The 54,553-nt window shown below is 65.0% G+C and carries 60 protein-coding genes and 1 tRNA gene (2 of these 61 running past the window's edge); 30 read left to right on the forward strand and 31 right to left on the reverse strand.

Going from position 1 to position 54,553, the window contains the following annotated elements; translation table 11 throughout:
• Positions 1–259, forward strand: the final stretch of a protein-coding gene (locus tag F0L46_RS14775; protein ID WP_149818856.1) for a CCA tRNA nucleotidyltransferase. 977 nt of this gene lie to the left of the window's left edge; 259 of the gene's 1,236 nt are visible here — the last part of the coding sequence; the start codon falls outside the window, past its left edge; it ends in the stop codon at positions 257–259.
• Positions 260–343: 84 nt separating this feature from the next.
• On the forward strand, positions 344–601 hold the full coding sequence (locus tag F0L46_RS14780; protein WP_149818858.1) for a hypothetical protein: 258 nt from the start codon (positions 344–346) through the stop codon (positions 599–601).
• Positions 602–954: 353 nt separating this feature from the next.
• On the opposite strand, the gene hemF is transcribed toward F0L46_RS14780, so the two are convergent.
• From hemF to rplU, 7 genes are all read right to left on the reverse strand, one after another.
• Positions 955–1,839 (reverse strand): oxygen-dependent coproporphyrinogen oxidase, encoded by an 885-nt coding sequence (gene hemF / locus F0L46_RS14785; protein ID WP_149818860.1) that lies wholly within the window; start codon positions 1,837–1,839, stop codon positions 955–957.
• A 29-nt stretch (positions 1,840–1,868) separates the two neighbouring features.
• On the reverse strand, positions 1,869–2,873 hold the full coding sequence (locus tag F0L46_RS14790; protein ID WP_149818862.1) for an aldo/keto reductase: 1,005 nt from the start codon (positions 2,871–2,873) through the stop codon (positions 1,869–1,871).
• Positions 2,874–3,118: 245 nt separating this feature from the next.
• Complete coding sequence (gene proB / locus F0L46_RS14795; protein ID WP_149818864.1) at positions 3,119–4,240, reverse strand: glutamate 5-kinase; 1,122 nt, start codon at positions 4,238–4,240, stop codon at positions 3,119–3,121.
• A gap of 73 nt (positions 4,241–4,313) precedes the next feature.
• Positions 4,314–5,354, reverse strand: coding sequence for a GTPase ObgE (gene obgE / locus F0L46_RS14800; protein ID WP_149818866.1), 1,041 nt, complete (start codon positions 5,352–5,354; stop codon positions 4,314–4,316).
• Between the two features lie 95 nt (positions 5,355–5,449).
• Entirely contained in the window at positions 5,450–6,100 is a 651-nt protein-coding gene (locus F0L46_RS14805; protein ID WP_149818868.1) for a GNAT family N-acetyltransferase, read from the reverse strand.
• 169 nt (positions 6,101–6,269) lie between these two features.
• Positions 6,270–6,536, reverse strand: a complete 267-nt coding sequence (gene rpmA, locus F0L46_RS14810) for a 50S ribosomal protein L27 (RefSeq protein ID WP_149818870.1) — start codon at positions 6,534–6,536, stop codon at positions 6,270–6,272.
• A 72-nt stretch (positions 6,537–6,608) separates the two neighbouring features.
• Complete coding sequence (gene rplU, locus F0L46_RS14815; protein ID WP_149818871.1) at positions 6,609–6,926, reverse strand: 50S ribosomal protein L21; 318 nt, start codon at positions 6,924–6,926, stop codon at positions 6,609–6,611.
• Positions 6,927–7,181: 255 nt separating this feature from the next.
• Between rplU and F0L46_RS14820 the strand changes: the two genes are divergently transcribed.
• Positions 7,182–7,271 (forward strand) — tRNA-Ser (locus F0L46_RS14820).
• A gap of 641 nt (positions 7,272–7,912) precedes the next feature.
• Here the strand turns inward: F0L46_RS14820 and F0L46_RS14825 are convergent.
• Positions 7,913–8,446, reverse strand: a complete 534-nt coding sequence (locus F0L46_RS14825; RefSeq protein WP_149818874.1) for a PilZ domain-containing protein — start codon at positions 8,444–8,446, stop codon at positions 7,913–7,915.
• Positions 8,447–8,882: 436 nt separating this feature from the next.
• On the opposite strand from F0L46_RS14825, the gene F0L46_RS14830 reads away from it, so the two are divergent.
• Positions 8,883–9,323 (forward strand): hypothetical protein, encoded by a 441-nt coding sequence (locus tag F0L46_RS14830; protein WP_149818875.1) that lies wholly within the window; start codon positions 8,883–8,885, stop codon positions 9,321–9,323.
• Positions 9,324–9,562: 239 nt separating this feature from the next.
• Here the strand turns inward: F0L46_RS14830 and F0L46_RS14835 are convergent, their stop codons facing one another.
• The 3 genes from F0L46_RS14835 to F0L46_RS14845 all read right to left on the reverse strand — a co-directional run bounded on the left by F0L46_RS14835 (position 9,563) and on the right by F0L46_RS14845 (position 13,445).
• Complete coding sequence (locus tag F0L46_RS14835) at positions 9,563–10,327, reverse strand: crotonase/enoyl-CoA hydratase family protein (protein ID WP_149818877.1); 765 nt, start codon at positions 10,325–10,327, stop codon at positions 9,563–9,565.
• Positions 10,328–10,343: 16 nt separating this feature from the next.
• Positions 10,344–12,551, reverse strand: a complete 2,208-nt coding sequence (gene recD2 / locus F0L46_RS14840) for an SF1B family DNA helicase RecD2 (RefSeq protein ID WP_149818879.1) — start codon at positions 12,549–12,551, stop codon at positions 10,344–10,346.
• Between the two features lie 336 nt (positions 12,552–12,887).
• Positions 12,888–13,445: a winged helix-turn-helix domain-containing protein gene (locus F0L46_RS14845; protein WP_149818881.1), complete on the reverse strand. Its 558-nt coding sequence runs from the start codon at positions 13,443–13,445 to the stop codon at positions 12,888–12,890.
• A 47-nt stretch (positions 13,446–13,492) separates the two neighbouring features.
• On the opposite strand from F0L46_RS14845, the gene F0L46_RS14850 reads away from it, so the two are divergent.
• The 5 genes from F0L46_RS14850 to F0L46_RS27080 all read left to right on the forward strand — a co-directional run bounded on the left by F0L46_RS14850 (position 13,493) and on the right by F0L46_RS27080 (position 14,575).
• Positions 13,493–13,720 carry an HU family DNA-binding protein gene (locus tag F0L46_RS14850; RefSeq protein ID WP_240540004.1) on the forward strand — a complete coding sequence of 76 codons (228 nt, stop codon included), beginning with the start codon at positions 13,493–13,495 and terminating at the stop codon, positions 13,718–13,720.
• Positions 13,720–13,989, forward strand: a complete 270-nt coding sequence (locus F0L46_RS14855) for a hypothetical protein (RefSeq protein ID WP_149818885.1) — start codon at positions 13,720–13,722, stop codon at positions 13,987–13,989. The genes F0L46_RS14850 and F0L46_RS14855 overlap by 1 nt, the downstream gene beginning before the upstream one ends.
• 68 nt (positions 13,990–14,057) lie before the next feature.
• Positions 14,058–14,258 carry a hypothetical protein gene (locus tag F0L46_RS14860; RefSeq protein WP_149818887.1) on the forward strand — a complete coding sequence of 67 codons (201 nt, stop codon included), beginning with the start codon at positions 14,058–14,060 and terminating at the stop codon, positions 14,256–14,258.
• 9 nt (positions 14,259–14,267) lie between these two features.
• Positions 14,268–14,450: a hypothetical protein gene (locus F0L46_RS14865; protein WP_149818889.1), complete on the forward strand. Its 183-nt coding sequence runs from the start codon at positions 14,268–14,270 to the stop codon at positions 14,448–14,450.
• Positions 14,447–14,575 (forward strand): hypothetical protein, encoded by a 129-nt coding sequence (locus F0L46_RS27080; protein ID WP_276315555.1) that lies wholly within the window; start codon positions 14,447–14,449, stop codon positions 14,573–14,575. Before F0L46_RS14865 ends, F0L46_RS27080 begins: the two co-directional genes overlap by 4 nt.
• Positions 14,576–14,602: 27 nt before the next feature.
• Here the strand turns inward: F0L46_RS27080 and F0L46_RS14870 are convergent, their stop codons facing one another.
• Positions 14,603–15,412: a lysozyme inhibitor LprI family protein gene (locus F0L46_RS14870; protein ID WP_149818891.1), complete on the reverse strand. Its 810-nt coding sequence runs from the start codon at positions 15,410–15,412 to the stop codon at positions 14,603–14,605.
• Positions 15,413–15,523: 111 nt separating this feature from the next.
• Positions 15,524–15,949, reverse strand: coding sequence for a lysozyme inhibitor LprI family protein (locus F0L46_RS14875; RefSeq protein ID WP_149818893.1), 426 nt, complete (start codon positions 15,947–15,949; stop codon positions 15,524–15,526).
• Positions 15,950–16,306: 357 nt separating this feature from the next.
• On the opposite strand from F0L46_RS14875, the gene F0L46_RS14880 reads away from it, so the two are divergent.
• The 4 genes from F0L46_RS14880 to F0L46_RS14890 all read left to right on the forward strand — a co-directional run bounded on the left by F0L46_RS14880 (position 16,307) and on the right by F0L46_RS14890 (position 18,880).
• Positions 16,307–16,690 carry a hypothetical protein gene (locus tag F0L46_RS14880; RefSeq protein WP_149818895.1) on the forward strand — a complete coding sequence of 128 codons (384 nt, stop codon included), beginning with the start codon at positions 16,307–16,309 and terminating at the stop codon, positions 16,688–16,690.
• Between the two features lie 39 nt (positions 16,691–16,729).
• Positions 16,730–17,203 (forward strand): hypothetical protein, encoded by a 474-nt coding sequence (locus tag F0L46_RS14885; protein ID WP_149818897.1) that lies wholly within the window; start codon positions 16,730–16,732, stop codon positions 17,201–17,203.
• A 192-nt stretch (positions 17,204–17,395) separates the two neighbouring features.
• The gene (locus tag F0L46_RS26220) at positions 17,396–18,001 is read left to right on the forward strand and encodes a hypothetical protein (RefSeq protein WP_188311974.1); all 606 of its coding nucleotides are present in this window, start codon (positions 17,396–17,398) and stop codon (positions 17,999–18,001) included.
• Between the two features lie 405 nt (positions 18,002–18,406).
• Positions 18,407–18,880 carry a hypothetical protein gene (locus F0L46_RS14890; protein WP_149818899.1) on the forward strand — a complete coding sequence of 158 codons (474 nt, stop codon included), beginning with the start codon at positions 18,407–18,409 and terminating at the stop codon, positions 18,878–18,880.
• A 5-nt stretch (positions 18,881–18,885) separates the two neighbouring features.
• Here the strand turns inward: F0L46_RS14890 and F0L46_RS14895 are convergent, their stop codons facing one another.
• Complete coding sequence (locus tag F0L46_RS14895) at positions 18,886–19,290, reverse strand: zinc ribbon domain-containing protein (RefSeq protein WP_149818901.1); 405 nt, start codon at positions 19,288–19,290, stop codon at positions 18,886–18,888.
• A gap of 306 nt (positions 19,291–19,596) precedes the next feature.
• On the opposite strand from F0L46_RS14895, the gene F0L46_RS14900 reads away from it, so the two are divergent.
• A complete protein-coding gene (locus F0L46_RS14900) occupies positions 19,597–20,655 on the forward strand; it encodes a ParA family protein (protein ID WP_149818903.1) in 1,059 nt (352 codons plus the stop codon).
• Positions 20,655–21,257, forward strand: coding sequence for a HEPN domain-containing protein (locus F0L46_RS14905; RefSeq protein ID WP_149818905.1), 603 nt, complete (start codon positions 20,655–20,657; stop codon positions 21,255–21,257). Before F0L46_RS14900 ends, F0L46_RS14905 begins: the two co-directional genes overlap by 1 nt.
• Before the next feature lie 34 nt (positions 21,258–21,291).
• Here the strand turns inward: F0L46_RS14905 and F0L46_RS14910 are convergent, their stop codons facing one another.
• Positions 21,292–22,089 (reverse strand): hypothetical protein, encoded by a 798-nt coding sequence (locus F0L46_RS14910; RefSeq protein ID WP_149818907.1) that lies wholly within the window; start codon positions 22,087–22,089, stop codon positions 21,292–21,294.
• Positions 22,090–22,248: 159 nt separating this feature from the next.
• Here F0L46_RS14910 and F0L46_RS14915 point away from each other — a divergent pair, with 159 nt between their 5' ends.
• Both F0L46_RS14915 and F0L46_RS14920 read left to right on the forward strand, forming a co-directional pair.
• Positions 22,249–22,506 (forward strand): DUF7696 family protein, encoded by a 258-nt coding sequence (locus tag F0L46_RS14915; protein WP_149818909.1) that lies wholly within the window; start codon positions 22,249–22,251, stop codon positions 22,504–22,506.
• On the forward strand, positions 22,503–22,787 hold the full coding sequence (locus F0L46_RS14920; RefSeq protein WP_149818911.1) for a helix-turn-helix domain-containing protein: 285 nt from the start codon (positions 22,503–22,505) through the stop codon (positions 22,785–22,787). The genes F0L46_RS14915 and F0L46_RS14920 overlap by 4 nt, the downstream gene beginning before the upstream one ends.
• A 28-nt stretch (positions 22,788–22,815) precedes the next feature.
• Here F0L46_RS14920 and F0L46_RS14925 read toward each other — a convergent pair whose 3' ends face one another.
• From F0L46_RS14925 to F0L46_RS14980, 12 genes are all read right to left on the reverse strand, one after another.
• A complete protein-coding gene (locus F0L46_RS14925; RefSeq protein ID WP_188311975.1) occupies positions 22,816–23,253 on the reverse strand; it encodes a zinc ribbon domain-containing protein in 438 nt (145 codons plus the stop codon).
• A 250-nt stretch (positions 23,254–23,503) separates the two neighbouring features.
• A protein-coding gene (locus F0L46_RS14930; RefSeq protein ID WP_149818915.1) for an IS3 family transposase occupies positions 23,504–24,687 on the reverse strand; the annotation gives its coding sequence in 2 pieces (ribosomal slippage) (positions 23,504–24,423 and positions 24,423–24,687; 1,185 coding nt in all).
• A 424-nt stretch (positions 24,688–25,111) separates the two neighbouring features.
• Positions 25,112–26,296 carry an MFS transporter gene (locus F0L46_RS14935; protein ID WP_188311976.1) on the reverse strand — a complete coding sequence of 395 codons (1,185 nt, stop codon included), beginning with the start codon at positions 26,294–26,296 and terminating at the stop codon, positions 25,112–25,114.
• A 396-nt stretch (positions 26,297–26,692) separates the two neighbouring features.
• A complete protein-coding gene (locus tag F0L46_RS14940) occupies positions 26,693–28,336 on the reverse strand; it encodes a recombinase family protein (RefSeq protein ID WP_149818919.1) in 1,644 nt (547 codons plus the stop codon).
• Complete coding sequence (locus tag F0L46_RS14945; protein WP_149818921.1) at positions 28,329–28,898, reverse strand: DUF2924 domain-containing protein; 570 nt, start codon at positions 28,896–28,898, stop codon at positions 28,329–28,331. The genes F0L46_RS14940 and F0L46_RS14945 overlap by 8 nt, the downstream gene beginning before the upstream one ends.
• A gap of 5 nt (positions 28,899–28,903) precedes the next feature.
• Entirely contained in the window at positions 28,904–29,476 is a 573-nt protein-coding gene (locus tag F0L46_RS14950; protein ID WP_149818923.1) for a DUF3489 domain-containing protein, read from the reverse strand.
• Between the two features lie 310 nt (positions 29,477–29,786).
• Positions 29,787–31,220 carry a phage terminase large subunit gene (terL, locus tag F0L46_RS14955; protein WP_149818925.1) on the reverse strand — a complete coding sequence of 478 codons (1,434 nt, stop codon included), beginning with the start codon at positions 31,218–31,220 and terminating at the stop codon, positions 29,787–29,789.
• A complete protein-coding gene (locus F0L46_RS26890) occupies positions 31,213–31,656 on the reverse strand; it encodes a DUF5681 domain-containing protein (protein ID WP_240540006.1) in 444 nt (147 codons plus the stop codon). The genes terL and F0L46_RS26890 overlap by 8 nt, the downstream gene beginning before the upstream one ends.
• Entirely contained in the window at positions 31,646–33,031 is a 1,386-nt protein-coding gene (locus tag F0L46_RS14965; RefSeq protein WP_306461774.1) for a site-specific DNA-methyltransferase, read from the reverse strand. Before F0L46_RS14965 ends, F0L46_RS26890 begins: the two co-directional genes overlap by 11 nt.
• A 591-nt stretch (positions 33,032–33,622) precedes the next feature.
• Positions 33,623–34,777, reverse strand: coding sequence for a M20 aminoacylase family protein (locus F0L46_RS14970; protein ID WP_149818931.1), 1,155 nt, complete (start codon positions 34,775–34,777; stop codon positions 33,623–33,625).
• Positions 34,767–36,023 (reverse strand): Zn-dependent hydrolase, encoded by a 1,257-nt coding sequence (locus F0L46_RS14975; RefSeq protein WP_149818933.1) that lies wholly within the window; start codon positions 36,021–36,023, stop codon positions 34,767–34,769. Before F0L46_RS14975 ends, F0L46_RS14970 begins: the two co-directional genes overlap by 11 nt.
• Positions 36,020–37,237, reverse strand: a complete 1,218-nt coding sequence (locus F0L46_RS14980; protein WP_149818935.1) for a diaminopropionate ammonia-lyase — start codon at positions 37,235–37,237, stop codon at positions 36,020–36,022. Before F0L46_RS14980 ends, F0L46_RS14975 begins: the two co-directional genes overlap by 4 nt.
• 83 nt (positions 37,238–37,320) lie before the next feature.
• On the opposite strand from F0L46_RS14980, the gene F0L46_RS14985 reads away from it, so the two are divergent.
• The 3 genes from F0L46_RS14985 (at position 37,321) to F0L46_RS14995 (ending at position 39,003) form a co-directional block, all read left to right on the forward strand.
• On the forward strand, positions 37,321–37,872 hold the full coding sequence (locus tag F0L46_RS14985; RefSeq protein WP_438646683.1) for an Lrp/AsnC family transcriptional regulator: 552 nt from the start codon (positions 37,321–37,323) through the stop codon (positions 37,870–37,872).
• A gap of 30 nt (positions 37,873–37,902) precedes the next feature.
• Positions 37,903–38,196, forward strand: coding sequence for a DUF1330 domain-containing protein (locus F0L46_RS14990; protein ID WP_149818939.1), 294 nt, complete (start codon positions 37,903–37,905; stop codon positions 38,194–38,196).
• Positions 38,197–38,793: 597 nt separating this feature from the next.
• Positions 38,794–39,003, forward strand: a complete 210-nt coding sequence (locus F0L46_RS14995; protein WP_149818941.1) for a hypervirulence associated TUDOR domain-containing protein — start codon at positions 38,794–38,796, stop codon at positions 39,001–39,003.
• A 189-nt stretch (positions 39,004–39,192) separates the two neighbouring features.
• On the opposite strand, the gene F0L46_RS15000 is transcribed toward F0L46_RS14995, so the two are convergent.
• Positions 39,193–40,116 carry a manganese catalase family protein gene (locus F0L46_RS15000; protein WP_149818943.1) on the reverse strand — a complete coding sequence of 308 codons (924 nt, stop codon included), beginning with the start codon at positions 40,114–40,116 and terminating at the stop codon, positions 39,193–39,195.
• Between the two features lie 141 nt (positions 40,117–40,257).
• Here F0L46_RS15000 and F0L46_RS15005 point away from each other — a divergent pair, with 141 nt between their 5' ends.
• The 5 genes from F0L46_RS15005 (at position 40,258) to F0L46_RS15025 (ending at position 44,603) form a co-directional block, all read left to right on the forward strand.
• Entirely contained in the window at positions 40,258–40,803 is a 546-nt protein-coding gene (locus F0L46_RS15005; RefSeq protein ID WP_240540007.1) for a hypothetical protein, read from the forward strand.
• Between the two features lie 397 nt (positions 40,804–41,200).
• Positions 41,201–41,509 carry a hypothetical protein gene (locus F0L46_RS15010; RefSeq protein ID WP_149818945.1) on the forward strand — a complete coding sequence of 103 codons (309 nt, stop codon included), beginning with the start codon at positions 41,201–41,203 and terminating at the stop codon, positions 41,507–41,509.
• Positions 41,510–41,799: 290 nt separating this feature from the next.
• The gene (locus tag F0L46_RS15015) at positions 41,800–42,345 is read left to right on the forward strand and encodes a hypothetical protein (protein ID WP_149818947.1); all 546 of its coding nucleotides are present in this window, start codon (positions 41,800–41,802) and stop codon (positions 42,343–42,345) included.
• 1,028 nt (positions 42,346–43,373) lie between these two features.
• On the forward strand, positions 43,374–43,742 hold the full coding sequence (locus F0L46_RS15020; RefSeq protein WP_149818949.1) for a YjiS-like domain-containing protein: 369 nt from the start codon (positions 43,374–43,376) through the stop codon (positions 43,740–43,742).
• A gap of 375 nt (positions 43,743–44,117) precedes the next feature.
• A complete protein-coding gene (locus F0L46_RS15025) occupies positions 44,118–44,603 on the forward strand; it encodes a YidH family protein (RefSeq protein ID WP_240540008.1) in 486 nt (161 codons plus the stop codon).
• A 14-nt stretch (positions 44,604–44,617) separates the two neighbouring features.
• On the opposite strand, the gene F0L46_RS15030 is transcribed toward F0L46_RS15025, so the two are convergent.
• A complete protein-coding gene (locus F0L46_RS15030) occupies positions 44,618–45,553 on the reverse strand; it encodes a LysR family transcriptional regulator ArgP (RefSeq protein ID WP_149818951.1) in 936 nt (311 codons plus the stop codon).
• Between the two features lie 73 nt (positions 45,554–45,626).
• Between F0L46_RS15030 and F0L46_RS15035 the strand changes: the two genes are divergently transcribed.
• The 5 genes from F0L46_RS15035 to F0L46_RS15055 all read left to right on the forward strand — a co-directional run bounded on the left by F0L46_RS15035 (position 45,627) and on the right by F0L46_RS15055 (position 52,383).
• Positions 45,627–46,244, forward strand: a complete 618-nt coding sequence (locus F0L46_RS15035) for a LysE/ArgO family amino acid transporter (RefSeq protein ID WP_149818953.1) — start codon at positions 45,627–45,629, stop codon at positions 46,242–46,244.
• Between the two features lie 265 nt (positions 46,245–46,509).
• Positions 46,510–47,370: a YihY/virulence factor BrkB family protein gene (locus tag F0L46_RS15040; RefSeq protein WP_149819032.1), complete on the forward strand. Its 861-nt coding sequence runs from the start codon at positions 46,510–46,512 to the stop codon at positions 47,368–47,370.
• Between the two features lie 168 nt (positions 47,371–47,538).
• Positions 47,539–49,914 (forward strand): AI-2E family transporter, encoded by a 2,376-nt coding sequence (locus F0L46_RS15045; RefSeq protein WP_149818955.1) that lies wholly within the window; start codon positions 47,539–47,541, stop codon positions 49,912–49,914.
• Between the two features lie 661 nt (positions 49,915–50,575).
• A complete protein-coding gene (locus F0L46_RS15050; protein ID WP_188311977.1) occupies positions 50,576–51,262 on the forward strand; it encodes an RraA family protein in 687 nt (228 codons plus the stop codon).
• Between the two features lie 119 nt (positions 51,263–51,381).
• A complete protein-coding gene (locus tag F0L46_RS15055; RefSeq protein WP_149818958.1) occupies positions 51,382–52,383 on the forward strand; it encodes a ketopantoate reductase family protein in 1,002 nt (333 codons plus the stop codon).
• 132 nt (positions 52,384–52,515) lie between these two features.
• On the opposite strand, the gene F0L46_RS15060 is transcribed toward F0L46_RS15055, so the two are convergent.
• Positions 52,516–53,631, reverse strand: a complete 1,116-nt coding sequence (locus F0L46_RS15060) for a mandelate racemase/muconate lactonizing enzyme family protein (protein ID WP_149818960.1) — start codon at positions 53,629–53,631, stop codon at positions 52,516–52,518.
• Between the two features lie 300 nt (positions 53,632–53,931).
• A protein-coding gene (locus F0L46_RS15065) for a mandelate racemase/muconate lactonizing enzyme family protein (protein WP_149818962.1) crosses the window boundary here: on the reverse strand, positions 53,932–54,553 show its 3' portion. The gene runs 578 nt beyond the window's last position; 622 of the gene's 1,200 nt are visible here — the last part of the coding sequence; the start codon falls outside the window, past its right edge — the gene reads right to left on this strand; the stop codon is at positions 53,932–53,934.

Here is a 54,553-nt window from a genome sequence, read left to right on the forward strand (position 1 = left end):
GGCGCTCCGCAGCGAGCCGCGCCCGGTGCTCGCCCCCGGCGCCCTGCCCGCCTTCGAGCGGTTCGCCACGGGCGCCGAGCCGCCGCCGGCACTGCCGGTGCGCGGCGCCGACCTGAAGGAGGTCGGCATCCCGCCCGGCCCCGGGATGGGCGCGCTCCTCGCCCGGGCCCGCACGGCCTGGCTCGAGGGCGGCTGCCGCACGGGCCCCGCGGAGCGGGAGCGTCTTTTGCGCCACATCGCCGGAAATCCCGCTCGTTAACGGACCGTTAAGCACCTCTCCGGACTCGCGTTCCGCGCCCGCGAGCCGCATTCTCCGGGGCGTCCATCATGTCGGAGCCAGCCCATGTCTCGCACGCCCGCCGACATCGCCCGCCACCTCGCCCGGGGCATCAAGCGCTCCGAGGAGACGCCGCCTCCGGACATCACGGTGCCCTGGAGCCGCGAAACCTTCCGCATGCCCCGCGAGCAGGCGGGCGAGACCGCCCGCGCCTGGTTCGACCGCTACCCGGAAGCCGCCTACCGCACCCGCATCGAGAGCTGGCGTCTCCTGGACAACGGCCTCATCGAGTTCACCATGCGCCGCCTGCCGAGCGCAGGCTGAGGGGCGGGTTCACCACGACGCTCCGGGCGCATCCGGTCCAGAACGCCGGAATATTCCACCCCGCCGGCGGCGGCCGCCAGTGATGGGTGAGCCTGGCGGACGGGCTCGTTCAGCGGATCCGGACGTCCGCTTTGCAAAACTGTCGAGCCGCCCGCGCTGGCGCGCGGTACCCCGCTCCTCGCCCTCACGGGCGACACTCTCCCCTGAGGGGAGAGAGGGCGCGGCGGCTCACGACTCTCTGAACCCCACCATCGCCCACAGGCGGCCCCCGCTCCTCCTCAGGGGTGGGGTAAGCCGCACCAACGGCTGCCTTCAGCCACCGATATGGCTCCAGAACCGGGCTGGGCAGCGTGTCAGGGCCAGCGCACCTCCGGAGGCATGGAGGAGAGGATCGAGTCCACGTTGCCGCCGGTCTTGAGCCCGAAGATCGTTCCCCGGTCGTAGAGCAGGTTGAACTCCACGTAGCGGCCCCGGCGCACGAGCTGCTCGTGGCGGTCGGCGTCGGTCCAGGGGGTGGCGACGTTGCCGCGCACGATGCGGGGATAGACGTCGAGGAAGGCCTCGCCCACGGCGCGGGCGAAGGCGACGTCGGCGTCAGCCTCTCCCGTCCAGTGGTAGTCGTAGAAGATGCCGCCGATGCCGCGGGGCTCGTTGCGGTGCTTGAGGAAGAAGTACTCCTCGCACCACGCCCTGTACTTCTCGTAGAGCGCCTCGTCGCCATGGGCGAGGCAGGGCGCGCGCATCGCGGCATGGAAGGCGATCGTGTCGGGGTCGTCCTGGGTGCGACGGCGGTCGAGGACGGGGGTGAGGTCCGCGCCACCGCCGAACCAGGGCTTCGTCGTCACGACGAAGCGGGTGTTCATGTGCACCGTGGGGACGTTCGGGTTCCAGGGATGCGCGATGAGTGAGATGCCCGACGCCCAGAAGCGCGGATCCTTGTCGGAGCCCGGGATCTGGCCACGGAACTCGGGCGCGAACTCGCCGAACACGGTGGAGACGTGGACGCCCACCTTCTCGAACACGCGCCCGCGCATCATGCTCATCTGCCCGCCGCCGCCCGGCGCGCCTCCATGGTCCCTGCGCTCCCACGGCCGGCGCTCGAAGCGGCCCGCCGGAGCGTCGCCGGCCCCGCTCTCCTCCTCGATGGCTTCCAACGCGGCGCAGATCCGGTCCCGCAGGGTGATGCACCAGGCGGGCCACTCCGTCTGGAGGCGTTCGACGGCAGGATCGGAACTCATGGGAGACCTCGCATGCATGGGGAGCGCACTCACCGCGCCACCCGGCCCTCGATGGGATAGGCCGGGTCGTTGTAGCCGGGGGTGGAGGGGTGGCCGGTGGCGACGAGGCTGTCGACGAGGGCCTCGTCCTCCGCCGTGAAGGTATAGTCCAGGGCCGCCATGTAGTCGTCCCACTGCTCGATGGTGCGGGGCCCGGCCACGACGCCCGTGACCAGGCGGTTGTTGAGCACCCAGCCAAGCGCGAAGCGGCTCGCCGTGGTCCCGCGCGCCTCCGCGTGGCGGCGGATCTCCTGGGCGAGCGCGAGCGACTCGGGGCGCCACTCGGTCTGCATCATGCGGGAATCGTTGCGGCCGGCGCGCGTGCCCTCGGGCGGCGGGGCGTCTGGGCTGTACTTGCCCGTCAGCACCCCGCGGGCGAGCGGCGAATAGGGGAACACGCCCAGTCCGTAATGGGCGCAGGCCGGCAGGTGCTCCGTCTCGGGCATGCGGTTCATGGCGTTGTAATAGGGCTGGCTCACCACCGGGCGGTCGATCCCGAGATCGTCGCACAGGCGGCAGATCTCGGCGACGCGCCAGGCGCGGTAGTTTGAGACGCCGACATAGCGGATCTTGCCCGCCCGCACGAGGTCGGCCATCGCCCGCACCGTCTCGGCGAGCGGCGTCTCGTGGTCCTCCTTGTGGAGGTAGTAGATGTCGATGCAATCCGTGCCGAGCCGCCGCAGGCTCGCCTCGACGGCGCGCTGGATGTAGGCCCGCGACAGGCCCCGGTCGTTGGGGCCCTTGCCGGTCGGGTTGGCGACCTTGGTGGCCAGCACCCAACGGTCGCGGTTCGACCGGATGGCGCGGCCCACGATCTCCTCCGAGCGCCCCTCGGTGTAGATGTCGGCGGTGTCGATGAAATTGACGCCGCCGTCGAGCGCGCGGTCGATGATCCGCACCGCGTCCGCCGCCTCGGTGGCACCCCCGAACATCATCGTGCCGAGGCAGATCGGCGAAACCTTCAGGCCGGAACGGCCGAGCGGGCGGTAGTCCATCGGGGTCTCCGTGGCGGGGGGACAGGGTCGGTCGGGACGTTCGCGCAAATCGCGCCGCTTGTCATCGGGTCGTCTCCCCTCCCCCTTGTGGGGAGGGGTTGGGGGTGGGGGTCGCAAAGTCGGAGCTGGCGGAGAGGTGGGGAGAACGCACGCGCGTACAGCCTTTTTCTGGACCGCGGGACCTCTCGCGTCCCGACCCCCACCCCTAACCCCTCCCCACAAGGGGGAGAGGGATGGCGTCGCGCCTACCCCGCCCCGCCGATCACCAGGTCGTCCCGGTGGATCATCTCATCCCGGCCCCGGTAGCCAAGGATCTCGGCGATATCGGCCGTGCGGTGGCCCATGATCCGCGCCGCCTCGTCCGAATCGTAGGCCACGAGGCCGCGGCCGATCTCGCCGCCATCGTCGCGCACGACCACCGCGTCCCCGCGCGAGAAGCCGCCCTCCACCCGCCGCACGCCCGCCGGCAGCAGGCTCGCCCCCGTGCGAAGCGCCCGCGCGGCGCCCGCGTCGATGTGGATGACGCCGCGCGGCTCCAGGGAGCCGGCGATCCAGGCCTTGCGCGCCGTGCCGGGATTCTGGGGCGTGAGGAACCAGGTGCAGCGGGCGCCCTCGGCGACGGCGCGCAGCGGGTTCTTCCCCCGCCCGTCGGCGATGACCATGTGGGTGCCGCCGGCCGCCGCGATCTTGCCGGCCTCGATCTTGGTGCGCATGCCGCCCCGGGACAGCTCGGAGGCCGCGCCCCCGGCCATGGCCTCGATCTCCCGGGTGATTGCCTCGACCACCGGGATGTGCCGGGCCATGGGGTCCTGGGCGGGCGGCGCGGTGTAGAGCCCGTCGATGTCGGAGAACAGGACCAGGAGATCGGCCCCCACCATGGCGGCGACGCGGGCCCCGAGGCGGTCGTTGTCGCCGTAGCGGATCTCGGTGGTGGCCACCGTGTCGTTCTCGTTCACCACCGGCACGGCGCGCATGTCGAAGAGGCGCCCGATCGTGGCCCGCGCATTGAGATAGCGCCGGCGCTCCTCCGTGTCTGCGAGCGTGACGAGGATCTGCCCCGCCGTGATGCCGTGATGGGCCAGCACCTCGGACCAGACCCGGGCGAGCGCGATCTGCCCCACCGCCGCCGCGGCTTGGCTGTCCTCCAGCTTCAGCGGCCCCGGCGGAAGCTGGAGCACGGTGCGCCCCAGCGCGATGGCCCCCGACGAGACCACGAGCACGTCGGCGCCCCGCGCGTGGAGCTCGGCGATGTCCTCGGCGAGCGAGGCGAGCCACGCGGCCTTGAGCCGGCCTCGCGCGCGGTCGACGAGGAGGGCCGAGCCCACCTTGATCACGACGCGGCGGAAGTTCTGCAGGGAGGGGGTCATGGCATGCGGGATGAGCGGGCGAGAGCCCTCGTTTCGCGCCTCTTCGCGCCGCTGTCGAGTCGGATCGCGCGCTTTAGGGCCGCCACTCCGCCACTGCCGGCGCCTGCGCCTCCCGTTCCGCACCCTTGGCTTCGTCGACGACGGCAAGGATCGCGCGAAGCGCCTCGGGCACGCCCCGGCCCGTAGCGGAGGAGAGCACGAGGGGCGTGCGCTTGGCGGCGCGCTTCAAGCGGGCGAGCTGCTCCTTCAGCGTCTCGGGATCCAGCGCGTCGGCCTTGGAGAGCGCGACGATTTCGGGCTTGTCGGCAAGGCCGTGGCCATAGGCCTCGAGCTCCTTGCGCACGGTCTTGTAGGCCTTGCCCGCGTGCTCGCTCGTGCCCTCGACGAGATGGAGCAGGACCCGGCAGCGCTCCACGTGGCCCAGGAACCGGTCGCCGAGGCCTGCGCCCTCGTGCGCCCCCTCGATGAGGCCCGGGATGTCGGCGAGCACGAACTCGCGGGCGTCGATGCGCACCACGCCAAGGCCCGGATGGAGCGTGGTGAAGGGATAGTCGGCGATCTTCGGCTTGGCCGCCGTGGTGGCGGCGAGGAACGTGGACTTGCCGGCGTTGGGCAGGCCGACGAGGCCCCCGTCCGCGATGAGCTTGAGGCGCAGCCAGATCCAGCGCTCCTCGCCATCCTGGCCCGGATTGGCGTGGCGCGGGGCGCGGTTCGTGGAGGTGGTGAAGTGAAGGTTGCCGAAACCGCCGTTGCCGCCCTTGGCGAGGCGCACGCGCTGGCCGATCTCGGTGAGGTCGGCAAGCAGCGTCTCCCCGTCCTCGTCGAAGACCTGGGTGCCCACGGGCACCCGCAGCACCATGTCCTCGCCTCCCGCGCCCGTGCGGTTGCGGCCCATGCCGTGGGTGCCCTTCTGGGCCTTGAAATGCTGCTGGTAGCGGTAGTCGATGAGGGTGTTGAGCCCCTGCACCGCCTCCACGAACACGTCGCCGCCGCGCCCGCCGTCGCCGCCGTCGGGGCCGCCGAACTCGATGAACTTCTCGCGCCGGAACGAGACCGCCCCACCCCCGCCGTCGCCGGAGCGGATATAGACCTTGGCCTGATCGAGAAACTTCATGGCGTCACATCCTCGCACCACCGGGTCGGAAGGGGAACGCCCGCCCTGGAAAATCGATGCGGCCGGCACGCACGCGCCGGCCGCTCTCCTGCCCCCTACTCCGCCGCGAGCGGCAGGGCGGCCTCGCCCGACGTCTCGCGGCCGTGGGCGGTCGGGCCCGACAGGCCCCAGCTCTTGAGGCTCGCCCAGGTCCGGCGGTCGAGCCGGAAATAGTCCACGGGCAGGGCGCCGCCCCGGACGGGGAAGCTCTGGAGCCCCGAGCCCTGCGAGGCGAAGCCGCACTTCTCGAGCACCCGGCGCGAGGCCGGGTTGACCACCCGGGCCGAGGCCGCGAGCTCGTCGGCCGGCGTATAGGCGAAGGCCGCGTCGATCATGGCGCGGGCCGCCTCCGTGGCGAGCCCCCGGCCCCAATGGGGCCGGCCCATCCAATAGCCGATGAAGGGCACCGGGTTCGCCTCGCTCGGGCCCTTGATGCCGACGATCCCGACGAGATCGTTGGGACGCCGCTTCAGGGTGATCGCCATGGTGAGCGCGGTGCCGTTCGCGTTCTCGGTGCGCGTGCGCAGGACGAAGGCGTCGGCCTCGGCGGGCGGATAGGGATGGGGGATGACGCCCGTCATCTCGGCGACCTCCTTGTCCCCGGCGAGCTCTACGATGGCTTGCACGTCGGCCTGGCGCGGCCAACGCAGCCACAGGCGCGCGGTCTCGAGGCGGAACACGTCATCGCGGGTCAGGTCGGGGAACATCGTACTGCTCCGATCATGGGCTCGCGCGGGAGCCCTAGAGACGACGAAGGGGAGGTGGTTGTCCCACCTCCCCTGGTCCCGGATCGGAGCTTGGCCCTTGTCGCCTGGAGCTCTGATCCGCCGGTTCGGTTGGGACCGGCGGGAGCTCCTTCGTCAAAGGCTCCTGCCGTTATTCGGCGGCTTCTTGGGCGGGCACCACCGATACGGTGGTTCGGCCGTGCCGCTGGCCGAAGAGCACGCGGCCTTCGACCTTGGCGAAGATCGTGTGATCTTTGCCCATGCCGACGTTCACGCCCGGATGCACTTTCGTGCCGCGCTGGCGGATGATGATGTTGCCGGCGATCACGCGCTCGTTGCCGAACTTCTTCACGCCAAGACGGCGGCCATCCGAATCGCGACCGTTGCGCGACGAGCCGCCTGCTTTCTTGTGGGCCATGGGTTCAACTCCCGTGTGTCAGAGCGGGCCGGGGCGCCGGGGCACCCGCCAGCCCGGAAAATGAGGTTTCGATCAGGCGCCGAGGGCGATGTCGGTGATGCGAACCACCGTGAAGTCCTGGCGGTGCCCGCGCTTGCGGCGCGAGTTCTGGCGGCGGCGCTTCTTGAACGCGATCACCTTGTCGCCGCGGGTCTGCTTGACCACCTCGCCGCTGACGCTGGCGCCCGCGATGGTGGGCGCGCCGACATCGGTCGAGCCGTCGCGGGTGACCATGAGCACCTCGCCGAAGGTGACGGTCTCGCCCGGCTGGGCCTCGAGCTTCTGGATGGTGATGACGTCCTGGGCGGCCACGCGATACTGCTTGCCGCCGGTCTTGATCACTGCGAACATCGTTCTTGTCCTCGTGTTCGACCCGGCTCGCCACGGTTGCCCGCGGGGCCGGCTTCTTGGCAGTTTCCGGCTCGTTGCGACGCCTCATTGCGCCGCAAACGGAGAGCGCGCGGGACACTGCCCGCGCGCAAGACGGCTGGCATAAACAACGCCGCGATTCTTGTCAACGAAGAGGCGCGCAAACCGCCCGCGACCCCGCTTGCCCCCTGCCCTCCCCCATGCTATCCACCCGCCGCTTCGACAAAAGCTGGCTCCGGAGAGGTGGCAGAGTGGTTGAATGCACCGCACTCGAAATGCGGCATACGGGCAACCGTATCGGGGGTTCGAATCCCTCCCTCTCCGCCACGACCTAAGTATCTGCAGATACTTAGCTTTCGCGCTGCCAGAGCCCTAGCAAACCCCCACACCATTTGACGTTTTTGCACCGGCCGGTTCTCTGCGCCGTCAGGGCGCCCCGTCTTGGGGCTCGAACGACCGCCCGAACGGGAGCCTTTCTCTGGGCGGCACTGCCCTAGTCCGGTTGTGGGTACCCCAAACCGAACCACCATTTCGTAGCGTCGCTACTCGACGAGAAGCGAGTCGAGCGAACCCGTCTCTGACGCGGAGACATTCTCCGGGCGGAAAACGTGGCGCTTTCAGGCACTTAGCCCGACTGCAACATAAGCGCATCGCGGGTTCGAATCCCCTCAGCTCCGCCACGACCTAAGCATCTTCAGATACTTAGCCTTCTCCTCGCCAGAGCCGCCGCAAACTCCCACACCGTTTGACGTTTTCCCGCTGGCCGGTTCTCTGCGTCGTCACAGCGCCCCGTCTTGAGGCTCAAACGACCGCGCGAAAGGGCGTCTGTCTCTGCGTGGCAACGCCCCAGTCCGGTTGTGGGCACCCCAAACCGAACTACCGCTTCGCAGGGCCACCACTCGCCGCGGAGCGAGTCGAGCGAACCCGTTTCTAAGGTGGAGACATTCTCCCACCAGAAAGCTGCGCCTTTACCACCGCGCCCAACGTAAGCGAGATGCCTGCGAGGCGGGGATCCACTCGCCGGTCGCCTCGTCGAACACCTCAGCGGGCGCTTGAGTCTGAGCGGGCTGGTCAGTGGCAGGAGATGATTGCGCCGGTTCCTCATGGTCGTATTTGCTCAAGGCGGCTCGCATCTGGTCGCGCTCCTGATGGAGTGCAATGAGCGCGCCTTCGAGGCGAGCCATTTCGGCCTCGATCACGTTGAGCCGCGCGACCGGAGATTCTACGCCAGAGATCGAACAGGCCTTGTCGTTCCGGGCTTCGACACAGGCGACGCCAACTTCGTCGGCGCTGCGCCACCTCATGCGAACACGGTGGATCTCGTTCTTCTTTGGGATGTGCAGATCAAACTCGTTAGGGAGAACTACAGTTTGGCTGATGACGAGCCGCATGCCGCCGGAGGACTGGTTGCGCACCACGCAGTCCATGCTCGCGAGACCGTCGTTGTAGACGACCTTGCCCTGCAACAGGCTGCGGTTTCGAGGGGCTCGGCGCTTGTCCATGGCTCGGCTCGGCTGCGTGCAATAAGCCCGCAAACTGCCGCTCAACTCGGAAGAAAGCGCTTCAAAAGCGCAGATAAGTTTAGCGATCCTGCGGATGACATCGGTCCCCAGCCAGGGCGCTCCCGAAGCTCCGTCCGACACCGCTTCATCGTCGCGCCTCGGCAGTAGATCCCAACCCTGACCGTGTACTCCCAGAAGGCCGCCTCAAGCCCCAATCTTCGACGGAACACGGTCGACAATCCAACGTTCGTCATGGGTGACGTGACGCAGCCCGCCGACGACCCGACCATGCATCCTTGGGTCTGATGGCCCGCATCGCCGTCAACGGGCTGATGCGAATGGGTGCGACATGGTGAGGGAGAGAACCTGATGGTCTCGCGCAACCACAACAATCGCAGCGAAAAGATGAAGGGCCACACCCCAACAGGACAGGAACATGGCGAACAGGACCACAACCCATCATCCCAGGGACATCAGGGAGACACGCACGGAGCCCAGATGGGCCGATCAGGGACTGACTCTCGGAACGATGGGAATAGCTCTCATAACGGTGGGGGTGACGGCGCTGGCGGTGCACCTCGCCAGCAGGGGCAGGGGCAGGCCAACAAGGGCGTGGACAACCACCATCAGAACCGCGGTCACGGGTGAGACCCAGCGCGACATCATGGAGCGGGCTTTGCAGATGAAGCGGGATGCAGGTCCCCAGACCCATATCCCCGAGCACGTGACGGCGCATGAAGGCGCGGTCCATGGTGGGCAGGTCGGCTACACCGACACCCGGCTTGGTCGCGAGGGTACGTTCACCGAGAACACCGGCCGCAGCCACGGCGCGCGCGTGGGCGACACCGGTAAGACCACCGGTCCCGGCAGTCACTGATCCAACAACACGGATGGACGACATGCCATCGGTGTTGACCGCGCTAGGCGGACCGTAGTTCCAAATCGAATAAGGGCGCGTCAGACGACGCGCCCTTTCTGTTTGACGTTCCCGCATGCCCTTCATGGTCATTCAAGGACAGCTGAACGGAGCGGCGGCGGACGGTTGGAGGCAAGCGAGGCTCAAGGCTGCTCCCAATCTGTGGGCCAGTGACCACACCCGCGGTGGCTGCTACGGTTTCAGATGCTCTTAAAGTCGCCGCCACGCCCGGCACCGGAGGCGAACCGACCCGCCCCGTTGATGGCTTCGCGCTGGAGCACGACTTCGCCGTCCCGACCTTCTCGCCGGAGCGCCTCCTCCATGCTCTCACCCCATTGCGCGTAGCTCGACACACGGTCTGCCCTGACGCACGCTTGCGGGAAACGCGCGATCTCAGCGGCAAGCTGCTCGGCCTCGGCTCGCGCCTGACCAGGAGGCGCGAGCCGGTTTGCGAGCCCGAAGGAGAGCGCCTCGTCCGCTCCGACCGGCCGCCCGGTCAGGATCATGTCGAGGGCACGACTGTGGCCGATGAGACGTGGCAGTCGGATTGTGCCACCGTCGATAAGCGGCACGCCCCAGCGGCGGCAGAACACGCCGAAGGTGGCCGTTTGCGAGACGACCCGCAGATCACACCAGATCGCAAGCTCAAGCCCGCCCGCGACAGCATAGCCCTCGACCGCGGCGATGACAGGTTTGCTTAGCAAGCGACGGGATGGCCCCATGAGGCCATCCCCTTCCGGCTCGTAGGGGATGGCCTCTCCAGAGAGCGTCTTCAGATCGTATCCGGCGCAGAAGTGTCCACCAGCGCCGGTCAGAACGGCGACCGAGGCATTCTCATCGGCCTCGAACGCAGCGAAGGCGGCGAGAAGCTCGCTTGCAGCCTGCGGGTTGACGGCGTTGCGCACCTCGGGCCGGTTCAGGATGACCGTTGTCACGGGACCGTTCTTCTCGATCAGCACGCCCATCATCATCTCCGGCCTGTCACCCTCCTAGGGTCAGCCATTCCCGCAGCTTCGTCCACCGCCGCTTCATCGTCCCGCCCCGGACCGCGATACCGATGGCCTTTCTCTGGCCGACGAGCACGACGAGACGCTTGCCCCTGGTCACGCCCGTGTAGAGCAGATTGCGGGCGAGCATCTGGTAGTGCTGCGTCACCACCGGGATCACCACAGCCGGGTACTCGGACCCCTGGCTCTTGTGGATTGTGGTCGCAAACGCAGGCACCAGGGTGTCGAGTTCGCCGAATGGGTAGATGACCTCACGGCCCTCAAAGTCCACGACGACCGCCTGCTCCTCGTCGTCGATGCGGTCGATCATGCCGAGGTCACCGTTGAACACCTCGCGGTCGTAGTCGTTCTGCGTCTCCATCACCCGATCACCCGGCGAGAAGCGCCAGCCAAAGCGCTCCACGGTGGCAGGCGGGTTTGGGTTCAGAACGCGCTGAAGCTCCTGGTTCAGGTTCCGCGCCCCGAGCACGCCCCGGTTCATGGGGCAGAGCACCTGGACATCCTTGATCGGATCGAGCCCGAACCGGCGCGGGATGCGGTTCGTCACCACCTCGATCAGCTTGGCGACGCCCTCCTCGGGCTCGGCGATCTCGACGACATAGAAGTCGCTCTCCTCGCCAGCCCTGGGCGGCTCCGGCATCTGGCCGTGGTTAATGCGGTGTGCGTTGACGACGATCCGGCTCTCGGCAGCCTGCCGGAACACCTCGGTGAGGCGTGCGACGGGAATGCGCCCGGAGGCGATCACGTCCGCGAGAACCTGCCCCGGCCCGACTGACGGGAGTTGGTCCACGTCACCGACCAGTAGCAGGCCCGCGTGTGCCGGTATTGCCCTGGTGAGCGCGTTCATGAGCGGCACGTCCACCATCGAGGTCTCGTCCACCACGAGCAGGTCGCAGTCGAGCGGGTTCTCCTCGTTGCGGCTGAACCCACCGTGCTTGGGGTCGATCTCCAGGAGACGGTGGATTGTCTTCGCCTCCAAGCCTGTCTGCTCCGTCATGCGCTTGGCGGCGCGGCCCGTTGGAGCCGCGAGGAGCACACGGACGCCCTTCGCCACAAGGATGCGCAGGATCGTGTCCAGTGTGCTCGTCTTGCCCACACCAGGGCCGCCGGTCACCACGGCCACCTTGGACGAGAGTACGAGGCGCACGGCCTCCGCCTGCGAGGGCGAGAGCGCCTTGCCAGTCTTGCTCTCGACCCAGGGCCGAGCTTTGTCGAGGTCGATGGCAGGCCAGGGCGGCCTCCCCGACGCACGGCTGATCAGGCGCTCGGCAATCACGCGCTCGGCCCCGTGCAGGCCCTTGAGGAAGATGCAGGTCTCCTCGCCGACTCTGTCGGTGACCACCTCCTCGCCGCGCGCAAGTTCCTCGCGAATGGCTGTCTCGATCAGGGCGGCATCGACCTCGAGTAGGCGCTCGGCAAGGCTGATGAGCATCGAGACCGGCAAACCGCAGTGGCCCTCGTCGGTGCCGGTCTGGAGAGCAAACGAGACACCAGCCCGCAGGCGCTGCGGCGCCGTCTTCTCCATCCCGAGCTTCGCCGCGATGGCATCCGCCGTCCTGAACCCGATGCCACGAACATCACGTGCGAGCCGGTACGGGTCCTCGGTCATAACTTGAATGGCCTCATGGCCGTAGGTCTTGAAGATGCGCACCGCCCGCGCGGTGCCGACGCCATGCGCGTGCAGGAAGATCATGATCTCGCGCACGGCCTTCTGCTCGGCCCAGCCCGCCACGATGCGAGAGGCCCGCATGGGGCCGATGCCGGGCACCTCTTTCAGCCGCTCGGGTTCGGCCTCGATGATCTCGAAGGTGTTCTCGCCGAAGAGGGCGACGATGCGCTTGGCCATAGCCGGGCCAATGCCGCGCATCTGACCAGAGGCGAGATACTTCTCGATGCCCTCAGCGCCGGTGGGTGGGGTGGCCCTGAGTGTGTCGGCCCGGAACTGGAGGCCGTGCACCCGGTCGGTGACCCACGCTCCCGTCGCGGTGATCCACTCGCCAGCCCCGATAGCGGGTGCATGGCCGATGACCGTGGTCAGATCACGCTTGCCGCGCACCTGAACTCGGATGACGCAAAACCCGCTTTCAGCGTTGTGGAAGGTGACACGCTCGACCGTGCCCGCGAGAGCCTCGACGAGCCTCCCCGTGTTCTCGACCTGCCCCGGTCGGACCATCTGGTTCATGCACCTGCTCGGCCCCGGATGTCGGGGCCGCTCCTGATTGTAGCTCCACCCTCGCGACCGGGGTGCATGCTGGCGAACATCACAGGGAAATGATGTTCCTGTTATGTTCACGCGAACTGTTTGTCGATCAAGCCGCAGGTTCGATGCCCTCTTCGTCTTATGGATGCTCCCCGCTCAACGGCCCGCCCGATCACCAACTTGAATCCCCTTAGCTCCACCAGGTACCACCGTGCGAATAGCCGCTTTTCCATTCTCGCTTGATCACAGCGTGATTTCCGCCGCTTAGCGAAATGTGGCACCGGAAAACCGTTCCTGTCGGCCGTGCTGTGCGCCCCGTTAGGGCCATTTCTCTGGGCGTTCATCGACGTTTTCCGCATAAGCGGGCCTGAGCGACCGGAGACTAGTTTGCATTCGTTGGCAACCCAGGTGGTGACCAGCTGCTTCTACAACCCCTTTGTAGAGCGCACTCGAACTGCGAGCGATGACGAAGAGCCACTTGATACGACAAAGCCCGGCGACGATGTCCTCGTCGACCATGCCGCCGGCAAAGTACTCTTGCCGCGGGTCATCGCTCATGTTCGTGAATGGGAGCACCGCCAAAGACGGTCCGTTCGGCATGGGCGGCGAGATCGGCAATGGCTTCGACACTGAGCTGTTGCGGCCGACTGGTGGGCCGACGTAGCGGTAGCCCCAGCGCGGTAGCGTCTCGATCCACCCCACATCGCCAGCCTGGCCGAATGCACGCCGCAAGGCGGCGATTTGCACAGTCAGATTGCTGTCCTCAACTGCGAGGCCCGGCCATGCGGCATTGAACAGCGCCTCCTTCGAAACCAGTTTGCCTTCGCAGTCCAGAAGCAGGCGGAGCAGAGCGACGGCTCGTTGGCCGAGGGCGATCGGCCGAACTGGTTGCCGACATCGCGCAGGAGACGGGCTACGCCCAAGTGCAGGTCCGCACCACCCTCGACGCTCTCGCCCGCCGCATCGTCGCCAACGTCGCGCGTGGTGAGGACGTGCAGATCCGCGGGCTCGGGCGCTTCGATCTGAAGTCCATGGAGGGCCGGCCGGGGCGCAATCCGCGGACGGGCGAGGCGGTGGACATCCCTGCTCGCAAGACCCTGCGCTTCAAGGTGTCGAAGCCGATCTCCGACGAGCTGAATCGGAAGGGCTGATGGTCCAGGACACGCATCTCACGCGGCCCGAGATCGGCGCCGTGGTGGCTCTTGAGCCTGGGCCGGCAGCCGAGGAGCTGCGCCGCCTGCGCGACGGCGTCGACTTGCTGAACGCCGCCCTGCGCGCGCTCCACGGCCTCGGCTTCCACGCCTCCATCGACGTGCGCCCAGCCTATGAGGGCGGGCTCACGGTCAGCGCGACGGTGAAGCAGGTGGTCGGGGTGCTGGAGTACCCGCCGCGCCGACCGGGCCCCGCCTCACGGGGCTGACGAAACCCCGTGATGATCAGCCGCCGGATACCGCGGCGAGCGGGTCCGGCAGCCCCTTGGAGGCAGGCATGTCCGATCTCCCTGCGATGACGGAAGAGGAGTTCCTCATCGAGCTTGCTCGCCGCCGCGACCACCTGAACGAGGCGCTGATCGAGGCCGGCCGGCGCGGCCTGGAGGTCAGCGTCCGCTCCGACACTGTCTGGCACTTGCATGCCGACGCGGTCGTGACGACGGCGCAGCTGGCGGTCGTCAAGGACCTGCGGGTCTAGGAAGCGCCGGTGGACAAGGTCTTGTGGTTGATGCTGATCGCCTCGATCGCCCTCATGGGCCTGGGCTACTCGCTGCTGCGGGGCCACGGCCCGGCTGACCACCGGCTCGGCGGGTTGGTGCCTATGGGCCTCGGCATTGGCCTGTTTGGCCTGACGCTGGTCGTCGGCTTCATCGTGGCGGTGGCACGGTGACCGACCTCATCGTGAAGCTGCTCATCATCTACAGCACGGCGCTGGCTGCATTCGCGCTGGCCGGCGGCGAGTGGGCACAAGCGACTTTCTTCCTCGTTGTCGGGCTCTGGGCGCTGTCGGCGTGATGGCCGGCCAGAGGCGCCTGTCACCGATTACGAGCTACACGCTGATGTGAATTTCTGCATGAGCGCACGCTCCCTGATCGGTGGAAGTTGGACGCTTTCGCCTGACCGAGAGAGGGTCAACCCCTGCCCTTGTCGAAGGGCAAGAACCAGCTTGGCACTCGTTGGAAGTGAGGCCTCGAAGAAGTATCCGTCACCCTCACGGACTGTGCCTTCGAGAATCTGTTCGCCGCCTTTCCATGAAACAGCGAGCCGTGATTTTATGCCGTCCTTGAGTTTCTCACCACGCGGGCTCGGCAATTCAGCACGGAACTCAACGATTTTGTTTTCACCACAATTCAGTGAAGCAATCTTGCCAGACTCTTTCATCCCATACGCAAGTAGTGATGCGTCACTCGAGAGAGCCCAGTCTGGCTTTTCATCTGGCTCTTCCCACTCCTCGGAATAAGGCGACATGCTACCTAGGCCATAATTCGTGTTAGAAGCGAAAACATCATAAACACATTGCTCCGTGCGACAGCGATTTGGAAGAGCGCCTTTGAACTTTTTATGATCTAACTCGATTTTCGTCGCGTTTTCTCTTTGGTATATCTGAGCAATATTACTAAGTAGATCCGCTTTTCGGAGGAAAGAACTACGACAGATCATAGTTTCAACACGTGTTTGGGGGCGACTGCAATTGGCTGAAGGCTGCACCTGACTATAGTCACCCTTAAAGAACTTGATCGTCGCATCGAGCTTATCGACAGAAATCCATGAATCCGCCGCGAGCGCCACCACTGGCGTGATAGCCGCGATCGCACAGACAGTCAGAATGAGGTTCAACCGTTGGGCTGTCACTCGTAGCCTCCCTTGTCCTACTCACAGTCGCGCGCGTGCGGCGATATATGCGGACGCGATGATAGAAGGAATCCTCTCCCTGGGCTCACCAAGGCGCCTTGAGATCGCAACTCAGAGGTCGTTGATCTGTTGCAGCCAACGCGCACGTTCAGCGGTTGTCTGCAACATACATCCTGAGTCGACCAGCAGCGCCATTGTTCCCCGATCACCAAGCCGACTCATAAAGGAGCAAGTTGAATCGCGGTAGGCAATCCAGGCACGCTGCGCATCTCTCAAGGCCGTCTTCTGTGAGCCATTCAAGCGAGACTGCACTTCATTATACGCATCATTCAGCAGACGGTCATACCTTCGCAGCTCATTAGTGCTACATTCGAGCATTTCTGCCGTCACGCCGCTCGATTTCTTCATACAAGCATCATATGCCTTTGAATACAGCGGAGAAGATTTTAAATTCACACTCGGCGCATTCTGACCTAGTGCACTATTGAACGTAGCGATCACAGCGAGTGCGGTGAACATCATCGTTGCTTTCGTCATGACTCGCTCCGAGGTCAGCGTTGCGCCGAGAAGCGCATTCCCCAAACGAAGAAGGAGTCATTCCGTTCAGGCCCGTACGTGCCTACGGCCGTCGTGGCGTACCCGCGCCTACCATGCGATCGAAGATCGTGAAGCGCGAGGATGGCCCTAGCGAGTCGCCTACTCCTGCCCTCCGACCTGCAGAGTTTCTATACCCGCGATGACATCGAGCCATCTTTGCAGAGGGTCGGCTGGATTGATCGGCCTCTGGGACTGAAACCAACTTATACGGGAACGAATTGTCGCCTCTCGCAATTGCCTACCTCTGCACTGAGGGGGTGCTGTCGTGGATTGAGATGACGTGACGAGGTGGCGGGGATGCGTAATGTGATCACATTAGCCTTGTTCAGCCTGTCTCTGGGAGCCTGCGAGCCCCTGAAACCAAAGCCTTTGGTCCTGGAATGCACGTACTCCGGCAATGTATTCTACATGCGCCAGAACCGCTTTTTCCTCGTCCTTGAGGACGGGACGGCACGTGCTTCGATCACTGCCGATTATGCAATGTCTTCCGCACCGACCCGCGTACCCATTGATATCAGCACCGACACGGTCGCCAGCACGACCCCATTCACAGGCAATACGTACGACGACCTCAAGGGCAAAACAATCCGCTTGGATCGCTCATCGGGCCGGCTGGATGCAATCAGCGTCGATCGTAGGCACGAGGATTGGCGATGCCTACCGTTCCGGCAAGCATTCTAATCTACCCGACCTTGTCGCAACCTAAGGAGCAATCAAAAAATGAGAGTCCAGATCGCCGCGATTGTGACCCTTTGTTCGATAGGTGCTGCGGAAGCCAAAGAAATCATCCGCTGTACGAGCAAGAATGCGCCGGAGGTGGTAATGTCCCTCGACGCGCAGAAGATGCTGAAGCGGACAGTCAGCTGCATCTCCGGGAGCTTCGTCAGCGACATGACTCCGTGCGCGACGAACGGCGGCTACGGGCTGTCTTACCCGACCGGAAGCGCCGCCCTGCGCGAGATCGTGACTCGATGGCAGGATTACAACGATCATCATGGCGGGGTTGTAAGCCACGGCGTGAATCCTCAGACGATTGTATTCAGCGGAAGCTGGATGTCGGACAACGGAAATAAGGAGCTCTGGACCTTCATCGCGAACCGGCTCACCGGGACAGCCAAATTGAAGATCCCAAAGGGCGAGGATGGTGCTGGCGAGTACGACTACACTTGCTTACGGGCATCGCAGAAGTTCTAGGCTGATGCGACATGCGAACCGCTACCGAAAGCGGCGTGGCTTGGCTGACTTCACCGCAGGCGACCTGGGGTCACGCTACGCCGAGAGGTGAGGTCAACTACCCTGGTACCAGCAATTGGGGAACGCTGGTGTGCAACGCGCTTTGACCAATTGGTTCATCCGAGAGGGTGCCATGATTGGCGGAGGAAGCATATGCGCGGTGCAACGCGAGCTTACGTTCTAGTCACGCTGCTGTTTGGGGGAACGTGCTTGCCGCGTGGAGCCACGGCGCAACCACTCGAAGACGCTCTCCTCACCTTGATACGTTTCGGTGCAGAGTCGGTAATCGTAAAACGTGAACCCGGTTTGATTGTCACTGGTGACTCGCCGCATGTGGAGGTGCGGGTTCTTGATCAGGAAAATTGCGTTGTTCGCGTTACGGATTTGGATTGGAAGCCAACTCGTGAACAAAAGATGCTCTGGGGAGGGCCGGCAACGGTCGTCGAAAATACCGACTCGACTCATCGAGATTATTTTCTAGGCAGAGTCATCGCTTCTGAGATCAAAAAGGTCAGCTCAGTTTTGGAGAGGGTGGCTGGAAGGGTAACTCGTGAGAGAAAGGACGCGAAATGGTTGCTGGTCGGAAACCATGGTGACGAGACACAATGCATCTACTTTCCTGCCAGTGAGAAACATTGCACAAATCAGATAGAGTTCGATCGGGCGGACGAACAAGATAGGGCTGCCCGTAGTGACAAGGCCCTTGTCCGGATCTTTGGAGATCTTTGCAGGGGAACCACACGGAAAACTCCGTTCTGAGAGACAGTTGCGCGCAGCGACCGCTCCAGCGATAGCTCGCGGTAGGCGACGACTCATAAAGGCGGCTCCTCGGTACGTGTCTAGCTAACTGGCGTGGCCGACAGCCGCCCGCAGGTCTCCGCGGCCATCCAGGCGGATAGCGTCGAGCATGGTCGCATCGGCTCGCAAAGGCGCTCCGCGGGCTCCAGATCCCGGTTGATGTCTATCAGCTCCGGGCGTTCGACGACCTCGAACCATCTTCGGAGGGGCTCGTCGTCGCGACGTTTCTCCAGGAGACCGATTGATCGATCTGAACATGCTTGGGCTGTGCGACGGCGAAATTGCCGCTTTCCACGCCCCGTGGGCCCATTCTCGGTGTGCCGGCGCTCCGGTACGATCCGCGTGTCAGACGAGAGGTGCGGATTGATGCCTAATCTCGAGGTGCGGCGGTACACTCACCCGAAGGGCTGCATTCTTGTCATCCCGATCCTCATGCGGCGTGACGAACGGATGCTGAAGTGGATGCGCGGCTCTCAGCGGTGGGGTGCGTGCTGGGCCGGGATAGGATTGTGGGTCCCGGAAACGTGCGCGGATCGCTTGAGCGCGATGCTCCCGCAGCTCGAGGATTGGGCGGACGAGATTGGAGGCCCGCTTACCCACGAGGGCGGGTTCGTCTTTGCGCATCGCCCGCATCAGTGGGTGGCGGGCATCACGCCCTGCGGACGTATGGCGAAACAGTGGGTGCCTTGGATCGATGCTTCCAAAGAGATCATCGAACAAATCGGAGCGGATGCTCAGCTGACGTGGGCAGGCTACGAGGTCATTCTGCACGCGGCTGACGAGACAACCCTGGCGGCCGTCCAACTTGTGTTGCCGCCGCGGCCCCGCATTGGTCTCTGACCTATCTAGGCCCGCCGGTAGTCCTCGACTTCGCAGCGCGACCTCGTCGCCTGTGAATGGATGAACCCCATATTGAAGTTGCTCACCGCGAGAGAGCCGCCGGCCTGGACCCGGTCGTAGATGACACGCGTGTTGCTGTCGATCGCTGTTCCGCTCGGTGCATAGTGGATGCAGGTGATCTTCGCGTCCTTGATCGGGAAGTTGTTCCGGTTGGAGATGACAAAGCTCGCCTCCATCACGGAGCCGAACGCCTCCTTCGACCACCTGAAACTACCCACCGTCACAGCCTCGTCGACAGCTTTGGCTGCGGAGGTACTCGCGGTCGACGAACCTTTGTCAGCCGGGGAGAATAGGTTGACGAACACGACCAGCCCGACGAGGCCGCCGATACCCTTAGCGATCTTACCCATGTGCCACATCCTTCAGAGTGACGCCACTCTAAGATGTGCGGCTTAAAACCTCGTGAAACCAGAGGCGACAATGCGGTAGGTCGGTTGTGGTGATGAGCTTGGTCGAGCGAACATTCGCCCGGCACTGAGCGGCTATGCCCGCTTAGGCCTACGCTGAATCAGCGTCCGGCCGCGCTGCGTAGGTCTGGCACCGTGGGCAGCGAGGGGATTAACGCATCATCGCCCGAATGGAGTCGCTTGCTATGCCGAGCAGGCTTCCGTTCAACCACATCTGAGTGGTAAACGGCTGCAAACGGGAGCGATCGCGTGGCAGTTGTCGTCAGCCTCTTCAACCACAAAGGTGGCGTTAGCAAAACGACCACGGCGTTCAATCTCGGCTGGATGCTGGCCCGAAAGGGGCAGCGGGTCATGCTGGTTGACTGCGACCCGCAGTGTAACCTGACCGGGATGGTGCTCGGGTTCGAGCGCGTTGAGGATGCAGACACCGTTCTGGCTCCCCTTGGAGGGAAGCCTCGCAATATCCGCGACGGACTAGCACCCGCGTTCGAGTCGCGGCCTTCGCTGATCCAGGCCGTCCAATGCGTCACCGTCCCAGGGAACGACAACCTGTTCCTTCTGCCTGGCCACATAGGGCTCGCGGAGTACGAGGTGACGCTCGGGATCGCGCAGGAACTCTCAGGCTCGGTGATGACGCTCCGGAACCTCCCCGGATCGCTGCGATACCTGATCGACAAGACCGCTGGCGAGAATGGTATCGACATCGTTCTTATCGACATGAGCCCCAGCCTGGGAGCCGTAAATCAAAACCTTCTTACGACGAGCGATTATTTCATCGTTCCTATGCACCCAGACTACTTCTCGATGATGGCGATTGAGTCGCTATCGTCTGTTTTACCGAAGTGGCGTGCATGGTCGGAGGCAGCAAAGAGTTTGCCCATTCTGAAGCAAGCTGAATACCCATTCCCCGAGATCTCGCCCAAGTTCATGGGTTATGTGGTGCAGAAATACCGTCCGCGCGGTAATTCTGTCCCCTCGCAGGCCTTTCAGCAATGGATCGACCAGATTGAGAATGGCGTGCGAGATCGGCTGATTCCTGCCCTCGAAAAAGCTGGCATGATGCTCGATGAGGGAACTTACGCAGCTGCGGGCTTCAATCCTAGCGAACCGATGCTTCAGATGTCGGATTTCAACTCCCTGATCGCCCGGTCGCAGGAACACCAGGTTCCGGTGTTCGAGCTCACTGACGCTCAGATCGAGCAGGTTGGCGTTGTTCTTGGAACAACGAAGGAGTCCATGGAGCGCTTCAAAACGCTTTTCGCAAATGCCGCCGATCGCGTCATAAGCATCATTTCTAGCTCTCTATAATGAAATCTGCATACAACGTCTTCTGCGCGAACCTCGATAGAGTTCGAGCCATTCACGCTCTGCACCTGGTTTTCTCGAATTCAGTCACGAGTGTGGTCGACCTGAGCGACATTCTACGGTCCGAGATGGTCCTGATTGTCAGCGCCCTCGACCACTTCGTGCACGAGATCACGCGCACTGGCATGCTCGAGATATGGGCGGGTGCGCGTGCCCCAGCTGGCACGTTCGAGAATTTTACGCTGACGATGACTAGCGCTCAGCAGATCAAGGCCGGAGCGAGCGGAGAGTCGCTTTTAGAAGTAGAGATCCGAAATCGACATGGCCACCTGTCGTTTCAGCACCCGGACAAGATTGCTGACGCGATCCGGAACTTCTCGAGTGTCAAACTGTGGGATGGAGTCTCAACGATCCTGGGTCGCACCCCACAAGATGTCAAAGCGCAGCTGAAGCTGATCGTGGAACGACGTAATAAGATCGCCCACGAGGCTGACATCGACCCGTCGTTTCCTGGCCAACGTTGGCCGATCACCAGGGCTGACGTTGAGGACGCGCTTTCGTTCGTTAGCGACCTGGGCCGGGTTATCCTCCAAGTCGTGAAATAAGCGCTTTGGCAGAGTAGTGCCTACCCTCGATCGGTCACTGCCTCGACGGCACGACCGCCTCCACGGCGTCGACCAGACGCCGATACTCCGTCAACACCTCTCTGAGCGTCTCGATAACCGACCTGCCGGAGAACGGGAGAGCCAGGTCACCCGGCTGCATGAACTTCGGCGTGCGTGGAAAGTGGAGCGTGAAACTTACTGGGATCCCGATGTCGCCAACGCCCGGCGGAATCCCCTGTACCGAGGGGGCATCGGCATGTGAGCCGAACGTCGCATAATCTCCAGGCATGATACCTCTGAGAGACCCAAACCCACTCTCCGATGACGCACCCCTGAACGTTCCTGCGCTGGGAACGAGCGCGCGATGCTTGTCCAGGATGTCCAATTCATGGATGGCAGTAATCAGCTCGTTCCCGTTGAGGGTGAACGGTTGAAACTTCGCGATCTCGATGACGACTGCGTTGCCCACTCTAAGCGCGCCACTCCCCGCGAGGGTGTCCTGGAGCTTTATGACGTCCTTCGCGACGGGGAATGACACCTTCTCAAGAGTAGCTGAGTCTACTCCCTCTTTAATCGCAATCGCCTCAGTCACGAGCAGATCGAGCGAGGCGCGCAGGTTATGGATGGCGTCGCCGATGATCGATGGCCAGTGGACTGGGGGAGCTTCTAGGATCTCCATCCGCCATGTGACGGACCACGCTTCACCCGTCTCTACCGTGCGAAGATCCACTCCTCTGGCGACGTACTCGGCAACCTCACGCTCAAGCGTATCAATATGCTCGCCCGCTCGCTGCAGCTTCAGCCGCACCGCAAAGAATGGCTCGTCGTACATCTCGTCCTCCGGGCAATGACTGTGTCAAACAACGGTAGTGCGATTGCCGCATATAACGCGCCTCGCGAGTATGCAATCCCGGCGCGCGAAAGGCGGCTCCGGCGGAGTGTGGCTCCTGTGCTCTAGGCCGACGCAAGCGAATCTGGGTACGGCCTCGGGATGCGCGACAACAAAGCCTTTTCTCATCTCGCTGGCTGCGAGGTCTCAACCTGGTCTGAGGAATGGCGGCATGAGTGCGAGGTTGCCGCCGTGCTCGCCATGAGCCCAAACCAGCGCAAGTCGTTCTTCGAGGGCAACACAATGGAGGACGGGCGGAAGGAGCGCGGCGTCGTGGACATTCGAGGCCAAGCCGCTGCCGACAAGATCAAGCAGGACGTCTACCGGCTGGAGGAGTTTCGGCGGGGGAAGCGCACATGAGCGAAGCACCGTTCACCGACGTAGGCCGTCGCCTTCGCCTAATGCGCGACATCATGGGCTGGAGTCAGATGGACCTCTGCCGGATGCTGGATATCGGTCAGTCCAGGTGGTCTGCTTACGAGACTGGACGGGTTGGGATGCCCATCTATGAAGCGCGGCGTCTCAAGAGGCTCGTCCCCGGCCTCACGCTCGATTACCTCTACGAAGGCGACACAAGGCATCTGACGTTGGAGCTTGCAATGCGGCTGGGCCTGCTCGAAGGCCAGCCAGGCCGCGAGTGAGTCGCCGCCGGAGCGGGACGTCCCGCAGTTACTTCGCCTGAGGATCGACGAAGGCTTTGAACTCGTCAAAATCATTCCAGTTGTAATCACGCCCCGCAATGGTTGCCGCGATGCGCCCATCAGGATACATCACGTAAATTACACCCCGATAAGTTCGCGTGTCGTGTCTGGCACCAGTAGGCAACGGCCTCTGCTCGATTGACATAAAGTTATATCCACAGTACCTGCACACCACAGCTTCTTTTCTTATTGTCTCGGCGCATTGAGGACATTTCTTGAGATCCGCCTCATTCTGGCGAGATCTCGCGACTTCCGCCAGATCTGGTTGAACTAGAATAAATATCGCTGAAATCAATGGGCTAACTAGTATGGATATAAAGAACCATTGGGCTGAATTCCTGCCCCGCTTTTGCGCAAGCATTCCGACCGCTATAGCAAGGAGAAAGTATAATGCGATGAATTCCATGACGGCCATGCTCTTTCAGAGACGGAAGGTCAGCGTGCCGCATTCCTTATTGACGCTCAGCAGGATGCAATCCTTCATAGTCGCCATGGTTCCCGCACTGACGCGAGTAACAACTGGAGCCTTCTGGCGTCGCATGCCGGGCCTAAGGGCGGCGCTTCGCGAGATAGGATACAGCCATGCTAGAACAGCCTATGTGACCCGCGTTGACCATGCCCATGACCGGCCCCCACCGAGTGGTCCTGGTGGAATGTTAGTTCAGGGTTGGTCTTTGCGCCACGGCTAGCCGGGCCGGTGGAGCCGGCTGGGGTGGCGCAGCCGGCCAGGCGGGCTGGCGCGGCACCAGTACCTCCGGCGCAGGAGGCCGGTAGCCGAGTGACGCATGCGGGCGCACGGTGTTGAAGTGTCGTCGCCAGCTCTCGATCACGATCTGGGCCTCCCGCAAGCTGTAGAAGATCTCCCCATCCAGCCCCTCGTCCCGGAGCCGGGCGTTGAACGACTCCACGTACCCGTTCTCCCAGGGCGAGCCCGGCGCGATGTAGGCCGTCTTGGCCCCGACTGCCGTGATCCAGGCCTGAACGGACTTGGCCACGAACTCCGGCCCGTTGTCCGAACGCACATGGCCCGGCACCCCACGTAAGATGAACAGATCCGAGAGCACGTCGATCACGTCCGCAGCCTTGAGCCGGCGAGCCACCCTGATGGCGAGGCACTCGTGGGTGAACTCATCAACGACGTTGAGCATCCGGAACTTGCGGCCGTCATGGGTGCGGTCCTCGACGAAGTCGTAGGACCAGACATGGTCGCGGTGCTTGGGCCGCAGCCGCACGCACGAGCCGTCGGCCAGCCACAGCCGCCCGCGCTTGGGCTGGCGAGCCGGCACCTTGAGGCCCTCGCGTCGCCAGATTCGCTCGACCCGCTTGTCGTTCACGAGCCACCCCGCATCTTTCAGCAGCGCGCTGATCTTGCGATAGCCATACCGGCCATAACGGCGCGCCAGCTCGATCAGATCGGTGGTGAGTTGTTCCTCGTCGTCTCTGCCCCGCGGCACCTTGCGCTGTGTCGAGCGATGCTGGCCGAGCGCGCGACAGGCCCGGCGCTCGGAGACGTTCAGGGTCTGCATCACGTGCTCGACACAGGCACGTCGGCGGGCGGGGCTTAGAAGTTTCCCTTTGCGGCCTCGGCCAGGATGAGCTTGTCGAGCGTGAGATCAGCCACTGCCTTCCTGAGGCGCTGGTTCTCGAGCTCAAGCTCCTTCATGCGCCGCACCTGATCCGACTTCAGGCCGCCGTACTCTTGGCGCCAGCGGTAGTAGGTCACTTCGGTGACCCCGATCGAGCGCACGGCGTCCGCTACGCTCTGGCCTTGTGAGACCAGCACGTCCACTTGGCGCAGCTTCGCGACGATCTCCTCAGGCTTGTGTCTCTTGCGCGACATCGGTCCGTCCTCCTCTGGCTCACCGAGCCATACCTCAGGGCGGACCACTTCAAAGGGGGTGGATCAGGCGCGCCAATCCACATTGTGAGAGAGGGTTTGAAACACACTCGCGCATTGACGGTCGTGGGTGTGGTGCCGAGGGGGCGTAGAAGAGCAGCGGGAAAATTGCCTCTTATCACTGCGGCTCTCTGCGCACCGCCAAGGTTCTGCTCTTCGGCGTAGCGCCGACGACAGCTCTTGGCACAACCGTGAACCTCCACCTGGTACCGGGAACGTCCGGTTACAGGGAGCGCCCCTGTCGGTGCCAATGACCGGCTTGGGCGCGGAGCGGAAGGGCGGTCGCTGGCAATGGAGCGTTGTAGGGTCACTTCTGAGCGGTTCCATAATGGCGCTTTCGCGAATGAGGTCGCCTGGCCGCACGTTCTCATTTCGATAGCGATGTCTCGGCCGGAGAAGGCTGGAGCCTCCGAAACAAGAGCGTCAGAGGCGCAACGCTCATAAAGAGCGCCGGCCCAACCAGCACCGGAGCCACCGCGCCGAACTGGTTTCGCAACGCCCCAAGGAGCATGGGCCCAGCGACCATCACCAGGTTGTATACAGTCATGAACACACCGAAACCGACAGCACGGGTCTCTGGCCGCAGCACCCGGCCTGGCATGGCCAGGAGGGCACCAGGAGGGGGGCCAAGCAAGCAGCCGATGATCAGTGCGAAGACAATCGCAGCTGCGGGCGCAAACGGCAGGCCCACCATGACAAGGCCAGCTGCAACTGAGAACAGCATGACCCCGGTGTCCGGTCGCCCACTCTGTTGAAGGCGGTGCCCGCCCAGAGGCATCGAGACAATCATCACCCACAACACGAGACTGGTCGCGAATGCAGCCTCGGCCAGTCCAAACCCATGCTCTGCCAGGAACTGAGGAACGAAGCTGAAATAAGCGAGCAGCGCGAGATTGAACGTGCCCCAGGCAAACCCCGCAACGATGACTGGTCGCATCTGCTCGCGCGGGGGGAGGGCAAACATGGAAGGTTTGGGAAGCCCTGAAGCTGGAGCCAGCTGAGGCGACGAGGATGCCGGCGGCGCTCGATAAAATGCAGCAATCAAGGCAAGAGCTATGAGACACGCTGCTGCGGAGAGATACATCACCCAGGGCCAGCCTTGAGCCTGGGCCAATGGTGCGTAGGCCAAAAGTCCGGCGGCGATGCCCAACGGCCAGCTGGTCAGGAGGATGGACATGGCGGTGACCATCCCCTTCTCGGCAAACCAGTCAGTTGTCATCTTGGTGACGGCAAGCCCCAGGAAAACGCCACCAATCCCGCTGATCAGGCGGCCCGCGAGCAACGAGGCATAGCCCTCACCGAGGCCCATAACTGCCCCACCAAGCACCATAAGACCAAGGCCGGTGCAGCAGAGGGGTTTGTCGCCGAAGCGCCGCACGAGCAGGCCGCCTGGGAACGCGAGCAACACCCCAGGAAGTGTATAGAGGCCGATCAGCGTTCCGATCTCAGCAAAGCCGATCCCAAGGCGATCTGTGAGGAAGGGGGCGGCAGAGGCGATTGTCTGGAACTGAAACCCGAGCGCGGTCCGCGCCCCGAAGAGGACGGCGAGCATGCGCCAACGGGTCTCCGGCATCGGATCACCTCTGGTATGTCGCACGATTCAATACCACGCCAGACGACGTTCACAGAGCGCAGAGTGAGGCTCGGGTCAGCTTGGTTCAAATTGAGCATGCCCCATGCGAATCCGGCGCACGCTGGTTCAGGAGATGGCACCTTCCAGCTCAAACTGAACCGGCCAACCGTGAACCGCCCAAGTCAGACCTGGCGAGCGTCGACGCGAAAAAGCCCGGCGCTGCGTTGGTTGCTGCTGCCGGGCTTTTGGCCCCCTACGACGCTGTGTGATGTCCGCGCATCCCCGATTGCCTCGCACCGCCACGCGGCAGGGCTCATACCCTCTCCAACCGAGACCGCGGCTCGATCATAGGACAGCAGGTTACAGTCGGCTGGATCAGGCGCTGACGATGTCAAACAACGATCGAAGCGTCATCTCGGGCGGCTGTTCCCCAACCAAGATGGCCTGCGTCAGGTCACGCGGCAGGAAAGCGAGCGGGACGACACGCGCGACGTAGCGCTCGTCCGTATCGTAGGCCCGGGCCAGATCGCGCATCGTCGCATACCGACATGCCACGAGGTCACCCCACCAGCGGTACGCCTGCGCCAGCGCCTTCGTGAGCGCAGGATCGGCCACCCGGGACGGCCGATCGCCCTCGATCACCAGCCGCGCCTCGTGCCCACGCTGGCGCACAGCCAGAGCTCGCACGACGGCGATGGCGCCCTTATCACCATCCTCATCTGTGCAGCCGAAGGCGGCTCGTCGCAACACGAGCGTGATCGCGTCAGCTCTGATGCCGACATGATCGACAAGTGCCAGCAGCGCCGCCCGATGCCGCGTCGGGTCGGAGCCGGCCAGCTCCGCCCGGAGCTCCGCGGCGCGGGTTAGGACACGCTGATGCTCATGGAGGCTGCCCCCGGTACCTAACCTCTCCGACAGGCCATGCTCGTCCGAGAGGTAGGCGGTCAGGATCCGCTCGACTGCTCCCTCGATCTCGGCCGCGGGCAGGCGCCACACCGTGCCCTGCCCTCCTTGCTGCTGCCCCCGCGCACCAGCTCGCGACGAGCTGACATAGTAGCGGTACCGCTGCCCGCCCTTGCTGGCATGAACCGCTCGCAATGCCCGCCCTGTCTCGTCGCGCAGCAAGCCCGCGAGCGGGCTCGGGTTGCCGGCCCGCGTGCCAAGCCGCCGCTCGTGCCCGTTTGCCCGCAAGCCTGCCTGCACCGCAACCCAGGTCTCGTCCGAGACGATGGCTGGGTGCTGACCCGCGTACACCTGACCCTTGTGGCGGATACGCCCGGCATAAAGTGGGTTCGAGAGGATGCGGTAGAGATGCCCGCGCGAGAACGCCACCCCACCCCGATTGCGCCGGCTCGCGCCCGCCCGCACCTTCGTGCGCAGGCCAAGCGCCTCCAGCTCGGCTGCGAGCGCGTCGACGCTGCGCAGCGCAAGGTAGCGCTCGTAGATGACCCGCACCGTGGTAGCCTCGGCCTCGTTGACTACGAGCGTGCGCCCGGCGGCCTCGTAGCCGAGCGGCACGAGGCCGCCCATCCACAGTCCCTTGCGCTTGCTGGCCGCGATCTTGTCGCGGATGCGCTCGCCCGTGACCTCCCGCTCGAACTGCGCGAACGAGAGCAGCACATTAAGGGTCAGCCGTCCCATGCTGGAGGTCGTGTTGAAGGCCTGCGTCACCGACACGAAGCTCACGCCGGCGCGGTCGAACACCTCGACGATCCGGGCAAAGTCGGTCAGCGAGCGCGTGAGCCGGTCCACCTTGTAGACCACCACTACGTCGATGCGCCCGGCCGCGACATCGGCCAACAGCGCCGTGAGGCCCGGCCGGTCCATGCTGCCACCCGAGTAGCCACCATCGTCGTAGCGGCCAGGCAGCACGCGCCAGCCCTCGTGCCTCTGCGAGAGGACATAGGCCTCGCACGCCTCGCGTTGCGCCTGGAGCGAGTTGAAGTCCTGCTCCAGCCCCTCCTCGCTCGATTTGCGGGTGTAGACGGCACACCGCAGTTCCCGGACACGCTCACGCATGAGCCGCCCTCCCCTGCCCGCGTGCACCGGTCTGGGCGTCAGTTCGACGTGCGCTCGCGTGCCGGGGCACCCTGCCCTTTTCAGGCTTGCCGCAGCCCGGCACCTTACCGGACCTGTTCTTCAGCCCAAAGAAGGTCCAGCCGTTCCAGCGTGTGCCGGTGATGAGCCGCGCGATCTCTGACAGCGAGCCGTAGCGCTCACCGTTCCACACGAAGCCGTCTGTCTCGACCGCCACCTCGTGCACCCTCCCCTGCCACTCGCGCAGTAGCCGCGTACCCATCTTGAGCTTGCGAGCAGGTGCTGCTTTCGCGGGAGCGGCCCCTTTCGGGACGATGCCGGCCATCAGTGCCTCAAGGTGCTTGCAGCTTGCTGCATCGAGCCCGCCATCCTGGTGCTCGCGCTCGGCATGGGCGACGGCACGGGCCATAAGCTCGCGTCGCATATACTTCGGCAGCGGCACGCCCTTGTGCGCCAGCCAGCGTGCTTTCAGCTCGTCGAGGGAGAGGTGCCGCAGCACCTCCACCTCGCGCTCGTGCTCCTGAAGAGAGGGGGGGAGCTGCATCGTGCTCACCCCTCGCTTGCGGCCGCCGAGGCGGGCTCGATGTGGTAGAATGACTGGCCCGCCTCGTTGGTGCTGCGGGTGATCGCATGCCCGTCCTGGCGCAGACCGGTCAGGGCCGCTCGGGTGGTGTGGGGCAGCCACCCCGTCGCACTGGCCAGGTCGGCAAGCGTCGCACCCTCCGGCCGGCAGAGCAGGTCGAGAACGAGGGCGCGCTTCGTACCGGCTCTCGCCGCAGAGGGCGCGGTCCGCTCCGTGCCCCGGGCGCGGCCGCTCTCCTCACAGCTCGGGAAAGCACAGTCCAGGCCACCCGCGCCGGCGTGCCCCTCACCCTCGCTGAGCGCGATCGCGCCAAGGCCTGCCGCGGTGATACGCAGGCCCACGGGCCGGCCCGCCTCATCCTCACGCCAGGCCGGGGCTTGGGCGCTCACTGGAACCTCGGCGAGAAGGTCTGCCTCGAGCAGAGCGGCCATAGCCTTGCTGGCCGATGCCGCCGCGACCGTCTCAGGCGGCGCGACCAAGCCGTCGTCGCGCTGCGAGGCGGCCGAGAGAAGAACAAGGTGGGTATCGTTGAGCTTCATGGGTGTGCCCTGTTGCGGTGTGCGACGGCCCATCGCCGTCACTGCCGCAAGCCCCGCAGCAACGCGAGGCCAGGAGCACCATCCTCCCTTCAGGGTGTGACCGACCCACCCTCGAACCGGTCAGATCAACTCGTTGCGTTTCTGATCCCTCGATTCCCTGTCGACCTGCACACCGCCGCTGAGAAGCATGATTACCCTGTCGGGCTCTTTGCGCGCCGGCGTTTGCAGCAATGCTTGCTGCAGCGCCTAAGTCCAGCCGAAGACGCGACCACCTCTGTCTAGCTCGCCGCCTGCCGGCACCGAGACGCGGTCACGCTCGGCGGATCCGTTGCGGCCGCTTGATGGTCTGCGGGCGTTGCGGCTCGACCGGAGTGCGGGCTGTCAGATAGCGCAGTGCTTGGCTTGTCGAGTCCACCTGGTCGTCGTGCCGGCCGGTGGGGAAGGCGAGCAGCTCGGACAGGTACCCGCCCAGCCACGGCGTCTCGCGCGGTATACGAACCTGCCCCGCCTCGAACCGTGCCGCCTGCGCGAGAAGCCGTGCCTGCTTGTCGAAGCGGGCTGGTTGCAGAATGGGATATAGCTCGCCCGTTCGCCGCAGGTCCTGCACGAGTGCTCGCCCGAGCTCCGTGTCCTCAATGATCGTGACGTCAGCCCGGTGCTCGCGGGCAAGTCCCACGATGTGCCGGCGCAGATCCGGCACCTCCCAGCGCCCCCGCACCACGTCGAGCAAGTAGTACTCCTGCCCGACAGCGCCCCACACTGTGCCCACCGACCAGTCCGAGGCCTCGCCAATCGTGGAGGCTGTGTCCCAGGACGTGACCACAAGGTCGAACTCATGGGGACGTTCATCATAGTGGCGCAGCCACTCACGCCGGATCACGTTGCCCCCGGCTGGCATGGGGTTCTGCTGGTACTGGGCCGAGAAGTTCAGCGTGCCCAGATTGCGCCGCAGCCGCTCGAGCACCTCGGCCGGTTCGCGACCGGGGTGGAGGAGATCGCCAGCCCGGCGGTGGTAAACATCATCGGCGTCCGGGCCGATGCGGTAGGCGGTGTCCTCGACCGCGATGGCCGGGATCGAGATCACCTCCCAGTCCTCCTTAGCGAGCACGTGCCCAACGAGGTCGTCCTCATGCAGGCGCTGCATGACGATAACGATGGCTCCGTTCACCTTGTCGTCAAGGCGGCTATAGAGCGTGTTGTCGTAGAACTCCGTCACTTTGCGCCGTTCGGCCGCCGAGAGCGCGGCCGCCAAGCCTTTGATCGGGTCGTCGACCACGATGAGATCTGCGCCCCGCCCGAGGATCGGACCCGTCACCGAACCGGCAAGCCGGTAGCCCCGCCGGGTGGTCGCGACCTCGTTGGCGCGGGCGGCCGCGATCTGGAAGGCAGGGAAGAGCTCACCGAACCAGGGACTCTCGAGGACGGTACGCGTATCGAGGCCGAGCTTGCGCGAGAGCTCGGCCGCGTAGGAGACCGCCATGACGCGCTTGTGCGGGGCATGGCCCATCACCCAGGCCGTGAAGGCGACCGAGACGGTGATCGACTTCATCGAGCGCGGGGGCACGTTGATGATGAGCCGCCGGCACTCGCCTCGCCACACGCGCGTGAGCGCGTGGGCAATGGCGTGGATGTGCCAGTTGTCGTGGTAGGCCGTGCCGGGCTCGAGGGTGTTGAAGCACTTCTCGACAAAGGCGGCGAGGTCGGAGCGCAGGATGGCCTGCAGGAAGCGGCGGCGGTCACTCATCGTCGCCTTCCCTGGTGTCGCCCTCAACGTCCGTTCCGCCACCCCGGCGGGCGAGGAAGCGGGCAATGATGGCCTCGTCCCCTGGTTCGGCCGGGGTCTCCGGCCCGTCCTGGGGACACGGCGCACCGGGGATGTTGTCGTTGTCGACGAGCCCGATCAGGAGCCGCATCGCCGCCATGTTGCCCTTAACGGCAAGATTGAAGAGCTGCTGCACGACGACCTCGTGCCCCGCTGCGTGGACACGCCGACCATCCCGCATGAACGGCATCGACGTGTCGAGGAGACGGTGGGCCGCCTCTCGTAGCCCTCCGCTCTCGCCTGCGGGGGGTGGCTGCTTGCGGGGACGCCCACGCGGGTTGCCCGAGCGGCCCTTCTGGAAGCGCGAGTGGTCCGGAGGACGGCAGTAGCCGACCTTGTAATCCGGTTCACGCGTCATGGCGGGCCTCCCCTGCCTGGGTTGGCGCCGCACCGGCCCGTTCGGCCGCGACCGCAGCAAAGGTCTGGCCTGTCGTGGCGTGACGTGCCTCAAGGCCTGTGAGAGCCTGCCAGCGACGCACGACGACGTCGACATAGAGCGGATCGAGCTCGAGGAGACGAGCACGGCGCCGGGTCTTCTGGGCGGCAATCAGCGTGGTGCCGCTGCCGCCGAACGGATCGAGCACGAGGCTACCCGGCTTGGAGCAGTCCTTGATCGCGTCCATCACGAGCGCGCAGGGCTTCACCGTCGGGTGGGCCGACAGTTCTTCCATACGCCCGCGCCGGAAGGTGTTCACGCCCGCATAGGTCCACACGTTCGTGCGGTAGCGGCCGTACTTGCCGAGCTGGACGTTGTTGACATGCGGCGCCCTCCCCTTCTTCCACACCGGGATGAGCTCGTGCTGGGAGCGGTAAAGCGAGCCCATACCGCCGTTGGTCTTGGCCCAAACCAGGATGTTCTTGAGCTCGTCGTAGACCGCATGCCCCGCCTCAAGCATCTCGTGCAGGTGGGCCCAGTCGATGCAGGTGAAGTGGATCGAGCCGTCGCTCGAGGCGTCTGCCATGCACGCGAACACGTCACGCAGGAAGGCGATGAACTGGGGCTTTGACATCTCGCCGGAGGCCATGGCGAACTCGCGATGTTTCGTGCGGCCGAGCCCGCCGACATGACCGTCCACGGCGACATTGTAGGGCGGGTCGGTGAACACGAGGGCGGCGAGTTCGCCGGCCATAAGAGCAGCATAGTCCGCTGGGTTGCGGGCGTCGCCGCAGCGTGCGGCGTGGTCGCCCATCTGCCACGTGTCGCCGAGCCGTGTGACCGCTGTCCCCTCAGGGATGGCGGGAAGCTCGTCGAGCGGATCGGGCCTGCCCGCCTTGGCTGTCGCCGGGCCGTCGACGATGAGCTCGATCTCGGGCGTCTCGAAGCCGGTGATCTCGGGCAAGTCGAGATCGATCGCGGCAAGGTCGATGAACTCGAGGCGCAGGATCTCTTCGTCCCAGCCGGCGAGCTCGGCGAGGCGGTTATCGGCAATGCGGTAGGCGCGTCGGTCGGCCTCGCTCATGTGGTCGAGGCAGATGGTGGGCACCTCGGCAAGGCCGATCTCCTGCGCGGCAGCGAGGCGTCCATGGCCGGCGATGATCTCACCGGCAGCGTCAATTAGGATCGGGCTGACAAAGCCGAACTGGCGCAAGCTGGCAGCGATCTTATGGACCTGGCGCTTGGAGTGGGTGCGGGCGTTGCGCGCTGAGGGCAGGAGCGTAGCAAGCGGACGATAGACGACCTTGAGGGATGGGGTCGTACTGGTCCCAGCCGAGTGACCTTCGGCGATACCCAGCGGCGTGGACGCGCAGGGCGACGCTGATACGGGACGGGTACGTTGACGAATGGTGGGAGTAGTCATCGTTGATCTCCTGAGTGGAGACCGACGTCAGACCGGCAACCCTTCACCCCCGCCGTCCAGCCTTACGACTGGATCGACAGTTTGCGGTGATGGTGTTGCCCCCGTGTGGGATCTACTCCGTAGGCCACCGGCCATGTTCATCGGCCGGGGTTTGTCGCACGCCTGCGACAGCTGGCAGATGGCCCCGATGTCAGGCTTCCGCAACCTAGCACCGCGGATTTTTGTCATGAGCATCGGCCATGCGGTCAAAATGCCACAGTGGAGCGGAATGACCTCGATCACGGCTGAGCCGGTCGCTGGCATTCCCCTCAAGCCACCGGTCTAACCTGCACCCGCCTCCAAATGGACCGCTGCCCAGCAAAGATTAACTTGCCGCCTAAAGGCAGACCTTCTGCTCAGCGCCCATTCCAGTCGTTGAGATTGGCCAAGGTATTTCCGGTAAGCGGATCTCTCGGGCGCCATTCGAAAGGTCGGGGTTGCGCCATACTCGACATCTGACGGCAGTTATGAACCAGTCTTTCCGGCCTAGAGCAGGCGCTGGCGGACGATGGCGGCGTGGAAGCGAGTTCCGTGGATGAGCCCGTCGTCGTTGAAGTCGTAGTTGGGATTGTGCAGCGGCGCCGAACCCTCGCCGTTGCCGACGAAGGCGAAGCAGCCCGGCACAAGCTCCAAGAAGCGGGCGAAATCCTCCGAGCCCGTCATCGGCTCGCTGGCCGTCGCGACATGGCTCGGCTCGAAGACGGCGCGAGCCGCCGCGAAGGCTTCCTCGACCAGGGCGGCATCGTTCAGGAGAGGCACGAACTCGCGAGTGTAGGTCACGTCCGCCGCCACGTTGTACGTGAGCGCTGTCCCCTGCGCCACGATCGGCATCTGCCGCTCGATCTCGGCGCTCACCTCCGGCCGGAAGCTGCGGGCGTCGCCCAGGATGCGGGCAAGTCCGGGAAGTGCGTTGCGCGTGCCGTCCGTGATCAGCTCGGTGACCGAGATCACGCCGATGTCGGTGGGGCTCAGGCGGCGCGACACGATGGTTTGGAGGTTCATCACCGTCGAGCAGGCCGCGACGAGGACCTCGTTGCCCCAGTGCGGGCGGGCCGCATGCCCGCCGACACCCGTGAGCACGATCTCAAAGTTGTCCTCCGCCGACATGATCGGCCCGACCCGTGTCTCGAAGTGCCCGACGGGCAAGCCCGGCACGTTGTGCAGGCCATAGATCTCCTCGAAGGGGAAGCGCTCCATCAACCCGTCGGCCAGCATGGCGAGCGCGCCTCGGCCCCACTCCTCCGCGGGCTGGAAGACGAAGCGCACCGTGCCGTCGAAGCCGCCCCCCTCGGCCAGCAGCTTCGCCGCCCCGAGCAGCATCGCGGTGTGGCCGTCATGCCCGCAGGCATGCATCGTCCCGGGGTTCAGCGAACGGTGGGCGTGCGTGCCCTGCTCGGCGATGCGCAAGGCGTCCATGTCGGCCCGGAGCGCGATGGCCCGGTTACCGGTGCCACGCCTGAGCGTGCCGACCACCCCGGTGCCGCCCACGCCCTCCGCCACGTCGTCGAGGCCGAACTCCCGCAGCTTGGCGGCGACGAAGGCGCTGGTGCGCTTCTCCTCAAAGCCAAATTCCGGGTGAGCGTGGAGGTCGCGACGCCAGGTCGTCATCTCCCGTTCGAGGGCATCGAGATCAGCGGTCATCGGTCTCTCCTGTCTCGCCAGCGAGGCGCGCGACGACGTCCAGCAGGACGTTGGCTCCCGCGATGAGGTTCCGGTCGTGCGTGAGTTCGCGCGGATTGTGGCGGATCCCGTCGACGCTCGGCACGAAGATCATGGCCGACGGCGCGATGCGGGCGATCATCTGGGCGTCGTGCCCTGCGCCCGAGCTCATCCGCCGCGAGGCGAGCCCACGCGCCTGGGCGGTGTCCTCCACCAGCGCCACGATCCGGCGGTCGAAGATCACCGGCTCGAACCGCGCCAGCCGCTCGACCGAGATCGTGACGTCCTCCGCCGCCGCGAGCTCCTCCAGATAGGCGGCCAGCGCCGCCTCCTCGGCCGCAAGCCGCCCCTCGTCAGGGTCGCGCAGGTCGACCGTGAACACGGCCCGGGCGGGGATGACGTTGATCGCGTTCGGCTCGAAGCTCATGCAGCCCACCGTGGCCACGGTCGGCGCGTTCGCGCTCTTGGCCCGGTCGCGCAGGAAGGTGACCACGCGGGCCGCGGCGTGCCCGGCATCGCGGCGCATCGCCATGGGCGTCGTGCCGGCGTGATTGGCCTCGCCCTCGATGGTGATCCGCTGCCAGGAGATGCCCTGCAGGGTCTCGACCGTCCCGACGGTGACGCCCTCGCGGTCCAGCAGCGGCCCCTGCTCGACATGCAGCTCGACATAGGCGTGCGGTCGCAAGAAACCCGGCTCCTCGGAACCCGCGTAACCGATGCGCGCCAGCTCCGCCCCGAGCTCAGTGCCGTCCGTGCCGATGGTCGCCAGCGCCTCGTCGACCGGGAGCCCGCCGGCATGGACGAGGGAGCCCATCATATCGGGGGCGTAGCGCACGCCCTCCTCGTTGGTGAAGGCGGCGACCGCGATTGGGCGGGCGGGGACGAAGCCGGCGGTCCTGAGCGTCTGGATCACCTCCAGTCCGGCCAGCACGCCGTAGCACCCGTCATAGATACCGGCGTCGATCACCGTGTCGATGTGCGAGCCGACGAGGACGGGAGCCTTGTCGCCATGGCGGGTCTCGCGCCAGATCCCGAAGACGTTGCCCACGCGGTCGACCGCGAGATCGAGGCCGGCCTCGCGGATCCATTGGACCAGGGTGTCGCGCCCTGCCTTGTCGGCATCGGATGCCGCGAGCCGGATCAGCCTGCCGGCATCATCGCGCCCCACCTGCCCGAGCGCCCGGATCCAGGCGAGGAGCCGCTGACCGTCGATAGAGGGCCGGCTCATGCGGCGGCTCCCGCGTCGATGGCGGGCTCGGGCCGGACGTCGCCCGGACGCAACCCGACCAGCTCGGCATAGCGCTCCGGATCGGTCGCGCCTTCCGTGTTGACGACGACGACCCGGGACGTCCCGTCGAGACGCAGCGCGGCCCGGATCGCGGGATCCGTGGCCGCGCGAACGACGCCGGCGAGACCCGCGCCACCGCTCTCGCCGGCCACGATGGCCGGGTCGCCCCCTCGCGGGCGGGCGAGCCGGTTCATTACGGTGACCGCGTCCTCCTCGTCGACGGTCATGAAAGCGTCCGCGACGCGCGATAGGACATTCCAGGCCACGAGCGATGGCTCGTAGCATTCGAGCATGGCCATGACCGTCGGCTCGCCGTGCTCGACCCTCACCGGGTGACCCGCCCGGGCGGTCTCGAACAAGCAAGCCGCGCGCGCCGGATCGACGACCACGAAGGCGGGGCGGCGTTCGCCCAGCGCGAGGGCGAGGTGGCCCGCGACGGCAGCTGCGACGCCCCCGACCCCGGACTGCACGAACACGTGGGTCGGGGGCTCGGGCAACTGACGCAGGAACTCACGCACCATGGCGGTGTAGCCCTGCATCACCAGCCCGGGGATGCGCTCGTAGCCCGGCCACGACGTGTCCGAGACGACGGTCCAGCCGTTTTCTGCCGAGACCCGGGCCGCCTCGGCGACCGAGTCGTCGTAGGTCCCCTCGACGCGGATCATCCGGGCGCCGTAGCGGGCGATGGCCGCCACGCGGCCGTCGGTGACACCGGCATGGACGAAGATCACGGACGCGGCCCCGACGAGCTCGGCCCCCTGCGCGACGGAGCGCCCATGGTTGCCGTCCGTCGCGCAGGCGAAGGTCATCCCGGCCGCGAGGGCGCGGACCGCGGGCGTCCGCAGCTCAGCGACGTCGACCCGCCGCCCGAGCTGGCGGCCCGCCTCCTCCAGGACCAGGCAGGCCACCGCATAGGCGCCACCCAGGGCCTTGAAGCTGCCGAGCCCGAGCCGGAAGCCCTCGTCCTTGACGTGGACGGTGCTAACCCCGAGTTCGCCCGCGAGCGCTCCGAGCGTGTGAAGGGGTGTCGGAGCGTGGTTGTCGCGATAGATGAGGTGCCGCTCGACTTCGATGGCCGCGTCCAAGCCAAGGGCCTCGGCATCGCGCGGGTCGAGGGCGGTCCGGTAGTCGGGATGTCGATTGGGCAGGAACATCGTCGTCCTCGGATAAGCGACGGGAGGATATTGCACCCGCAGCGAGAAAGGGGCTCTCATTGGCGCTGCCCGATGCAAGTTCGTTGCGCCACGAGGAGGGTCTCCTGGCCGATCCGTCACGTCCGCCCCTCGACGCCTTCGACTTGGCTATTCTGGGCATCCTGCAGCGGGACGCGTCCACGCCGCAGCGGGTGATCGGCGAGGCGGTGAACCTGTCCGCGGCGGCGGTCCAGCGCCGTATCCGGCGAATGGAGCGAGCCGGGGTCATCCAGGCGAACGTCGCCGTGATCGATCCAGCCCGTGTCGGGCACGCCCTCACGATCTTCGTCGAGGTCGAACTGATCAGCGAGACGGCGGAGCAGATCGATGCCGTTAAGCGCGAGTTCGCCTCCCGGCCGGAGGTGCAGCAGTGCTACTACGTCACCGGCGAGGCGGACTTCGTCCTGGTCGTCGTCGTGCCGAGCATGGGCGCTTACGAGGCGCTCACCCGCCGCCTGTTCTTCGGGAACAGCAACGTGAAGCGGTTCCGCACCTTCGTCGCCATGGACCGCGTCAAGGTCGGGCTGACAGTCCCGTTGTCCCATCCCAACGAGGCTCAAGGGCAGAGCCCATACGGAGCTACAGGTCTGACGTAGCGATACCCAGGGTAAGGCAGGGAGAGGACGATGTCGAAAGGCTACTGGATTGCCCGCATCGAGGTGAACGACCCTGAGCGCTACGGTGCCTACACGAGAGCACTCCCAGCTCACATCGAGCGGTTCGGCGGGCGCTTCCTGGTCGTGGGCGGTCACTTCGAGGCAGTCGAGGGCGAATCGAGACCGCGCAACGTCGTAATTGAGTTCGACAGCTATGAGACAGCCCACGCCTGTTGGCATGGCCCGGATTACGCCGAGGTGGCGCGGCTGCGCGAGGGAGCCGCAACGGTCGACGTCGTCATCGTCGAGGGCGCTGGCCCTTAGCTGGGGTAAGCCCTGGCGCGATGAACTAAGCTGGAATGCAACGAGCCATTGCTCCAGGGCGAACGGGGCCCTGGTGCGGCCACCTCGGGATCTTGCCTGTACGGACGGGGGCTGATCGAAACCGCCAGTCGGGCGCCTGCGTCGTTAAGCAGGCGCGGGCACGAACGCTGGCCAGAGTACATCCGTCCTAGCCGGGGGTTCATCGAGGGGCCGATGACGCCCGCCGCCTCGAAGGCCGCCAATGTCGGCTTTCGATGTTTGGGCACCGGAAGTTGCCATTCCGTTTCCGTCCAAGAACGCCCGTTCCGCTTCGCGCCCATACCGGTCATTCAGGTCTGGTCGCCGCACGCTCGGAAGCGGACATCGGGTATACCAATCGGCTGGTCGTGGTCGCGCCAAGAACGCGCGTTCGGCTTCGCACCCGCTCCGGACAATGGTCATCGTCCGATACGCGTCAAACCCGCCCGCTCGGCAACTCCCAGAACCAAGTAGACATGGCCTGCGAGCGGCGGTCTGACGCGGCCAGGAACGGGGGAGCGGGTTGCGGTTCCGAAGGAGGGGCGGTGCGAGGCACCGCATCACCCGCAGGAGACCGCGATGGCAAAATCGTTGAAGAGCGGCGACAAGGTTGCCTGGGACTCGTCGGGCGGCCACAGCGTCGGCCACGTAGTGAGGAAGCAGACCACGCCCACCAAGATCAAGGGGCACAAGGTTGCGGCTTCAAAGGACGATCCACAGTACATCGTCAAGAGCAACAGGTCGGGCAAGGAGGCCGCCCACAAGGCATCCGAGCTGAAGAAAGCCTGAGCGAGCGGCCCTTGCCGCGCAGAGACGCCGGCCGTGGGTAGAGCGCTGGGATGGCTAGATCACGGCGGTTCGGTTGCCCCCTTCCGACCATCTGAAGCTCTGAGCCCACCTTACCCTTCGGGCTGACGGGGTCAGAGCTTCTTGGGTTGGGCTACTGTGCTACTGCGACGCCTTTAGGCTCACGTGCTGCTAGCGTGCGGCCTTCGTGAGCTTCTCGGCGATCTCGAACATCTCCTCGGGTGCGTAATCAGGCGTGAAGGCCGATGGCACGCCCGTGAGCTGGTGGATCTTGCCGCCGTCCGGCATGCCTTCGACCACCTCCAGTTCACCAGGCGGGTCGCCAGGGAGCGCCATCTCGCCGCCACCCCAGATGCCAGCCATCTCCTTGTAGTCGCCAGGGCTGAAGGTGTAGAGCCGGCGATGCGACCCCTCCGCGAGGTACTTCTGGCATTCCGGGATCTTGTCGAGGTTGATGTTGGGCGTCGGCAGCATCTTCTCGATCTCCACACCGGTGATCTGCTTCAGCGCCAACGCGTAGGCATGGGCGTGCACCGAGCCGCGCACCAAAAGATAGCCGCACACCTCGCGCCCCGTCGGGTCGGTCAGCGTCTCGTAGACGCGAAGCTTGTGCAGCCGAGCGCCACATTCGAGGTGGAAGTTGTGCAGGAGGTCGGTGACGACGTTGCCGCTGGTGGTCACGAAGTCGTTATTCCAGGGTGAGCCGTTGCTGTTGATTGGTGTCGCGCCGCCCCCGTGCGAGAGGAAGGCCGCCGCAAGGCGGATGTCCTTCATGTCGGCGAAGGGCGCGTCCGAGATGTCGCCCCCGTCCGCTTCGTCACCGTCATTGTCGGGGCCGTTGGCGAGCATCGCTACGCCGTTGCTCACGAGCTCGACATGCCCGAGCTCCTCGGCTGTGATGCTGGCCACGAGGCTGTAGAAGGGGCGCAGCTTGCTCTTGGAGCGGAAGTTGAAGCTCTGGAACATGTAGTTGCCCAGGGTAGACATCTCGCCATACTTGCCGCCGAGCAACTCCTGGAGGGCGGCCGCGGCATTCGGATCCTTGCGCTTGGGGGCCGGGAGCTCGGCTTGCAGCTTGTCGACTCGCATGAACATGGGCGTGTCCTCCCTTGGGGTATCGACCGCAACATTCCGTGCGGCGCAGGGTTCCAGGCGAGCCGGCTTGCCGGAGCACCGCACAATGGGCGAGCAGCCCCGCGCTAGAGCATTGTTGCATCTGCCTGTAGGGAACCTCCCGTGCGCCCTGCCATTGAGGATGCGGTCGAGGAGGACGCGATGACTGGCAAGGCAAACTTCACCCCGGACGAATGGGCGCGCGTCGTCGGGAGCCCCATGGTGGCCAGCATGGCTATCACGGCCGCTGATCCGAGCGGGCTTTGGGGCCTGCTGAAGGAGAGCATGTCCGGAGGCTGGGCGCTGCTGGAAGTGAAGCAGGATGCCGGGGCGAACCCGCTGGCCAAGGCCGTCGCCGAGGACATGACGAACGCGGATGTTCGAACGTCCGCTCGCGAGGCGATGCAAGCGCGCTTCAAGGGCGCGCAGCTGTCCGATCTCAAGGCCCGTGCGATCGACGAGCTTCGGGGCGTGTCCTCGCTTCTCGATAGCAAAGCGCCCGATGAGGCGGCCGGGTTCAAGCGGTGGCTCCAGACCGTCGCACAACGAGCGGCCGAGGCAGGGACAGAGGGCGGTTTTCTTGGGTTCGGCGGTGTTGTCGTGAGCGATGCCGAGCGGGCGACCCTCGTCGAGATCATGACGGCGCTCGGGCAAGGGACAACGGCATAGGACAGCCGGTCGAACGCGATTGCCCCTTTCGAGACGACGGGCCCCACCGCATCCGTGGCTATGGCGTGGTTGCCGCGAGGGCGTGGGCGGCGAGGGTACGAACAGGGTGTACGGCCAGAACGACGCTTACAACCCAGCCACCGACCGATGGCAAGCGTACGCGCTGACGCTTACGCCTCCCCACGGCGTGTGCGCCGTGGTGCTCGGCGATGCGATCTACAGGGTGGGCCGCAGACGGGCACCGGCGCGAGGAGCGCCATCGACGAGGCGTTCAGGCTTACTTGATGACTGGCCTGGAGCGTCAGATCGTAGCCGGGGACAACCGGGACGAGGTTCACCTGACGTTAAGTTGGAGGAACATCAGATCCGCCATGGGGGCGATCCGAAGGAGAGACGAATGAAGCGTATTCTGACCGGCCCTGGTGCTGCTGCCGTGACCGCCTTCATCATCCTAGGTGCACCCGTTGCCTCTGCCGCACCGTTCATCGCCGGCCATGGTCTCGCCGCACGGGACCCTGCACTTGTGCAGGCGCAGTACATCGAGCGCCGCGAGCGCGTCATTCGGCGTGGGCCCGTTTACCGCGGCGGACCTCGCTACATCGAGAGACGCGTCGTGCGTCCGCGGCGACAGTTCTGCAGGGTCGAGGTGGTCCGGCGCATGACGCCGCGAGGCATGATCGTGGAGCGGGTTCGCCGCTGCCGCTGAGCCACAAACCGGCTGCCGCGCGATGTGCGGCAGCCTCTCGACCCAAGATACGCCTTGCATGCTCTATTGCGACCTCAGGCCAGAGGCGCCATCGATCCCTCTGACGCCCGTGAGCTGCCATGATCAGGAGTGCGCTCATGCCGGGCAACTGCACGGCGGGAACTATCGCAACCGGTCTCGGCGGCCCCAAGCGGTGATGTACGAGCCCGCGAGAAGAGGGCTGGAGCGAGGAAACGGTCTCGCTCGTTCCGCATTGTCTGGAAACAGTCAAGGCTGCACGGGGGCTCATCATGCATCGCGTTCTCATCGTCACCACCGCCTGCGCTCTCCTGGGCGGGTGCGCGCAGTTCCTCGGCGCGACCCAGGTGACCACGACGGGCTCGTTCGCCTACGGCAGTGACGAGCAGCCGATCGATGCCAGCATGACCCAGTACATGCCCTGGCAGCTCGGACCGTCGTCCTCAAAGACCAAGGCGGCTCATGAAGAGCCCATCGTGACGGTCGCCGCTGCAGGCTGGGGGCTCGTGAAGGGCCGAGCCGATGTGCTCGCCACCTTCCCGACGCCTCTCGAGGCCCGACCAGGTCGCAATAGAACGGTTGAGGTGTGCCGGCAGCAGGCTGAAGAGGGCGCTCGCAAGTACAATCCTGCGGTTCAGGTCGAAGCGGTTTCGGCTCGTCCGGAGCGACGGTTGCCGGACGGGGGTTATGAAGGGCAGATGCGCATCCGCATCGTCTACACGCGGTCTGACTTCCATGAGGTGCGCGAAGCCATGATGTCGTGCGCAACGACGCCTGAGGGCCGCTTTGCCAAAGCCGAAGTGCTGTGGCCGACCTGAGAGGTGGCGGGCGCGGCAGCCGCCCACATGGGAGGGCAGCCCGACATTGAAGAGTAGCGCGATCCTACCCCGAGGCAGCTTTGGGCTGCGGTAGACGGACGGCGTTCCGCTGTCAGCTTGCGACGGCTGCACCGAAAGTGATCGACCAGAGCTACGGTGGTTGACGGGGGAGAGGGCGTCTCGACCTAGGAGCCTGAACGACGTGGTGCCGGAGGGGCTTATCCCTCCGGCACCATCGGCCGACGCCGGCTGCTCGCTTCCCGGCTCATTCCGGGCCTGCAGCACGCCAGCGCTCTCTTCCCCCGAATGCCCCATACGTCATGAGAGCCTCTCGGCCCGGCACCGTCCCAAGGTTCGGGGGCGTCTTTTCGCAGGCTGCGGCTCACGCTCTGCGGGTTCACGTCCGGTGCTGCCGTGGAGAGTGTCCTAATCCGAGACAGCGGTCGAGAGGCTCTCGCTAGCCCCGTGTTCATCGCTGTGCGGCATGGTCGACCTCAGTGGACCTTGTGCTGCGTATCGGTCCCGAAAGCCCCACCTCGGCCCGACCCCGAGTTGGGGCTTTTCTATGTGCGGCAGAGGACGGCCGGACGGGTGTCGGTCGGATGGTCCGCCCGGCCGGACCGGAGCGAAACGACAGTCAAGCTACGGTCACTAGGTCTATGCTCGGCCGTGTCGCGGGTTCCGGAACAGCGCCTCCGAGAGCGCCGAGCCGACTTTCGAAGGTCTGATTTCCGCTGCTTCCCGGTCTGACTTGTGGAAACCATGTCGGCGAGGAACCGGGGGCAAGCTCGGCCGTCGCATTGTTCCGGTCACATATCGCGCCGATAAAAGAGAAGGGGGAGATGTATGCCCACCTCCCCCAGAACACCGCGACTGTGGTTGTCCACCATCTCACGGTCCGTCGGGCTCGGCCCCAGAGGGATGCGGCAGCGGATCTCGGGGGTCGAGACCTGACGGGCGGGATAGCTCGCGCAAGCTCGCTCTGATTCCGAAACAAACCCTGACCATCGCGGACGCAAGGTGCGTTTATGTGGCCTTCGGTCGCCTATTCCGGTTGGGTGTTGCCGAGCGGGGTGCGCTCGCCTGCGAGGGAACCTCGGCTGTCCTTGCGCATCGACTCGCCGTGCGCCCCTGCGCTCTACGACGTGGCCCCCGCCGGGCCCGAGTGGAGCCACGATATCGAACACGACGGCTTAAGCGGACGCGCGCTTCACGAAGCTTGGGCAGCACCGGCAAGCTTGCCCGATCCGGGCTGGCGGGCCCATTTCCCCCTCTGGGTCAGGCGCCACCGCACCCGGCGGCAGTTGCGGGATCTCTCTTCACAGGAGCTTGCCGATCTCGGGCTCGACGAAGTGCAGCGACGAGCCCAGTGCACCAAGCGCCTCTGGCGAAGCTGAGACAATGGCAGGGGGCTACGTGCAGAGTGGAGCTTGAGCATATCCTTCGATAGCGTGCGCCTTGCCGAGACGCTGACCCTTTTGCACAGTGTGGTCACCGCGTCGGCGAGGACGACAGGCGCTGACGATATGTAAACGCTACGCGTTAAGATGAGCACGGCGGCTTCGCGCCTAAGCTGGTCAAAAACACTGATCGAGCTTTCTCCGGAAAGCGGATACCGAGGGTGGCTGACCGCAGTTGTGCCGTAGGCGGTTCTCCGCTCAGGCGCGATCGGCTCAGCTCAATGTGGGGATCATGCGAGGTTCAGGGCAAGTTCCTTAGCTTAGAACTTTGCCATGCCGGTCGGGGCATGGCCACAGGTGAATGGAGCTCCCATGATGTCGGCAAACGGCGACAGTCGCCCGGAGGTCCTGCGAGACTCGGCTGAAAAGCTAGCCCAAACGTCGGAAAGCGTGAGCGCCTCATCCCAGGAGCTGACGTCCTCCACAGAGAAACTGAAGGACTCGGCTGACAGGCGAACGGAGCTTGCAGCTGACCGTACCGTCCTTGCCGCCGAGAGAACCTACGCAGCTTGGATCCGGACAGGCCTCGCGTCGCTGGCCAGCGGCATCGGGGCGAAGAAACTTCTCGACGGGGTCGTTCACGAGTGGCTGATCATAGGCACCGGATCGCTTCTGGTCCTGTTCAGCGCGATGTGCTTCGTCGTTGCGGTCTGGCGCGAGTTGTTTCCAGGCGTCACTTCGCCCGACCCCAGCGTCCGCCGGCTCCCACCCGTTCTCCTGATCATCTCCAACGGATTTTTGACCCTCGTCGCTATCGCAGCCCTGTTTGGCATCTGGTTCGGCCGGACTGGCGGGTAAACCGATCTGGAGGTTCAGATTTTGCGAGTTGTAACTGTCGTCGAGAACTGCCCCCTAAGCTGCAACCGCGCGACGTCAGTGACGGCGCGCGTCAGCCCGTCGAGAAGGCGCCCTCCGAGGCGAGCGCATTGCCAGTAGAGCGTGACCTCGAGCCTCGCTCCGGGCACAAACTCGATGAGCCGTCCGGCCTCCAGATGCTTCTGAGCGAGCAGCACGGGGTTCATGGCCCACCCCAGGCCAGCCAGGGTGCCGTCTACGAAGCCCTGCGTGGCAGGGACCCAGTGCACCGGCCCCTCCAGGGCCACAGCGAACGCGTCGCGAGCCCAACGCACCTGTAGTTCGTCGCGGCGGTCGAAACGGAGATGCGGCGCTCGCGCGAGCGTCTCCGGCGTGACCCCGTCCGCAAACCATCGGCAGATGAAGGCTGGGCTTGCCGTCGCGACGTAGACCAAGCCTCCCAGACAGATGGTGCGGCAGCCCTGGACCGGGTCGCCATGGGTGGTGATGGCCGCCAGGACCTCGCCGGAGCGCAGGCGATCCGCTGTATGCTCCTCGTCGTCGAGGACGATGTCGAGGAGAGCTCCCGAGCTGTCGGCGAACGCGGCTGCTGCCGGCATGAACCAGCTCCCGAGGCTGTCCGAGTTGACGGCAACGCGGATCGTGGGTGTGGCAGGCGCGCCCGGCCCGAGATGTCCGAGTTCTGGAAGGTCACTGACCAACTCGCCCTCGAGGAGCGTCACCCGCTCCACATGAGCGCAAAGCCGGGCTCCGGCAGTGGTCGCTTGGCAGGGCTGCCCTCTGATCACCAGCACCGTCCCCATCCGCTCCTCGAGAGCCCTGACCCGCTGAGATACCGCCGAAGGTGTGACCCCAACGGCGGCAGCGGCCCTCTCGAAGCTGCCCTGGCGTACCACTGCGGCCAGGGCAGAAAGACCAGCATAGTCGAGCACGGATTAGCGTTCCTTCATCGTCCTTAGGAGCTTTAGCTTCTCTACAGGAAGGCCGCTCGGTATGTGAACCGGCATGTCATACCTCTCGACCTTCCTGAACGGCTTCGCGGTCTCAGCGGCCCTGATCATCGCCATCGGCGCCCAGAACGCCTTTGTTCTGCGGCAAGGTCTTCGCCGCGAGCATGTCGGTCCGATCGTCGCTCTATGCGCATCCGCCGATGCGATCTTGATTGGAGCCGGGGTCGCAGGCCTTGGGGCTCTGATCGGGGCAGCGCCGGTGCTCACGACCGCTCTGACCCTCGGCGGCGCCGTGTTCCTCACCTGGTATGGGGTCACCGCGCTGGCCCGTTTCGCGCGCCCCGGCGTGCTCGCGATCGAACGGGCCGGTGCGGTAAGCCTGCCCTCGGCCCTGGCGAGCGCCGCAGGCTTCACGCTGCTCAACCCGCATGTCTACCTCGATACGGTTCTTCTCGTCGGAGCCATCGGCGCCTCGCACCCACCAACCCACCAGCCGATCTTCGTTGCCGGGGCGGCGCTCGCGAGCGCATCCTGGTTTACGGCTCTAGGCTTTGGAGCACGGGCGCTGGCGCCGCTGTTCGCGAAGCCGATCGCGTGGCGCGTGCTCGATCTACTGGTCGGGGCGATGATGCTGTCTCTCGCGGCCGCGCTCGTCTGGGGGGCGGTGGACTAACGCTGGTGTGAGAGCAGGCGACAGCCGTTCGCGCTAGCGCCATTAAGGACCGGCTTTGCGCGAAGCAGTGCTAGAGACCGGCTGACTGCCCGCATGCGGACCTTCCGCTTCGCGCCCGTATCGGTCACCTAGGCTGATCTCGGCGTTTCCGGAAAGCGGACGTGACAAGCGCCGAGCCGCAGGTTGCTATCGCGCAGCAAGTGACCCCTTGGCCAGTAGCCCAGAAGCAGGCATTGCCTCGGCAGCTCCGACAAGGGTTTCCATCATGCAGCTGCCCTCCGCCTGGCTGATCGTCCTTCGCGCCGCCCTCGTCGGGTGGTGGGACGACCGCGCCATGAGCCTTGCAGCCGCGATCTCGTTCTTCACCGTCTTCTCGCTCGCCCCCATGCTGCTCGTCGCCATTGCCGTCGCGGGCCTCGTCTTTGGGCAAGAGGCGGCCCAGGGCGCCATCGTCGCAGAATTTGGCGGCATGCTCGGGAAACCCACGGCGGAGATGATTGAAGCACTCATCGCGAGCGCAGCGAACGTTGAGTCCGGGATCCGCGGCACGGTGATCGGGACCGTGACGTTCCTCGTGCTCGTCACCGGGGCTGTGCTCGAGCTGCAGGACGACCTCAACCTCGTCTGGAAGGTGCCCCCGCCAAAGCACTACGGGCTGCTTGCCTTCGTCCGGTCACGAGTCCTGAGCTTCGCGATCCTCCTCGGACTGGGCTTCTTGCTTCTGGTCTCCCTGATCGTCGACTCGGCCCTATCGGCTCTGGGCGCATGGCTGGAAACCCGGTTCTCCGGTGCCGCGCTCATTCTTGGAGCCGCGAACGCGGTCGTTTCCTTCGGCATTGCAACGCTCCTGTTCGGGATGATCTACAAGCTCCTGCCGAATGTGGAGCTGACCTGGCGGGACGTCGCGGTGGGCGCACTCGTCACGGGGACGCTCTTCACCGCAGGCAAGATCCTGATCGGCTGGTATCTTGGCGCGAGCGGCGTGGCGACGAGCTACGGAGCGGCAGCGTCCCTGATCACCATCCTGCTGTGGATCTACTACTCGTCGCTGATCCTTCTTTTCGGCGCAGAGTTCACGAAGGCGTTCGCAGAGCGCCACGGCAGCCGGCGCTCTGCACAGCCCTGATCTGAGTATTCTGCCGGCGACTCGGGCCGGAACGCCTACGGGCGCAGTGCGCATTCGTGAGTGTCTCCCGCGAACCTCCCGTCTCCAGCTTGGCCCCTGCGATGAGACGGATCCAATCGCATTGGGGGGAGTTCTGCCCTCGCAAGCCTGAGCATAATGGGGACCAGCATGGCCGAGCCCGCAACGCCGCCAATGCCAGCTGCGAGCCCTCCTCCTGCCCCCCTGCTCACGACCGCCAGCGGTATTGTCCTTGTGATCGGCGCGCTCTACTTCGGCCAGGACATCTTCATCCCGTTCGCCCTGGCCGCTCTCCTCGCCTTCGCACTCACGCCGATTGTGGACTGGTTGCGCAGGATCAAGTTTCCTCGCATTGCAGCCGTGATCACCGCTGTAGCCCTCGCATTCATCCTGATCGCGGGCATCGCCTACGTTGTTGGGACACAGGTCGTCCAGCTTGCCAACAACCTTCCGACCTACCAGACCACCATCCAGCAGAAGATCCGCTCTCTCCAGTCCTCTGCGCCGGGAGGAGGCGTCGTCGACCGTGTCACGACGACGATTCAGGACCTCAGTAAAGAGCTTTCCGACCCGAAGCCTGGGGGCCCCACATCACCTACATCGGATGCACGCACCCGGCCTTCGGAGCGGGAGCCCATCCCCGTGCGGATCGAGCAGGGTCAGGCTCAGCCGCTGCAAGTCCTTCGTACGATTGTAGGGCCACTTCTTGCCCCACTGGCGACGGCCGGGATCGTGGTGGTGTTCGTGATCTTCGTCCTTCTGGAACGCGAGGATCTGCGCGACCGCTTCATCAAGCTCGTCGGTGCAGGAGACCTCCAGAAGAGCACGCAGGCGCTGAACGACGCAGCCGCGCGGGTGAGCCGCTATCTTCTCATGCAGCTCATCGTAAACCTGACCTACGGCGTGCCGATTGGGATCGCGCTGTATTTCATCGGAGTTCCAAACGCCATTCTTTGGGGGCTGCTCGCTGCGGTTCTGCGGTTTATCCCCTACCTCGGGCCTTTTCTCGCTGCCCTTTTCCCGCTCGCCCTAGCGATCGCGGTCGATCCGGGCTGGTCCATGCTGTTTTGGGTGGCCGCTCTCTTCATGACGGCGGAGCTGATCAGCAACAACGTAGTCGAGCCGTGGCTCTATGGTGCGAGCACCGGCCTATCGTCGCTCGCCATCATCACGGCCGCTATCTTCTGGACGACCCTCTGGGGCCCCGTTGGCCTCTTTCTAGCAACGCCCCTGACCGTCTGTGTCGTCGTGATCGGACGATACGTGCCGCACTTGGAATTCCTTGGTGTTCTCCTCGGGAACGACCCGGTGCTCGCGCCCGAGGAGCGCTTCTACCAGCGCCTCTTGGCGGGCAATCTGGAGGAGGCTGTCGATCTAGCCGAGACGTATGTCGACGAGCATTCTTCGCACGAGTTCTACGAGCGGATCGGCCTGCCGGCTCTGCGCCTTGCCGAGAACGACCGGCAGCGGAGTGTAAGCGATATGACCTATCGCCGGCAGGTAGCTGAGACTGCCACTTGTGTCGTACGTGAGATCGAGGATCATGTCCGCGAGAAGGACGGCTCGTCAGACGCAGCGGCTGAAGCGGAGCTAAAGCAGCCTGCACCGGCAACCCGGGTCCTCTGCATCGCCGGGCGCACCGAACTTGACCGCGCGGCATCCGAGATGGTGGCCGAGGTGCTGGGGGAGCGAGGGATCCACGCGAAGGTGATGCCTCCGATCACCGTCACTCAGGACGCGTTAGGCCAACTCGACCTCACCGGCGTCAAGGTTGTCTGCTTGTCGTACCTACATGCGCAGCCGCAGGTCTACGCCCGCTATGTTGCCAAGCGCATTAAACGACGGGCACCCGGTGTGAAGCTGCTGGTCTGCCTCTGGAACGCGCCGTCGAACGTGGCAAACCTCGACGACCTGAAAACTCACATGGCGGCTGATAACACCGCCGTCTCTCTCGAAACGACCATTCAGCAGATCGAGACCTGGATAGCGCACCCCCTGCAGGCTCAGGGCCAGACAAGCCAAAGCCCGGAACACGAGGATGAGCGTCTCGCCACCCTGCAGGAGTTGGGCTTGGTCTCTTCGCAGACGGGCCGCTTCGACGAGATTACCCGTGAGGTATCGCAGGCGTTCGATGTGCCGATCGCGCTCGTGTCGATTGCAGGCGGAGAGCGGCAGCCGGTGGCGGGGGACGTGGGTGAGACCAGAGAGCATGCCTTGAGCCGAGAGGCTCACCAAGAGGTCTCCATCGACGGGTTTGTGGCCATGGCAAACGAGATCCTCGTCGTTGACGACATCACCGAAGACCCCCGGTTTGCTGATAATCCGATGCTGTTGGAGAAGGGCGTCAGGTTCTATGCTGGAGCGCCATTGCGCACGTCGAACGGTACGGCCCTGGGGGCGTTGTGCGTCATTGACACAAAGCCTCGCAGCTTCTCCGATGATGAACGCACGCGCCTTCAGCAGTTTGCCGATGATCTCATCAGAGCAATTGAGGATGAACGCCCCGACGCCGCCAGTATGGAATAAAGGGCGGCGTCACTCAAATAATTGGCCAGGGGGGAGCAAGTCATACCCAGTCACTGTTGCGTCATTCCGTGTCGCGCGTATGCGTGATCACCGCCGCAAAGTGCTGCTCACTGTCAACGGGGCCCTGCTCCCTATACCGGAGGCCAATTTTGTCGACGACGTCGGCTACCGTCGAGTGCCGAACAGGCCATGCGATGGCGGAGGGCAATCCTATGTGGATGGCCTCGGGATGGAGGTCCAAATGCCGAGTGCCATGGACGGCTTCGGGGTTACCCAGGGGCACCTCAGTGTGTCGGCTTTGGATCTTGAGCCGGGGGACCTCAATCTCCGCTCTCGTCTTGCAGCTGTATTCTCCTTTCGGGCAGCTTCAGCCGCTGGTCCGCTCAGCGCCCAAGTCGGTCATTCAGCTGCCGTCACCGGTCTCCCGGAAGCGGACGATCCCTAGCTCGGCTGCTATTCCCTGATCAGCGTGAAGCCCCCGAGTCGACTAGAGAGCCTCGGCTTGATGTGGTTCGGTTGAGGCCACCCAGTCATCAAGCCTAGCCGGTGGGCCTTACTTCATGTAGAGCCGTGTCCCGTTCGATGCCAAGCCAGCTTGGCGGTGCTCCGGGTCCGGGTTACAAGCCGTCAGCGGTTCGGCTGTTCGGAGATGCTCCAGGCGATGATCAACGATCCTCCTCTCATCCGTCTTCGCCGCCATGTCCCGCGCCCCACGCCTGAACAAGTTCGAGCGCTGCAGGGCACGCCGACGGGATACATCGTCGATGCGCTACAGGGCCGGGCTGCCCTTGTGTGCACCGTCAAGCCGGTTGTGCCGGAGCAGGCGGAGTTCTGCGGCGTTGCTCTCCCCTGCTATGTCGGTCCGGCCGACAACCTGGCTGTGTTCGCGGCACTCCCCCTCATCCAAAAGGGCGATGTCGTCGTGGCTGCGGCCGACGGCTATCGCGAGGCGGCTGTTGTGGGCGATCTCGTGCTTGGGATGGCCCGCAACCAGGGCGCAGTTGGCTTCGTGACGGACGGCTGCGTGCGCGACGTCCCTGGCATCCGGGAAGTCGGCCTGCCCTGCTTCGCCTCTGGAATCACGCCAAACTCGCCGGTGAGGAACGGACCTGGTACGGTCAACCTGCCGATCGTCGTTGCGGGGCAGACGGTGGCAGCTGGAGATATCGTCATCGGCGACACCGAAGGCGTGGTCGTCATCCCCTACGATCTGATCGACGCAGTGATCGTAAGCCTTGAAGGGATTCGCGCGGCGGAAGCTGCCCTTCTGGCGCGTGTGGCCGCGGGGCTCGGCGTCCCTGAGTGGGTGGAAAAGCTTTACCAAGACGGTCGCGTGCAGGAGGTCTAAACGCATCTCATCAGCGCTCATGTCAGCCCTGTCCGGACCTCCCGGCGCTGTCTTGATGCTCGATCTCAGCGCGCTTTTGCGCTTTTCTGGTGACCTTGGAGTCTTCGAGTCGGAGAGGGATGGTGCGGGTAGCGGTTCTGGGCGCAGGCGCCATGGGCGCGATTTTTGGAGCCGCGCTGTTCCGTGGCGGCGCCGATGTTGTCTTCTTCGATCAGCGCACTGAGGTGGTCGACGCAATCTGTCAAGACGGACTGCAGGTTTCAGGGGCCTTAGGAGACATGACCCTGCCTTGCGCGGCCACGTCCGAGCGGACGACACTGGGCGCGATCGACCTGGCGCTAGTACTGGTGAATGCCGGCGCGACCGCTGCGGTCGCGCCCATCGCCGAGGGCTGCCTCAAGCCGGACGGCTTCGTCCTCACCCTGCAAAACGGGATCGGCAACTGGGAAGAGCTCACCAAGCACCTCGGGGCGAAGCGCGTGCTGGCGGGGTCAACCTTCAACAGTGGAGAGGGGCTCGGACCGGGACGGAGCCTGCACACCCACCTGGGGCCGACTTGGATGGGCGAACTGGACGGGACGGTCTCTCAGCGCGCCCAAGCGCTCGCCGCGATGTTCCAGGTGGGCGGTTTGGAGGTCAAGGTCGTCACCAACGCGGTTGCGGTGATCTGGAGCAAGTTCGTCCATAACTGCGCCATCAATCCCGTGGCCGCCGCGACCGGGTTGCGGCCGAGCGAGATCGCGCGCAACCCCCATGCCGCGGCACTCCTCGACGGCATTCTGGACGAGGCGTTGGCCGTTGTGGACGCCGAGGGCATCACGCTGCCCGAGAGCAATCCGCGGGAGCACATCCGCGATCATTGCTGGGAGCGCTCCAATAAGCCCTCCATGCTGCAGCACATAGAGAGCGGGCGCGAAACGGAGATCGACGCCCTGAATGGAGCGCTGGTGGAGCAGGCGCGGCTGCATGGGATCCCGACGCCGATCAACAAAATGGTCGTGCAGGTGATCAAGGGCCGCGAAGCCGCCCTGCGCGCTGCTGGCGTCAAGCTGGCCGGGTCAGCAGATGAGGGGGCGGGCCTGCACGGGCCACGCCACGGCCGATGGGGCGTCTGCATCTAGGAACAGTGTCACCCAACAGGTGCCCGTCGTCTTCCGCCAGGTGTTGCTCTAGGATGAGCATCAGCGCATTCCACTGCTCGGTGCCTCGTTTGACTGCAGCATGGGGTTCCTCCGCGGCAATGCCGAAGTAGCTTAAGTCAGAGCGACTGAGTACTTGGCCACGCTGCTGTCGAGCGGCGTCGTGCCAGCGCCGGGCCCCTGCGGAAGGACATAGTTCCCACCTCTGACCACGATGGGTTCCCTGAAGTGATCCTTGATCCAGGGGATGTATTCTAGAATAGTTGTCGCCGGATGCCAGAATGCGAGGTGCACGTGCACTTGGCTCATCTCGCCCGCATGTGGAGCCACCGGCAGACGGTAAGCAAGTGCAAGGTCGGCCACCTGGACGTATTCGGTGATCCCGCCCAGGCGCGTCACGTCGGGCTGAACATACTGGACGGCACCGGCCGCCACGAACGCCTTAAACGCATCGAGCGAGTAGAGCTGCTCCCCGAGCGCAACCGGGATGGAGGTCGAGCTAGCCAGCACGCGATGCGACTCGACGTCGTCGTACCAGAGCGGCTCCTCGAACCAGAACAGGTCTAGATCCGCCGCGTTCGCGCAAAAGCGCTGACACGTCGGGAGGTCCCACTTCCCGTTTCCGTCGATCGCGATCGATACTTCCGGTCCGACGGCCTGACGCACGGCTCGAAGGCGTTTGAGATCGACGGCAGGATCGGCGTGGCCGACTTTGATTTTGACGAACCTGAAGCCTTCCTCGTCGACCGCTCGCTTTGCGCCGGAGCAGAGTTGGTCCGTGGGGATCGACAGCCAGCCTATGTCGGTATTGTACGCTTGCACCGTCGTCGTCGCCCCGCCCAGGAAGCGCCAGAGTGGCAGGTCGGCGTGCTTTGCCCGCAGATCCCAAAGCGCGACGTCGACCGCGGCGAGCGCGAGCTGCGTGATGCCGGCCCGTCCGACCCACTGGAGGGCGGGGCTACGGGCGAGCTTGTACGACAGGCGAGTGTGCTCGACGGCATCCTCGCCGAGGAGCAGAGGACCATACGCATTCTTGATGCATGAGGTGATCAGGCGGTCCGAGGCGGGGTCGGCGTGGGTACCTGTGAAGCCGAAACCCTCCAGCCCGGAGCTGGTCCGAAGACGGACGCCGACCACCCCCCAATGGGTGATCCGGTGCGTCGAGTCCGCGATCGACTCCGCCGTCAACGGCAGGTGCAAGATGAACGGGTCGACGCTCACGATCTTCATACCGAGCGATCCTTCAGGTGATAGGCGGTGTACGCCGGATGGCTTTAGGCCGGTAGCGGTCGCAGAAGGAGTGCAAGTCGTTCGCCTACGTCGTCTCGTCGGCGCCGGAAGGACTTTAGCAGGAGACTCTCAGTGCTCCCCAGGCCTTGTCGGGACGCATGACCTGGCATGGGGATCCGTCCCCAAACAGCCCTACTTGTGCGCGGACATCGCGCCTGGGACACCCTGCTCGGGGCGTTGCCGGTGCATGAGCGGCGTGCCGCTTCGATCTATTCACCGAGGGCGACAACCAGCCGTTCGTTAGCTGAGGCGCGTTACCCGTACGTGCGCGTCCGGACGCCGCTCGACCTCGGGCTGCAGCTCGATCCCGAGGCCCGGCGCCTCCGGCACCGTCACGAAGCCGTTCGTAACGGTGGGCAGAACCGTCGCGACCTCCGTGTACCAGCCCGTATAGAAGGCGCGCACCGACTCCTGGATCAGGGCGTTACGGGCATGAAGCGAGAAATGGCACGAGGCCATGTAGACCACCGGCCCGGTGCAGTCGTGGGGAGCGACGGGCGTGTGCCATGCTTCCGCCATGCCGGCGATCTTGCGGGCTTCGGAGAGGCCGCCGCACCAGGACAGATCGAGCATGACCACTCCCGCCGCGCCAGTCTGCAGGTACTCGCGGAAGGCGTGCGTGTAGGCGAGCGTTTCGGAGGCGCAGATCCAAGCTTTGGAGGACGCGGCGTAGTCCTTCAGGTCGCCCACGTTGTCGAGACGGAACGGGTCCTCGTGCCAGTACGTGCGGAACTCGGCTAGCCGCTCGGCGAGGCGTTTGGCCATCGGCAGGCTCCACAGGGAGTGGAACTCGACCATGATGTCCATGCGGTCGCCGACAGCCTTGCGGATGCGAGCGAAGGGCTCGAGCGCCGTTCGCAGT

The organism is Salinarimonas soli (assembly GCF_008386575.1).
Classification (GTDB): Bacteria; Pseudomonadota; Alphaproteobacteria; order Rhizobiales; family Beijerinckiaceae; genus Salinarimonas_A; species Salinarimonas_A soli.

Coding starts and splice junctions, on each gene's coding strand:
- F0L46_RS15050 (WP_188311977.1), top strand. CDS start 50,576: ATGATCAACGATCCTCCTCTCATCCGTCTTCGCCGCCATGTCCCGCGC.
- F0L46_RS14860 (WP_149818887.1), top strand. CDS start 14,058: ATGTCCGATCTCCCTGCGATGACGGAAGAGGAGTTCCTCATCGAGCTT.
- F0L46_RS14905 (WP_149818905.1), top strand. CDS start 20,655: ATGAAATCTGCATACAACGTCTTCTGCGCGAACCTCGATAGAGTTCGA.
- F0L46_RS15015 (WP_149818947.1), top strand. CDS start 41,800: ATGCATCGCGTTCTCATCGTCACCACCGCCTGCGCTCTCCTGGGCGGG.
- F0L46_RS14890 (WP_149818899.1), top strand. CDS start 18,407: ATGCCTAATCTCGAGGTGCGGCGGTACACTCACCCGAAGGGCTGCATT.
- F0L46_RS14790 (WP_149818862.1), bottom strand. CDS start 2,873: ATGGACTACCGCCCGCTCGGCCGTTCCGGCCTGAAGGTTTCGCCGATC.
- F0L46_RS14835 (WP_149818877.1), bottom strand. CDS start 10,327: ATGGGCGTGCTGATCGAGAAGAACGGTCCCGTGACAACGGTCATCCTG.
- F0L46_RS15010 (WP_149818945.1), top strand. CDS start 41,201: ATGAAGCGTATTCTGACCGGCCCTGGTGCTGCTGCCGTGACCGCCTTC.
- recD2 (WP_149818879.1), bottom strand. CDS start 12,551: ATGAACCAGATGGTCCGACCGGGGCAGGTCGAGAACACGGGGAGGCTC.
- terL (WP_149818925.1), bottom strand. CDS start 31,220: ATGAGTGACCGCCGCCGCTTCCTGCAGGCCATCCTGCGCTCCGACCTC.
- F0L46_RS14830 (WP_149818875.1), top strand. CDS start 8,883: ATGGCGAACAGGACCACAACCCATCATCCCAGGGACATCAGGGAGACA.
- F0L46_RS14910 (WP_149818907.1), bottom strand. CDS start 22,089: ATGTACGACGAGCCATTCTTTGCGGTGCGGCTGAAGCTGCAGCGAGCG.
- F0L46_RS15045 (WP_149818955.1), top strand. CDS start 47,539: ATGGCCGAGCCCGCAACGCCGCCAATGCCAGCTGCGAGCCCTCCTCCT.
- F0L46_RS14875 (WP_149818893.1), bottom strand. CDS start 15,949: ATGACGAAAGCAACGATGATGTTCACCGCACTCGCTGTGATCGCTACG.
- F0L46_RS14855 (WP_149818885.1), top strand. CDS start 13,720: ATGGTCCAGGACACGCATCTCACGCGGCCCGAGATCGGCGCCGTGGTG.
- proB (WP_149818864.1), bottom strand. CDS start 4,240: ATGACCCCCTCCCTGCAGAACTTCCGCCGCGTCGTGATCAAGGTGGGC.
- F0L46_RS14995 (WP_149818941.1), top strand. CDS start 38,794: ATGGCAAAATCGTTGAAGAGCGGCGACAAGGTTGCCTGGGACTCGTCG.
- F0L46_RS14895 (WP_149818901.1), bottom strand. CDS start 19,290: ATGGGTAAGATCGCTAAGGGTATCGGCGGCCTCGTCGGGCTGGTCGTG.
- F0L46_RS15020 (WP_149818949.1), top strand. CDS start 43,374: ATGTGGCCTTCGGTCGCCTATTCCGGTTGGGTGTTGCCGAGCGGGGTG.
- F0L46_RS14925 (WP_188311975.1), bottom strand. CDS start 23,253: ATGGAATTCATCGCATTATACTTTCTCCTTGCTATAGCGGTCGGAATG.
- F0L46_RS14915 (WP_149818909.1), top strand. CDS start 22,249: ATGCGCGACAACAAAGCCTTTTCTCATCTCGCTGGCTGCGAGGTCTCA.
- F0L46_RS14950 (WP_149818923.1), bottom strand. CDS start 29,476: ATGAAGCTCAACGATACCCACCTTGTTCTTCTCTCGGCCGCCTCGCAG.
- F0L46_RS14935 (WP_188311976.1), bottom strand. CDS start 26,296: ATGCTCGCCGTCCTCTTCGGGGCGCGGACCGCGCTCGGGTTTCAGTTC.
- F0L46_RS15035 (WP_149818953.1), top strand. CDS start 45,627: ATGTCATACCTCTCGACCTTCCTGAACGGCTTCGCGGTCTCAGCGGCC.
- F0L46_RS14885 (WP_149818897.1), top strand. CDS start 16,730: ATGAGAGTCCAGATCGCCGCGATTGTGACCCTTTGTTCGATAGGTGCT.
- rplU (WP_149818871.1), bottom strand. CDS start 6,926: ATGTTCGCAGTGATCAAGACCGGCGGCAAGCAGTATCGCGTGGCCGCC.
- F0L46_RS14805 (WP_149818868.1), bottom strand. CDS start 6,100: ATGTTCCCCGACCTGACCCGCGATGACGTGTTCCGCCTCGAGACCGCG.
- F0L46_RS15040 (WP_149819032.1), top strand. CDS start 46,510: ATGCAGCTGCCCTCCGCCTGGCTGATCGTCCTTCGCGCCGCCCTCGTC.
- F0L46_RS15060 (WP_149818960.1), bottom strand. CDS start 53,631: ATGAAGATCGTGAGCGTCGACCCGTTCATCTTGCACCTGCCGTTGACG.
- rpmA (WP_149818870.1), bottom strand. CDS start 6,536: ATGGCCCACAAGAAAGCAGGCGGCTCGTCGCGCAACGGTCGCGATTCG.
- F0L46_RS14970 (WP_149818931.1), bottom strand. CDS start 34,777: ATGACCGCTGATCTCGATGCCCTCGAACGGGAGATGACGACCTGGCGT.
- obgE (WP_149818866.1), bottom strand. CDS start 5,354: ATGAAGTTTCTCGATCAGGCCAAGGTCTATATCCGCTCCGGCGACGGC.
- F0L46_RS15000 (WP_149818943.1), bottom strand. CDS start 40,116: ATGTTCATGCGAGTCGACAAGCTGCAAGCCGAGCTCCCGGCCCCCAAG.
- F0L46_RS14990 (WP_149818939.1), top strand. CDS start 37,903: ATGTCGAAAGGCTACTGGATTGCCCGCATCGAGGTGAACGACCCTGAG.
- F0L46_RS14980 (WP_149818935.1), bottom strand. CDS start 37,237: ATGTTCCTGCCCAATCGACATCCCGACTACCGGACCGCCCTCGACCCG.
- F0L46_RS26220 (WP_188311974.1), top strand. CDS start 17,396: ATGCGCGGTGCAACGCGAGCTTACGTTCTAGTCACGCTGCTGTTTGGG.
- F0L46_RS14880 (WP_149818895.1), top strand. CDS start 16,307: ATGCGTAATGTGATCACATTAGCCTTGTTCAGCCTGTCTCTGGGAGCC.
- F0L46_RS14940 (WP_149818919.1), bottom strand. CDS start 28,336: ATGCGTGAGCGTGTCCGGGAACTGCGGTGTGCCGTCTACACCCGCAAA.
- F0L46_RS14780 (WP_149818858.1), top strand. CDS start 344: ATGTCTCGCACGCCCGCCGACATCGCCCGCCACCTCGCCCGGGGCATC.
- F0L46_RS15025 (WP_240540008.1), top strand. CDS start 44,118: ATGATGTCGGCAAACGGCGACAGTCGCCCGGAGGTCCTGCGAGACTCG.
- F0L46_RS15055 (WP_149818958.1), top strand. CDS start 51,382: ATGGTGCGGGTAGCGGTTCTGGGCGCAGGCGCCATGGGCGCGATTTTT.
- F0L46_RS14920 (WP_149818911.1), top strand. CDS start 22,503: ATGAGCGAAGCACCGTTCACCGACGTAGGCCGTCGCCTTCGCCTAATG.
- hemF (WP_149818860.1), bottom strand. CDS start 1,839: ATGAGTTCCGATCCTGCCGTCGAACGCCTCCAGACGGAGTGGCCCGCC.
- F0L46_RS14825 (WP_149818874.1), bottom strand. CDS start 8,446: ATGGACAAGCGCCGAGCCCCTCGAAACCGCAGCCTGTTGCAGGGCAAG.
- F0L46_RS26890 (WP_240540006.1), bottom strand. CDS start 31,656: ATGACGCGTGAACCGGATTACAAGGTCGGCTACTGCCGTCCTCCGGAC.
- F0L46_RS14945 (WP_149818921.1), bottom strand. CDS start 28,898: ATGCAGCTCCCCCCCTCTCTTCAGGAGCACGAGCGCGAGGTGGAGGTG.
- F0L46_RS14975 (WP_149818933.1), bottom strand. CDS start 36,023: ATGAGCCGGCCCTCTATCGACGGTCAGCGGCTCCTCGCCTGGATCCGG.